General features: G+C 68.5%; 55 protein-coding genes and 1 pseudogene (1 of these 56 running past the window's edge). 22 read left to right on the forward strand and 34 right to left on the reverse strand.

Annotated features, from left to right (window positions below; translation table 11 throughout):
- The 3 genes in view from ACT89H_RS20110 to ACT89H_RS20120 are tightly spaced (at most 20 nt apart) and all read left to right on the forward strand, a layout consistent with a single transcriptional unit that may run on beyond the window.
- On the forward strand, positions 1-450 hold the end of the coding sequence (locus ACT89H_RS20110; protein ID WP_445110159.1) for a pyridoxal phosphate-dependent aminotransferase. 993 nt of this gene lie to the left of the window's left edge; only the last 450 of its 1443 coding nucleotides appear in the window; the start codon falls outside the window, past its left edge; it ends in the stop codon at positions 448-450.
- Positions 447-1430 (forward strand): Rossmann-fold NAD(P)-binding domain-containing protein, encoded by a 984-nt coding sequence (locus ACT89H_RS20115; protein WP_445110160.1) that lies wholly within the window; start codon positions 447-449, stop codon positions 1428-1430. Before ACT89H_RS20110 ends, ACT89H_RS20115 begins: the two co-directional genes overlap by 4 nt.
- Positions 1431-1450: 20 nt before the next feature.
- Complete coding sequence (locus tag ACT89H_RS20120; RefSeq protein WP_445110161.1) at positions 1451-2218, forward strand: SDR family NAD(P)-dependent oxidoreductase; 768 nt, start codon at positions 1451-1453, stop codon at positions 2216-2218.
- A gap of 722 nt (positions 2219-2940) precedes the next feature.
- On the opposite strand, the gene ACT89H_RS20125 is transcribed toward ACT89H_RS20120, so the two are convergent.
- Entirely contained in the window at positions 2941-3957 is a 1017-nt protein-coding gene (locus tag ACT89H_RS20125; RefSeq protein WP_445110162.1) for a stage II sporulation protein M, read from the reverse strand.
- Positions 3958-4000: 43 nt separating this feature from the next.
- Here ACT89H_RS20125 and ACT89H_RS20130 point away from each other — a divergent pair, with 43 nt between their 5' ends.
- Positions 4001-4801, forward strand: coding sequence for an RDD family protein (locus tag ACT89H_RS20130; protein ID WP_445110163.1), 801 nt, complete (start codon positions 4001-4003; stop codon positions 4799-4801).
- Here the strand turns inward: ACT89H_RS20130 and add are convergent.
- From add to ACT89H_RS20160, 6 genes are all read right to left on the reverse strand, one after another.
- Entirely contained in the window at positions 4780-5799 is a 1020-nt protein-coding gene (gene add / locus ACT89H_RS20135) for an adenosine deaminase (protein ID WP_445110164.1), read from the reverse strand. The genes ACT89H_RS20130 and add overlap by 22 nt on opposite strands.
- Positions 5800-5882: 83 nt before the next feature.
- A complete protein-coding gene (locus tag ACT89H_RS20140; RefSeq protein WP_445110165.1) occupies positions 5883-7169 on the reverse strand; it encodes a DUF58 domain-containing protein in 1287 nt (428 codons plus the stop codon).
- A 3-nt stretch (positions 7170-7172) separates the two neighbouring features.
- Entirely contained in the window at positions 7173-8150 is a 978-nt protein-coding gene (locus ACT89H_RS20145) for an AAA family ATPase (protein ID WP_445110166.1), read from the reverse strand.
- 67 nt (positions 8151-8217) lie between these two features.
- Positions 8218-9303, reverse strand: coding sequence for a DUF4129 domain-containing protein (locus ACT89H_RS20150; RefSeq protein WP_445110167.1), 1086 nt, complete (start codon positions 9301-9303; stop codon positions 8218-8220).
- Positions 9300-10097 carry a hypothetical protein gene (locus tag ACT89H_RS20155; RefSeq protein WP_445110168.1) on the reverse strand — a complete coding sequence of 266 codons (798 nt, stop codon included), beginning with the start codon at positions 10095-10097 and terminating at the stop codon, positions 9300-9302. The genes ACT89H_RS20150 and ACT89H_RS20155 overlap by 4 nt, the downstream gene beginning before the upstream one ends.
- A 299-nt stretch (positions 10098-10396) precedes the next feature.
- Positions 10397-12070, reverse strand: a complete 1674-nt coding sequence (locus tag ACT89H_RS20160) for a DUF4407 domain-containing protein (protein ID WP_445110169.1) — start codon at positions 12068-12070, stop codon at positions 10397-10399.
- Between the two features lie 183 nt (positions 12071-12253).
- Between ACT89H_RS20160 and ACT89H_RS20165 the strand changes: the two genes are divergently transcribed.
- The 5 genes from ACT89H_RS20165 to ACT89H_RS20185 all read left to right on the forward strand — a co-directional run bounded on the left by ACT89H_RS20165 (position 12254) and on the right by ACT89H_RS20185 (position 20774).
- Positions 12254-12457, forward strand: a complete 204-nt coding sequence (locus tag ACT89H_RS20165; protein ID WP_445110170.1) for a hypothetical protein — start codon at positions 12254-12256, stop codon at positions 12455-12457.
- Positions 12454-12624 (forward strand): chorismate mutase family protein, encoded by a 171-nt coding sequence (locus ACT89H_RS20170; RefSeq protein ID WP_445110171.1) that lies wholly within the window; start codon positions 12454-12456, stop codon positions 12622-12624. The genes ACT89H_RS20165 and ACT89H_RS20170 overlap by 4 nt, the downstream gene beginning before the upstream one ends.
- Before the next feature lie 734 nt (positions 12625-13358).
- Positions 13359-18011 carry a glutamate synthase large subunit gene (gene gltB, locus ACT89H_RS20175; protein ID WP_445110172.1) on the forward strand — a complete coding sequence of 1551 codons (4653 nt, stop codon included), beginning with the start codon at positions 13359-13361 and terminating at the stop codon, positions 18009-18011.
- Between the two features lie 53 nt (positions 18012-18064).
- On the forward strand, positions 18065-19534 hold the full coding sequence (locus ACT89H_RS20180) for a glutamate synthase subunit beta (RefSeq protein WP_445110173.1): 1470 nt from the start codon (positions 18065-18067) through the stop codon (positions 19532-19534).
- 340 nt (positions 19535-19874) lie between these two features.
- Positions 19875-20774 carry a cutinase family protein gene (locus ACT89H_RS20185; protein WP_445110375.1) on the forward strand — a complete coding sequence of 300 codons (900 nt, stop codon included), beginning with the start codon at positions 19875-19877 and terminating at the stop codon, positions 20772-20774.
- A gap of 70 nt (positions 20775-20844) precedes the next feature.
- Here ACT89H_RS20185 and ACT89H_RS20190 read toward each other — a convergent pair whose 3' ends face one another.
- On the reverse strand, positions 20845-21135 hold the full coding sequence (locus ACT89H_RS20190) for a hypothetical protein (RefSeq protein WP_445110174.1): 291 nt from the start codon (positions 21133-21135) through the stop codon (positions 20845-20847).
- Between the two features lie 113 nt (positions 21136-21248).
- Positions 21249-21863: a histidine phosphatase family protein gene (locus ACT89H_RS20195; protein ID WP_445110175.1), complete on the reverse strand. Its 615-nt coding sequence runs from the start codon at positions 21861-21863 to the stop codon at positions 21249-21251.
- A gap of 88 nt (positions 21864-21951) precedes the next feature.
- Here ACT89H_RS20195 and ACT89H_RS20200 point away from each other — a divergent pair, with 88 nt between their 5' ends.
- Entirely contained in the window at positions 21952-22530 is a 579-nt protein-coding gene (locus ACT89H_RS20200; RefSeq protein WP_445110176.1) for a Uma2 family endonuclease, read from the forward strand.
- Between the two features lie 97 nt (positions 22531-22627).
- Here the strand turns inward: ACT89H_RS20200 and ACT89H_RS20205 are convergent, their stop codons facing one another.
- Positions 22628-22840: a hypothetical protein gene (locus tag ACT89H_RS20205; protein ID WP_445110177.1), complete on the reverse strand. Its 213-nt coding sequence runs from the start codon at positions 22838-22840 to the stop codon at positions 22628-22630.
- A 99-nt stretch (positions 22841-22939) separates the two neighbouring features.
- Positions 22940-26263, reverse strand: a complete 3324-nt coding sequence (gene lysX / locus ACT89H_RS20210; protein ID WP_445110178.1) for a bifunctional lysylphosphatidylglycerol synthetase/lysine--tRNA ligase LysX — start codon at positions 26261-26263, stop codon at positions 22940-22942.
- 302 nt (positions 26264-26565) lie between these two features.
- Between lysX and ACT89H_RS20215 the strand changes: the two genes are divergently transcribed.
- Positions 26566-26784 (forward strand): RNA-binding S4 domain-containing protein, encoded by a 219-nt coding sequence (locus tag ACT89H_RS20215; RefSeq protein ID WP_445110179.1) that lies wholly within the window; start codon positions 26566-26568, stop codon positions 26782-26784.
- 27 nt (positions 26785-26811) lie between these two features.
- Here ACT89H_RS20215 and rraA read toward each other — a convergent pair whose 3' ends face one another.
- From rraA to ACT89H_RS20255, 8 genes are all read right to left on the reverse strand, one after another.
- Entirely contained in the window at positions 26812-27300 is a 489-nt protein-coding gene (rraA, locus tag ACT89H_RS20220) for a ribonuclease E activity regulator RraA (RefSeq protein WP_445110180.1), read from the reverse strand.
- Positions 27301-27519: 219 nt separating this feature from the next.
- The gene (locus tag ACT89H_RS20225; protein ID WP_445110181.1) at positions 27520-27885 is read right to left on the reverse strand and encodes a DUF5313 family protein; all 366 of its coding nucleotides are present in this window, start codon (positions 27883-27885) and stop codon (positions 27520-27522) included.
- Positions 27886-27936: 51 nt separating this feature from the next.
- Positions 27937-28311: a DUF5313 family protein gene (locus ACT89H_RS20230; RefSeq protein ID WP_445110182.1), complete on the reverse strand. Its 375-nt coding sequence runs from the start codon at positions 28309-28311 to the stop codon at positions 27937-27939.
- A 78-nt stretch (positions 28312-28389) separates the two neighbouring features.
- Positions 28390-29352 (reverse strand): CopD family protein, encoded by a 963-nt coding sequence (locus ACT89H_RS20235; RefSeq protein ID WP_445110183.1) that lies wholly within the window; start codon positions 29350-29352, stop codon positions 28390-28392.
- Positions 29349-29888 carry a copper resistance CopC family protein gene (locus ACT89H_RS20240; protein WP_445110184.1) on the reverse strand — a complete coding sequence of 180 codons (540 nt, stop codon included), beginning with the start codon at positions 29886-29888 and terminating at the stop codon, positions 29349-29351. The genes ACT89H_RS20235 and ACT89H_RS20240 overlap by 4 nt, the downstream gene beginning before the upstream one ends.
- Positions 29885-30541, reverse strand: coding sequence for a YcnI family protein (locus tag ACT89H_RS20245; protein WP_445110185.1), 657 nt, complete (start codon positions 30539-30541; stop codon positions 29885-29887). Before ACT89H_RS20245 ends, ACT89H_RS20240 begins: the two co-directional genes overlap by 4 nt.
- A 41-nt stretch (positions 30542-30582) precedes the next feature.
- Positions 30583-31119 carry a hypothetical protein gene (locus ACT89H_RS20250; protein ID WP_445110186.1) on the reverse strand — a complete coding sequence of 179 codons (537 nt, stop codon included), beginning with the start codon at positions 31117-31119 and terminating at the stop codon, positions 30583-30585.
- A gap of 14 nt (positions 31120-31133) precedes the next feature.
- A complete protein-coding gene (locus ACT89H_RS20255; protein WP_445110187.1) occupies positions 31134-31778 on the reverse strand; it encodes a DUF6474 family protein in 645 nt (214 codons plus the stop codon).
- A gap of 458 nt (positions 31779-32236) precedes the next feature.
- Here ACT89H_RS20255 and ACT89H_RS20260 point away from each other — a divergent pair, with 458 nt between their 5' ends.
- The 3 genes from ACT89H_RS20260 to ACT89H_RS20270 all read left to right on the forward strand — a co-directional run bounded on the left by ACT89H_RS20260 (position 32237) and on the right by ACT89H_RS20270 (position 36823).
- Entirely contained in the window at positions 32237-33844 is a 1608-nt protein-coding gene (locus ACT89H_RS20260; RefSeq protein ID WP_445110376.1) for a TM0106 family RecB-like putative nuclease, read from the forward strand.
- 26 nt (positions 33845-33870) lie between these two features.
- Positions 33871-35829 carry a molecular chaperone HtpG gene (gene htpG, locus ACT89H_RS20265; RefSeq protein WP_445110188.1) on the forward strand — a complete coding sequence of 653 codons (1959 nt, stop codon included), beginning with the start codon at positions 33871-33873 and terminating at the stop codon, positions 35827-35829.
- A 175-nt stretch (positions 35830-36004) separates the two neighbouring features.
- Positions 36005-36823, forward strand: a complete 819-nt coding sequence (locus tag ACT89H_RS20270) for a class I SAM-dependent methyltransferase (protein WP_445110189.1) — start codon at positions 36005-36007, stop codon at positions 36821-36823.
- A 58-nt stretch (positions 36824-36881) separates the two neighbouring features.
- Here ACT89H_RS20270 and ACT89H_RS20275 read toward each other — a convergent pair whose 3' ends face one another.
- The 4 genes from ACT89H_RS20275 to ACT89H_RS20290 form a co-directional block, all read right to left on the reverse strand.
- The gene (locus ACT89H_RS20275) at positions 36882-37649 is read right to left on the reverse strand and encodes an SDR family NAD(P)-dependent oxidoreductase (protein WP_445110190.1); all 768 of its coding nucleotides are present in this window, start codon (positions 37647-37649) and stop codon (positions 36882-36884) included.
- Positions 37650-37834: 185 nt separating this feature from the next.
- Positions 37835-38611, reverse strand: coding sequence for a TMEM165/GDT1 family protein (locus ACT89H_RS20280; protein ID WP_445110191.1), 777 nt, complete (start codon positions 38609-38611; stop codon positions 37835-37837).
- A 292-nt stretch (positions 38612-38903) separates the two neighbouring features.
- On the reverse strand, positions 38904-39431 hold the full coding sequence (locus ACT89H_RS20285) for a peptidase (protein WP_445110192.1): 528 nt from the start codon (positions 39429-39431) through the stop codon (positions 38904-38906).
- Between the two features lie 308 nt (positions 39432-39739).
- Positions 39740-40363, reverse strand: coding sequence for a superoxide dismutase (locus tag ACT89H_RS20290; protein ID WP_039794275.1), 624 nt, complete (start codon positions 40361-40363; stop codon positions 39740-39742).
- A gap of 190 nt (positions 40364-40553) precedes the next feature.
- On the opposite strand from ACT89H_RS20290, the pseudogene ACT89H_RS20295 reads away from it, so the two are divergent.
- Positions 40554-41106, forward strand: a pseudogene (locus ACT89H_RS20295) (peptide-methionine (S)-S-oxide reductase).
- A 30-nt stretch (positions 41107-41136) separates the two neighbouring features.
- Here ACT89H_RS20295 and ACT89H_RS20300 read toward each other — a convergent pair.
- A complete protein-coding gene (locus ACT89H_RS20300; RefSeq protein ID WP_445110193.1) occupies positions 41137-41748 on the reverse strand; it encodes a hypothetical protein in 612 nt (203 codons plus the stop codon).
- 543 nt (positions 41749-42291) lie between these two features.
- Between ACT89H_RS20300 and ACT89H_RS20305 the strand changes: the two genes are divergently transcribed.
- The 4 genes from ACT89H_RS20305 to ACT89H_RS20320 all read left to right on the forward strand — a co-directional run bounded on the left by ACT89H_RS20305 (position 42292) and on the right by ACT89H_RS20320 (position 45775).
- On the forward strand, positions 42292-42663 hold the full coding sequence (locus ACT89H_RS20305; RefSeq protein ID WP_445110194.1) for a rhodanese-like domain-containing protein: 372 nt from the start codon (positions 42292-42294) through the stop codon (positions 42661-42663).
- Between the two features lie 22 nt (positions 42664-42685).
- Entirely contained in the window at positions 42686-43717 is a 1032-nt protein-coding gene (locus ACT89H_RS20310) for a DUF4328 domain-containing protein (RefSeq protein WP_445110195.1), read from the forward strand.
- Entirely contained in the window at positions 43714-44481 is a 768-nt protein-coding gene (locus tag ACT89H_RS20315) for a glycerophosphodiester phosphodiesterase (RefSeq protein ID WP_445110196.1), read from the forward strand. Before ACT89H_RS20310 ends, ACT89H_RS20315 begins: the two co-directional genes overlap by 4 nt.
- Before the next feature lie 373 nt (positions 44482-44854).
- Positions 44855-45775 carry a DUF5926 family protein gene (locus ACT89H_RS20320; RefSeq protein ID WP_445110197.1) on the forward strand — a complete coding sequence of 307 codons (921 nt, stop codon included), beginning with the start codon at positions 44855-44857 and terminating at the stop codon, positions 45773-45775.
- Positions 45776-46004: 229 nt separating this feature from the next.
- On the opposite strand, the gene ACT89H_RS20325 is transcribed toward ACT89H_RS20320, so the two are convergent.
- The 5 genes from ACT89H_RS20325 to ACT89H_RS20345 all read right to left on the reverse strand — a co-directional run bounded on the left by ACT89H_RS20325 (position 46005) and on the right by ACT89H_RS20345 (position 50480).
- Positions 46005-46553, reverse strand: a complete 549-nt coding sequence (locus ACT89H_RS20325) for a ferritin (protein ID WP_445110198.1) — start codon at positions 46551-46553, stop codon at positions 46005-46007.
- A 71-nt stretch (positions 46554-46624) separates the two neighbouring features.
- Positions 46625-47167 carry a ferritin gene (locus ACT89H_RS20330; RefSeq protein WP_445110199.1) on the reverse strand — a complete coding sequence of 181 codons (543 nt, stop codon included), beginning with the start codon at positions 47165-47167 and terminating at the stop codon, positions 46625-46627.
- Between the two features lie 10 nt (positions 47168-47177).
- The gene (locus ACT89H_RS20335) at positions 47178-48410 is read right to left on the reverse strand and encodes an LCP family protein (protein WP_445110377.1); all 1233 of its coding nucleotides are present in this window, start codon (positions 48408-48410) and stop codon (positions 47178-47180) included.
- Positions 48411-48673: 263 nt separating this feature from the next.
- The gene (locus tag ACT89H_RS20340; protein WP_445110200.1) at positions 48674-49468 is read right to left on the reverse strand and encodes a CPBP family intramembrane glutamic endopeptidase; all 795 of its coding nucleotides are present in this window, start codon (positions 49466-49468) and stop codon (positions 48674-48676) included.
- A gap of 244 nt (positions 49469-49712) precedes the next feature.
- The gene (locus ACT89H_RS20345) at positions 49713-50480 is read right to left on the reverse strand and encodes a DUF2470 domain-containing protein (protein ID WP_445110201.1); all 768 of its coding nucleotides are present in this window, start codon (positions 50478-50480) and stop codon (positions 49713-49715) included.
- Between the two features lie 165 nt (positions 50481-50645).
- On the opposite strand from ACT89H_RS20345, the gene ACT89H_RS20350 reads away from it, so the two are divergent.
- From ACT89H_RS20350 to ACT89H_RS20360, 3 genes are all read left to right on the forward strand, one after another.
- Positions 50646-51029, forward strand: a complete 384-nt coding sequence (locus ACT89H_RS20350) for a hypothetical protein (RefSeq protein WP_445110202.1) — start codon at positions 50646-50648, stop codon at positions 51027-51029.
- 95 nt (positions 51030-51124) lie between these two features.
- The gene (pheA, locus tag ACT89H_RS20355) at positions 51125-52039 is read left to right on the forward strand and encodes a prephenate dehydratase (RefSeq protein ID WP_445110203.1); all 915 of its coding nucleotides are present in this window, start codon (positions 51125-51127) and stop codon (positions 52037-52039) included.
- Entirely contained in the window at positions 52036-52704 is a 669-nt protein-coding gene (locus tag ACT89H_RS20360; RefSeq protein ID WP_445110204.1) for a histidine phosphatase family protein, read from the forward strand. The genes pheA and ACT89H_RS20360 overlap by 4 nt, the downstream gene beginning before the upstream one ends.
- A gap of 19 nt (positions 52705-52723) precedes the next feature.
- On the opposite strand, the gene ACT89H_RS20365 is transcribed toward ACT89H_RS20360, so the two are convergent.
- The 5 genes from ACT89H_RS20365 to ACT89H_RS20385 form a co-directional block, all read right to left on the reverse strand.
- Complete coding sequence (locus ACT89H_RS20365) at positions 52724-53551, reverse strand: ESX secretion-associated protein EspG (protein WP_445110205.1); 828 nt, start codon at positions 53549-53551, stop codon at positions 52724-52726.
- The gene (locus ACT89H_RS20370; protein WP_445110206.1) at positions 53548-54720 is read right to left on the reverse strand and encodes a PPE domain-containing protein; all 1173 of its coding nucleotides are present in this window, start codon (positions 54718-54720) and stop codon (positions 53548-53550) included. The genes ACT89H_RS20365 and ACT89H_RS20370 overlap by 4 nt, the downstream gene beginning before the upstream one ends.
- A 49-nt stretch (positions 54721-54769) precedes the next feature.
- Positions 54770-55081, reverse strand: a complete 312-nt coding sequence (locus tag ACT89H_RS20375) for a PE domain-containing protein (RefSeq protein WP_445110207.1) — start codon at positions 55079-55081, stop codon at positions 54770-54772.
- 164 nt (positions 55082-55245) lie between these two features.
- Positions 55246-55596 carry a metallopeptidase family protein gene (locus ACT89H_RS20380; RefSeq protein WP_445110208.1) on the reverse strand — a complete coding sequence of 117 codons (351 nt, stop codon included), beginning with the start codon at positions 55594-55596 and terminating at the stop codon, positions 55246-55248.
- Between the two features lie 10 nt (positions 55597-55606).
- The gene (locus tag ACT89H_RS20385; protein WP_445110209.1) at positions 55607-56746 is read right to left on the reverse strand and encodes a septum formation family protein; all 1140 of its coding nucleotides are present in this window, start codon (positions 56744-56746) and stop codon (positions 55607-55609) included.
- Positions 56747-56763: the final 17 nt, after the last annotated feature.

Genomic DNA, 56763 nt, shown 5'->3' on the forward strand with positions numbered 1-56763 from the left:
GACTATTTCGACCGCAATCACGCGCTGATGCGGGCGCAGATCGATCGGGCCTGCGGCCACATCGCCGCGATCAACACCCGGTTGGGAACCGACGTGCTGCGACCGTTGGGCAACCCGGAAGGCATGTTCGTCTCGGTGGTGTTCGATCGCGCGCTTCTCGACAAGGCGGGGGTGCACACGAGTGCCCAGGTAGAGGACATGTTGCTCGCCGTGGCCGGGGTCGACAGCGTCGCGCTGGACCGGACCGGCTCGCTGCGTCCCGGCGTCCGGTTGAACGTCCTCGCTCCACGCAAAGCGCCGCGGCACGAGTCGCCCGCTTTGATCGAGGAACTGTTCGACCGGGTGGAGCAATTGATCCGCGATATCGTCGGCGGTCTCACCTATCGCGACGCGCTCGCCGATCGCGGCCTGACCGCGCTGGTGGCGGAACCAAGGGCCGCCGCACGATGATCGTCGGAGTGCTGCGCGAGACCGCGCCGCGGGAGACTCGTGTCGCGCTCACCCCGCCCGGCGTGCGCACGCTGTCTGCGGCGGGACTGCGTGTGCTCGTGCAGGAAGGCGCGGGGCGCGGTGCGGGTTTCACCGACGGGGACTACCGCGCGTCCGGTGCGGTCGTCGTCGCGGATCGCGCGACGGTGTTCGAGCGCGCGGGCATCGTGGCCTGGGTGAAACCGCCCGCGTTCGAACTGGATTCGATGCCGCTGCGCGCGGGGACGACGCTGCTCGGCTTCCAGGATCCGCACCACCGTGGCGACGAGATCGACCGGTTGCGCCGCCGCGGTATCGAATCGGTGGCGTTCGATGCGGTGCCGCGCGACCACACGACCACCGAGTTCGACGCGCTGTCCACCATGAGCCGGATCGCGGGCGCGGTGGGTTACGCCGAAGGCAGGCGACTGCTCGCTCCCGCGCGGCTCACCCGCCCGGTCCGCGCGCTCGTACTGGGGTGCGGTGCCGCCGGGCTCGCCGCCATCGCGGCCGCTCGCACGTTCGGCGACGAGCGGCCGACGGCGGTCGGCAATCGCCTCGCACAGCGGGCCGCCGCGGTCGAGGCGGGCGCGGGACATTTCGTGCCGAACCCGGACGACAACGCAGCGCTGCTGGACACGCTCGCCGCCATGCCGCCCGACCTGGTCGTCTGCACGGCCGTGCACCGTGGATCCCCGGCGCCTCGCCTGCTGGGGCAGGCGGCGCTCGACCTGCTCGGTGCGGGGACGGTGATCGTCGACCTGGTGGCCAAGGCGGGCGGCAATTGCGTCGCGACCGTGCCCGATCAGACGATCACCCTGCCCAACGGCGTCGTCGTCACGCATCGCTCCAACTACCCGGCGGAGCGTCCGGCCTCGGCCAGCCATGCGTACGGCGCGGCGACGGCGGCCATGGTGCTGCGAATAGCCGGGAGGCCACGGAAGTCCCTTGACGCTCGATGAGAACGTGTTCTAATTTTTGCATGCGCAGATTTGACGGCCGCCGCGTGGTGGTGACGGGAGCGGGATCCGGCATCGGTCAGGGCATCGGCCTTCGGCTGCTGGACGAAGGGGCGCAGCTGGTCGCCGCCGACATCGACGCGGCGGGACTGGCGGCCACCGCGGAAAAGGCGGGCGACGGCGCGCAGCGACTGCGGACGGTGGAGGTCGACACCGCGGATCCGGATTCGGTGCGCACCGCGACTACAGCGGCGCTGGAGTTCCTCGGCGGATTGGACGTGCTGGTCAACGCGGCGGGCATCCTGCGGCCCGCGCGCACGCATGAGATGCCGATCGACGTGTGGGAGCAAGTGATCCGGGTGAATCTCACCGGCACCTTCCTGATGACCCGGGCGGCGCTGCCCGCATTGCTGGACACCGGACGCGGCGTGGTGGTCAACATCTCCTCCACCGCTGCCTTCAGCGCGGCGCCCTACCTCGCCTCCTACGCGGCGTCCAAGGGCGGCGTGAACGCCTTTACTCACGCCATCGCCCTGGAATACGCCAAGCAGGGCTTGCGCGCGGTGAACGTTGTTCCGGCCGGCATCACCAGCGGCATCACCACCAAGTCGATCCTGGAGCAGCCCGAGGGTTTCGATCCGCAGCTGTTCTCCCGCATGACCGGATGGCTCAACGGTGGCGCGCTCGGCTCGCCGGAGGACATCGCCGGGGTGGTCGCCATGGTCGCTTCTGACGACGGGCGGTACATGACCGGCACCGAGATCAGGGTCGATGGCGGCGCGCTGATGTAGTCGGCGGCCACCTCCTTCAAGTGTGACGTGGATCTCTTCAAGTCGGGTGTAGTGGTGGCGATTTCGCGCGGTTCGACGCTTGGTAACGCCAGGTGAGGCGAAGATCACATGCCTCGTTATGGTTGCGGTTCAGGTGCTGACTCGAGCGCGCGAGACAGGTGAACAGCTCCCTTTTCACTCGCTGGTTAATGCGGAGCCCGTCGGGGAACTGCCCGGTCTTCCCGGCGCGCCGCTATGTCTCCAGTAGGTTTATTACTAGGTAAACAAACCTGTGGTCTTTTTCTTCTGAACTGTGATCGGCAACTGGCCGCCCGTGCAAATGAACGTGCAGGTGGGAAGGGGTGCCGGCAACCATGGCGGGGTCTATTGAAACGCTTGGCTAACGCCTGGTCGAGTTCGGATTACATTGCCGGAAAGCATTCCCCGCGACTATTCCGATGGTGTCTCCGAGGCACTGCCCGGTCGCCCGAAACCGCGGTCGCGCGGGACGCGTCCAGTTAGCTGATACCGGGCGAAACGATGCTGCCGCAAGGGTTTGCTGGGCTGCTGCTTTATACGCTTGACCTCGGCGCGGAGGGTTGCGTAGGGATAACGGTTGTGTAGAGTTGACGGTAACGCTGGCCGCAGCTAGAGCAGCGACTCGCTGCGGCCAGCGGAACTCAAACGGGGGCTTCCGAACAGATCTGGCGCCGCTTAGCTGCCGATTCCCCGGTCCACTTCGCTCAGTGTGTGCTGAATGTTGGCTGCGTCACAGTGGTCGGCTGACTGCTCGATGCCTCGGCCGCCGGATTCGCCTGCTGCGTGACCGCCCGGCGCCCCACTCCGAACACGTACACCAGGAACAACGCCTCGGCGACGAACCCGATCCCGATGCGAATCGGCGCGGGCAGTGGGCTCGGCGTCACAAATCCTTCGATGGAGCCACACACCAACAACACCCCGACCAGGCCGAGCGCGACAGTCGCGGTCGCCCGCCCCTGCCTGGCCACCGCGTCCGCCCGGCTGAGCCGCCCCGGATCGATCAGCGTCCAACCGAGTTTCAGCCCGACGCCGCCCGCGACGAACACCGCGGTCAGCTCCAGGGTGCCGTGCGGAAGGATGAAGCCGAAGAACGAATCCAGCCGCCCCGCGTCGGCCATCAGCCCCGCGCTGACGCCCAGATTGAGCGCGTTCATGAACAGCAGGTAGACCGCGGGCAGGATCAGCACGCCGGTGAACAAGGCGATCGCCGTCACCCACGCGTTGTTGGTCCACACCTGCGCGGCGAAGGCCCCCTGCGGATGCTCCGAGTAGTACGTCTCGAACGCACCGCCCGGTGCGGTGAGACTTTTTGTCTCCTCGGGGATTCCGAGCACTTCGCGGGCGGAATCGAATTGGTCGACCCAGACCGCCAAGCCGGCCGATACCAACAGGAACACGACGGCCACGCCGGCCCACCACGGCCACGCCCGGTAGAGCGCCGCCGGGAAGCGGTGTGTGAAGAATCGTGCGATCTCCTGCCAGGTGTCGGCTCGCGTCCCGAGTACCCGGCCGCGCGCACGTGCCAGCAGTGCGCTCAACCCGGCGATCAGCTCCGGATCGGGGCTGTGCGACTGCAATCGCGCCAGCTGCTGGGAGGTGCGGCGGTAGAGCATCACGAGTTCGTCCGCCTCCGCGCCGGTCAGCTTGCTCCGCCTGGACAAATAGTCGAGCCGGTCCCACGCCCTGCGATGCGCCAGGCTGTATGCGTCCACGTCCATTCGGTTGCCTCCCACTCCCACCGGTCGCAAGAATGCTATCGACATGGCTGAGTTCACCACCGGCGAAGCAGTTGCCCTGGAGCTGCCGATCGCCCGCATCCCCACCAGGGCCACCGCGTTCCTGATCGACGTGCTGGCCCAGTGCACGCTCGGGTTCGTGCTGTTGTTCGTGATCGCGACGCTGCTACTGCCCGCGGGCGTCGACTCGGCCTGGCTGGACGTGGTCATGCTGGTGACCATCGTGACCGTGCTGGTGGGGTACCCGGTGGCCTGCGAGACCACTTGGCGGGGGCGGACACTGGGCAAGCTGATGCTCGGGCTGCGGGTGGTGCGCGAGGACGGCGGGCCGATCGACTTCCGGCACGCGCTCACTCGCGGCCTGGCGGGCGCGATCGTCGATTTCTGGATGCTCGGCGGATTCGGCGTCATCGCGGTGCTCACCTCGATGTGCTCGCCGCATGCGCGGCGGATCGGCGACGTGCTGGCCGGCACCGTGGTGGTGCACGCGCAACGCCCGCTGCCGCCGCCCGCGCTCGCGGTCGCACCGCCGTGGCTGACCGGCTGGAGCGCGCAGCTCGATCTGTCCGGGCTACCGGAAGATCTCGCGCTGGCGGTGCGGCAGTACCTGACGCGCGTGCGCTCCCTGACGCCCGCGGCGCAACACCAGTTGGGCGCGGCGCTCGTGGCCGAGGTGTGCGGCCGGCTGCGCGTCGCGCCACCGGCCGGTTGCCCGCCGGTGCAGGTTCTCGGCGCGGTCATCGCCGAACGCCAGCGTCGGGTGCTGCCGCAGCCGCTGTACCCGGTGTTCGGGCCGCGCCCCGGTCAGCCGTTCGCCGCGACGTAGTCGTCGATCTCGCGCAGATAGGCGTCCTGCCGGGCGGGCGTGATCCAGGCGGCGCGGAACGAGTTCCTGGCCAACTCGACCAGGTGATCGGGCCCGAGACCGCCCTGCTCGGCGAGCGCGAGATAGTTGTCGGCCACGTACGCGCCGAAGTACGAGGGGTCGTCGCTGTTGACCGTCACCGTCAGCCCGCGGCGCAGCAGACCGACGATCTCGTCGGCCTTCATCTGCGCCGTGACGAAGGAGTTCGACACCGGGCAGCAGGTGAGCGCGATCCCCTTGGATCCGGCCAATTCGATCAGACGGTCGTCCGCCACGATATTGGTGCCGTGGTCGAGGCGGTCGACGGCGATGTCCTCCAGCGCCTGGCGGATGTGCTCGATCGAATCCGGCTGGTCGACGTCGCAGTGCATCGTCAGCAGGAACCCTTCCGCGCGGGCGCGTTCGAAGACGGCGGCGAACTTGCTCGGCGGATTGCCCCGCTCGTCGGAATCCAGCCCGACCCCCACGATCCAGCTCCGGTACGGCAGTGCTTCCAGCAGCGTCGCCATGGCGTACTCCGCGGAATGGTCGCGCAGGAAGCACAGGATCAGTTCGGCCGATATCCCCAGCTCCCGCCGCGCCCGTGCGATCGCCGATCGGTATCCGCTGATCACCGTGGGGAACGGGACTCCCCGTCCCGTGTGCGCCTGCGGATCGAAGAACAGCTCGGTATGGCGCACGCCTTGGCTGTGCGCTCGGCGCAGATAGTCGAAGGCGAGGTCGTGGAAGTCTTCGGCGCGCTGCAGCACGCGCAGCGCCGCGTAGTAGACCTGGAGGAACGAGGTCAGATCGTGGAATCGGTAGGTCTGCTCGACTTCCGCCACGCTCTGCTCCGGCAGCTCGATGCCGTTGCGCCGGGCGAGGCGGAACTTCAGCTCCGGCTCCAGCGTCCCTTCCAGATGCAGGTGCAGTTCCGCTTTGGGCAACCCGCGGACGAAGGCGGCGAGATCTGAGGCCATGGGGTCATGATCCTCCTCGGCGGGCGCGCGAGGATGCTCTTCGACGAGAGCGCGGCAGCGCGCGCAGGACTCACGCGCGGGACTCAGAGGGCTCCGGATTGCTTCAGTTCCAGGTACTCGTCCGCCAGGGCCTCCGGCAGTCGTTCCGGGGACGCCGCGACGACCGCGATCCCCATGCGACGCAGCGATTCCTGGACCAGCGCGCGTTCGGCCAGCACCGATTCGGCCGCGGCCGCGGCATAGAGGTCGTCGCGCCGGATGGCCGCCGCGGCGACATCGGGGTCGGTCACCGAGACGATGAGTACACGGTGGCGTTGCGCCAGAACCGGCAACACGGGCAACAGGTTCTCCTCCACCGCTGCGCCGTCGAGGCTGGTGAACCAGACGACCAGGCTGCGCCTGCGGGTGCGCTGAATGGCCGCGCGCACCAGTCCGGCGCTGTCGGTGTCGACGAGGGCGGGAACGATTCCGGCCATCGCGTGCATCAACTTCGACTGCAAGCCTTTTCCGGCCACCCCTCGGACCTCGGCGCGCGCTCGGCGGTCATAGGCCAGCAGGTCGACCGAATCGCCCGCGGCGGCGGCCAGACCGCCGAGCAGCAGGGCCGCCTCGATGCTCGCGTCCAGGCGCGTGCCGTCACCGACCCGGCCCGCGCTGACCCGGCCGGTGTCCAGCAGCATCAGCATGTGCCGGTTGCGCTCCGGGCGCCAGGTGCGGACCAGGACATCGGTGGCGCGGGCGGTGGCGCGCCAGTCGATGGCCCGCACGTCGTCCCCGGCGACGTACTCGCGGAACGAGTCGAATTCGGTGCCCTGTCCGCGCAGGTCGGCCAGATTGCGGCCGTCGAGATGCTGCAACCTCTTGACCTTCGAGCGCAGCAGCCGCTCGGCGCGGAACGCGGGCAGCGCCCGCACCCGGGCGGGCACGTCGCGCCTCGTCTGTCTGCCCGCCAATCCGAGCGGGCCGAGCAGCCGCACCGTGACCTGGCCCGCGACCCGATCGCCGCGGTAGGTGGGCGTGAGCGTGGTGCGGATCCGGACCTTGGTACCCGGGGCCAGATCCAGCCCGTGCGCGCGGTTCTCGGCGCGTGCGCTGTCGGGCCAGTCGTCCCACACCGTCCCGCGCAGCCTGCGCGTTCCGGTGTTGACCGCGACGAGTTCGACCTCGACCGAACGCCCGAGCCGCACCGTGGTCAGTGGCGCGCGGGACAGCGCCAAATCGCGCGCCCGCCCCGCCGCGACGAGATCGACGAGCAGCCCGGCGGCCAGGACGCCGGTCACCACGACCACGCCGAGGACCGACGGCACGACCAGGGTGACGAACAGGGCCGCCACGCCTGCCGCGGCGGCCAGCCGACCGGTGACGACCATCGGCTACACCGGAACCGGAACCGACAGCAGCAGCGACGACAGCACGCCCTCGGCGGTCACGCCGTCCAGTTCGGCCTCCGGCCGCAAGTGCAGGCGGTGCCGCAGCACGGCGACGGCGACGGTCTTCACATCGTCCGGTGTGACGAACCCGCGACCATTGAGCCAGGCGAACGCGCGGGCAGCCGCCATCAGGGCGGTCGCGCCACGGGTCGACGCGCCGTGCTGCACGGCGGGCGAGGTGCGGGTGGCCCGGCACACGTCGACGGTGTAGGCGAGCACCTCGGGGCTGATCGTGGTCTGCGCGATCGCGGCGCGGGCGGCGGCGATGTGCGCCGGGCCCGCGACCGGACGCAGTCCCGCGCCGGTGAGGTCGCGTGGATCGAAGCCCGCGGCATGGCGTTGCAGGATGCGGAACTCGTCGTCGCGACCGGGCAGGTGGATGTCCACCTTGAACAGGAACCGGTCCAGCTGCGCCTCCGGCAGCGGATAGGTGCCCTCCTGTTCGATCGGGTTCTGCGTGGCGACGACGACGAACGGATCGGGCAGCGGCCGCGGCTTTCCGTCCACCGAGACCTGCCGCTCCTCCATCGACTCCAGCAGGGCCGACTGGGTCTTGGGCGGCGTGCGGTTGATCTCGTCGGCGAGCAGCAGGTTGGTGAACACCGGACCGTGCCGGAAGGTGAACTCGGCGGAGTGCGGATCGTAGATCTGCGACCCGGTGACGTCGCCGGGCATCAGGTCGGGGGTGAACTGCACCCGCGCGTGCTCCAGGTCCAGCGCCGTGGCCAGCGCCCGCACCAGCAGCGTCTTGGCCACCCCCGGCACGCCTTCGAGCAGTACGTGGCCGCGGCACAGCAGGGCGAGCACCAGGTACATGACCGCGGTGTCGTTGCCGACCACCGCTTTGCCGATCTCGGCGCGCAGGGCGTGGAACGCGGCGCTCGCCTGCTCGGCTGTCGGGGTGGTCTCGGTGCTGGTCATTGCATCTCCTGTGATTCGCGGGCATCCCCGCGGGCCATGAGCCGGGTGAGGATTGAACAGGGACGTCTCATCCGACCTCCGATTCGATCCGGTCGAGCTGAGCGGCGACCACCCGGAGGGTCTCGGGATCGGGCACCGGGCCGAACAGGGCGGCGCCGATCTGGGCGGGGTGGGCGCCGATGCGCGCGGCGATCACGGCGGCGATCCGGTCCGGCGGGGTGTCGGCCGTGATGCCGAGGGGAGTGCGGATGCGGCGTAGGGTGGCTGCCCGCAGCTTCCCGGCGACGTACTCGTGGTCCTTCGAGCGACGGTACAGCGCGGCCTGGCCGGCGAGCAGTTCGTTCGCGGCCACTTCGACGGGGCGGGGCTCACGTACCAGAGCGCCCCGTCTGCGGGCCCGCCACCACACCACCAGCGCGGCCGCGATCAGGAACTGCACGCCGCCGTAGAAGACCGGCGCGGGCAGCCGGTCCCAGATCGGATCGTCGCCCGCCCCGAAGCCGGGACGGTCCGGCGGCGGGAGCTCGGGCAGATCCGGCGGCGGTTGCGGCGGCGGGGCGGTAGGGGCGATCGGCGCACCGCAGGATTGCAGGGTGCCGTAGATCAGCAGCAGCAATGCGGCGGTTGCGGCGAGCGCCGCCCAGAACTTGGGATTACGCAGGAGGTTCGGCAGCGGAGGCAGGGTGCGCTTGGTGCGCGGCGCCTGCTCGACCGCCTCGATTTCCACCGGTTCCGGAGCGGGCGGGGGTGCGGACGCGGAGAATCGGTCGGCGTATTCCAGCCTGCGGTATTCGTCCTCGGTGGCGCGACGCCCGCCGTAGACCACCTCGTCGAAACTCTGCGCCGCGGGCTGGATCTCGGTGGCGACCTCGAGCGGCAGCGCGGTCGTCACATCGTCGGCCGTCTCGCGCGCGGTGCGCGACCGCCGGACCTCCAGTACACCGCGCTGTTCCAGGCCGCGCAGCACGGCGCGGAAACGTTCTCGCAGGGCACGGTCGTAATCCCGCTGCCGCGCGGCCGATTCGGCGGCCGCGCGATGGTCGGCAGCGGCGCCGAGCCGCGGTGTGCCGGGCGCCGAGTCGTTCGTGGCGTGGGGACCTTTGGTCAGTGTGACCTCCGCCGGCCGCGGCCCGGGCGGGAAGGGATCGCTCATCGCGCCTCCCGCCGGGGAATGCGAATGTCCAATCCCTCTCTACGGCAGCGGCGATCGACGTAGCACACCACCCGCGACGAAGCCTCGACCACTTCGCCGAATGCCGTCAGCAGCAGGACCGCCGACGTGGTCAGGACGAGCACCGGCCACCGGTGGGTGCCGGAGAAGTCCGAGACGAACAGCGGAATGGCCAGCAGCGGGACCGCCAGCAGCGTGAACAGGACTCGCTGGACGATCCAGAGCCCGGTGGTCGGCCACTCCGCGCCCTCGGCGAGCAATTTCGCGCGCGCGACGCCGTCGCGGTGCGAAGTGCGTTCGACGAACAGCACCGCAACCGCGACCCAGCGGCGGGCGCGCAGCCGGCCCAGCCAGATCGCCGCTAGCGGCAGCGTCACGATCAGCAGGCCGCCCACCGCGAGCACGCCCACGCCCACCAGGGTGAACAGCAGCTGGAACACCAGCAGCGGGCCGAGCGTCCCACCGAAGCGGCGCAGCGCGGTCCGGCGGTCGATCGGCGCGCCGCCGACAGTCGCGAGGCCCAGGGCCACGGTCGTGCCGCGGAGTACGAACCGCAGCATCCACGCGCAGGCCGCGGTGGACAGGATCGCCGCCCAGGCGGTACCGGAGTCGGAGCCATCGGTGGACTCGGAGACGCTGCCGGTCACCGCGACGACCACGGCTTCGGCGAGTAGCAAGCCCATCGCGCTCAACCCGGCGAGGGCGCGGATGTTCGCCTGGATCAGCGCGAACGGCACATCGAGCAGTTCACGAAAACTCAGCGGTCGGATCGGCACCGTCGTTCCAGGAGACCCCGGTACCGGATCTGTTCCCGCCCCGACGGCGCCGGCCGATTCGGCGGCTGGCAGCACGCGCCGAGTCTAACCGTCAGCGCCGCGGTAGGCGGTCCACCACCTGCCGAGGCCTTCGTCTCGGCATTCATGTCGCGGCCGTCGCCACCACGTCGATCCTGGTGGTCGCCGCGGTGGTGGCGTTCCGGTCGCGCCGTGCGCATGAGGGGTTCGCCCGCGAAGGCGCTGTCCGAGGCGACGGTCGACCACGCCGATAGCTGATGTGGCCGGACTGCCTGCGGCGATCAGCGGCCCGGCGGCAGTTCGCGGCGGCCGGGCCCGGGGAGTGCGGGGCGGTGGTGGCCCGGCAGTTCGTCACGGCGGGCGCCGGTGGGCAGGCCGTAGCCCGCGGCGCCGGTAGGCGGAAGCGAGGAGGTGTGCGGCGCGGAGTAGCCGGCGTCCACGACGGTGGAAGCGATGTGCTGGGCGTGCGCGATCTCCGGCGCCCCGTGTTCCGCCTGGTAGCCCATGGCCTGCGAGGACCGGCCGTCGACGGTCACCTTGCGGGTGCGCCGCAGCGTGAAGGTGATCTCCTCGACCTCCTCGAACGCCTGCCGCGCCGTACGCAACGGATGCGTCGCCGTATCGATCGCGTCGGCGACGAACGACGGAACCAGCGGCCGGATGAAACGCGCCGCGGTGTCGGTGAACGGGACCGTGCCGATCAGCGGCAGCTCGAGACCGCCGCTCGGTGCGGACGCGACGGCGGGCACACGCGGGTGCACACCTGGAGCGGGTAGGTTCGGCGTCGCGTCGTCGGGCATGGCGCTGTCCTTTCGGTCGTCCGCCGCGCCGGCGGGAAGTTCGGCACGTCGCGGCGGCTCGGTGATGCCGATCTCGATGCCGCCGATGGCCGCGATGATGCGAGTGCGCTGGCGCTCCCGGTCGATGGCCGTGTCCGCCTCGACGGCGAGGCGGGCGGCCGTGAGCTGCTGCTCGGCGCGCAGGGTCTCGGCCGCTGCGCGCACCTCGGCCTGCTTGACCGCGATCGCCGCGTCGGCTTCCCGCTCGGCGCGGTCGTGCACAGTGCGCGCCGCGTTGTGCCGGTCGAACGAGGTCTCGCCACGCCACCAGCGCAGCGCCGGCGGCAGCAGGGCGAGCCCGACGAACGTCACGATGGTGAGAACGCGCAGCGGCAGCGCGTCGCGCAGGGTGTAGTCGTTCATCGCCTGCCAGCGCGCGCCGAGCCCGCGGTCGGCGTCGTCAAAGGCGGCGGTCCGCGCGGCCGACAGGGCGTCCTGGTCGGTGTCGATCCGGCGGTCCGCCGCGTCCACCCGGCCCTGCACGGTGGCGAGCCGCTTGCGAGCGTCGTCGAGCATGGCGTCGGCCGTCCGCGCCTCCGGCCCGCGGCCCGGCACGCCGGTGATCCTGGTCTGTGGGCACTCGGCAGTCGGGTTGACTTCGCAGCGCGCGACCACCAGGGCGTGGTCGATATCGTTCTGGGCCGACGCGATCGCCTGTTCGAGTGCGACTCGGTCGGCTTTCGCCCGGTCCAGTTCCGCCTGCGCCGCGACCACCCGCGGCGCTGAATCCAGCGAGCGTTGCGCGTTCTGTTCCAGCACCCGGTCGACGGAGCCGCTGAACAGCACGATCGCGGCCGCTTCCGCCAGCAATCCACCGGCCGCCACCGCGACCGCGATGCGCGCGATCAGCCCCAGCCGATCCGGCCCTCCACTCGGCCGCGCCGTGGCCAGCGCCCGGGCGAGCGCGCCGGTCAGCGCGGCGACGACGATGCCCGAGACCAGCGCGGCCCACCACGGCCACACGGTCGCCGCGGCCAGGGCGGCGACCACACCGGAGATCGTGGCGATCAACCCCACCACAGCGCCGGTGACGGCGTATCCGCCGCGCTCGTGGCGATCGGTGATGGCGCTGGTCCGGCCGCCGCCGAGCCAGGTGAACAAGCCGGTGACGGTCATCGGAATGCACATCCTCTACGTCCCACGCGCTTTCACGGGCGCGACGAAACTGTCACGGATTCGTTGTGACAGCGTGACAGGCCCGCATGGTTCGCAGCGACCGGGACGGCCGGATGTGTCCAGGCTCACAGATCGGTCGGTACAGCGCGGGGCGCGACCAGTCCGTTCGCCTACGCTGACGCATTGATTCGGATCGGGGCGGCGATTGCGGGAGGTCACGACGTGCGCGGAGTCGGGTTGACGCTGCTGGCGGCGGCGCTGCTGATGTGGCCGGTCAGCGCGGGCGCCGCTCCGGCCGACCGATCGCTGGACCGGCTGGTCGCCCTGGTGGTGGAGCGTTTGGACACCGCCGACGCGGTGGCCGCGGCGAAGTCATCGACCGGGTGAACGTCGAGATCCTCGATCAACTCGTCCAGCACCGGTCCGAGCTGACCGCGCCGGACTGCGCGGAACATTTGGCGCGCAGCGTCTTCGGCGTGTTCGTCACCGACGGCGCCGACGCCCTGCACCGGGCGGCGCTGGTGCGGGCCACCGTGTCGCTCTGCCCGGTGTAGGCCGCGCAGGCGCCCGTCATACGACCTCCGGCGGAAAATGTGTCCAACACCACTTTCTGATATTTGCTCGATGTGTGCTGAACTCCACAGTGGGCAAAAGAGTCCGGACGGTCGGATCGTATTCATGGCTTGTTACGCAGCTGTCGGAAATCTCTCAGCCGCTCGAACGCGGAGTTAGCCGCCGACCTTGGTTTGCCGGGCGCCCGATCGGGGAAACCCAGTTCGACGCAGGTGAGGGCGGTTTCCCGGCCTTGTGAGGAAGGCGTCGGGTCGGTGTCGCGCGTGGTTTTCCCAGCTGGCACCGGGTGTCATGGGGATCGATCGCATGGCGCTCGCTGCTTTACACTGGACGACGCGCACACGTGGAGGACCCGATGCAGAAGCCCAGCTAAACCTGGTTATTAGCACAACCTAAGTTGGTTGGGCCCTGGACCTGACTTATCGTTTGCTCTTACGCCGAACACAGAACGTTCGGCTACCTCGCCCGCTCGGGCAGCCCTAGCCAGGTGCTCAGCGTAGCGGGCGAGCACCCGCTCGGAGGTAAGGAACTTGTTAGGGATTCGTTACCGAAGGGCACCCACTACGTCACAGAAGCGGGTGGAAAAACTGCAGACCTGACTGCACGCCGAAGACCATCAGCGCGGCTGGCTTCGGAACGTACGGGCGCAGTCTTGTACGGAGGCGTTCGACGAAGGCCGTTTTCTTCGAAGGCCGACTTTCTTGAAGGCAGAGGCATGACGCAACTTCCTGGCCACCGGTCACCTGGACCCATCGGGCTCTACGACCCGGCGAACGAGCACGACGCCTGCGGCGTCGCGTTCGTCGTCGACATGCACGGCCGCCGCAGCCGCGACATCGTCGACAAGGCTATTACGGCTCTGTTGAACCTGGAGCATCGTGGCGCCGCGGGCGCCGAGCCCAACAGCGGCGACGGTGCGGGCATCCTGATCCAGGTCCCGGACCGCTTCTTCCGCGCCAGCGTGGACTTCGAGTTGCCGCCGGAGGGGTCCTACGCCACCGGTATCGCCTTCTTGCCGCAGGCCCGCCGCGAAGCCGCGCGCGCCGCCTACGGCGTGGAGAAGATCGTCAAGGAAGAGGGCCTCGAGGTCGTCGGCTGGCGGGAGGTGCCGATCGACGAGTCGTCGCTCGGCGCGCTGGCGCGCGACGCCATGCCGAGCTTCCGGCAGATCTTCATCGCATCGCCGAAGAACGCCTCCGATCCGCTGTCGGATATGGATCTGGAGCGTCGCGCCTACGTGGTGCGCAAGCGCGTCGAGCGGGAGCTGGGGTCGGCCGGAGCCGGTGAGGGTGCCGTCGGCCGTGAGTCGGTCTACTTCCCGAGCCTGTCGGGGCAGACCTTCGTCTACAAGGGCATGTTCACCACCCCGCAGTTGCGCGCGTTCTACCTGGATCTGCAGGACTCCCGGGTGGAGAGCGCCCTGGGCATCGTGCACTCCCGGTTCTCCACCAACACCTTCCCGTCCTGGCCGCTGGCGCACCCGTTCCGCCGGGTGGCGCACAACGGTGAGATCAACACCGTCACCGGCAACGAGAACTGGATGCGCGCTCGCGAGGCGCTGCTGCGCAGCGACGTCTTCGGCGTCGACTCGGCGGGCAAGAACCGGCTGGAGAAGATCTTCCCCATCTGTACCCCGGGAGCGAGCGACACCGCCCGGTTCGACGAGGTGCTGGAACTGCTGCACCTCGGCGGCCGCAGCCTCCCCCACGCCGTGCTGATGATGATTCCCGAGGCCTGGGAACGCAACGAGACCATGGACCCCCAGCGGCGGGCCTTCTACGAGTACCACTCGATGCTGATGGAGCCGTGGGACGGCCCCGCGTCGGTGTGCTTCACCGACGGCACCGTCGTCGGCGCCGTGCTCGACCGCAACGGCCTGCGGCCGAGCCGCATCTGGGTGACCGACGACGGCCTGGTCGTGATGGCCTCCGAGGTCGGTGTGCTGGACATCGACCCGTCCAAGGTGGTCAGGAAGGCGCGCCTGCAGCCGGGCCGCATGTTCCTGGTCGACACCGCCGAGGGCCGCATCGTCGGCGACGAAGAGGTCAAGTCTCGACTGGCCGCCGAGCATCCGTACCAGGAGTGGCTGGACGCGGGCGTCGCCCGCCTGGCCGACCTGCCCGACCGCCCGCACGTGCACATGTCGCACGACCGCGTGCTGATCCGTCAGCAGATCTTCGGATACACCACCGAGGAACTCAACCTGCTGATCTCGCCGATGGCCAAGACCGGCGGCGAAGCGCTCGGCTCGATGGGCACCGACACCCCGATCGCGGTGCTCTCGGCCCGCCCGCGCCTGCTGTTCGACTACTTCTCCCAGCTGTTCGCGCAGGTCACCAACCCGCCGCTGGACGCGATCCGGGAAGAGGTGGTCACCAGCCTCAAGCGCAACATCGGCCCGGAGGCCGACCTGCTGCATCCCGGGCCGGAGTCCTGCAACATGATCGCGCTCGAGCAGCCGGTCCTGGACAACGACGAGCTGGCCAAGCTTGTCCACATCAACGACGACGGATCGCACCCCGAGCTGCGCTCGGTGGTAGTGCGCGGCCTGTACCCGGTGAAGAAGGGCGGAAAGGGCCTGCGCAAGGCGCTGGAAGCGATCAACACCCAGGTGTCGGCCGCCATCGACGGCGGCGCGCGGATCATCGTGCTCTCCGACCGCGAGTCCAACGAGAAGCTGGCGCCGATCCCGTCGCTGCTGCTGACCTCGTCGGTGCATCACCACTTGGTGCGCGAGCGCACCCGCACCAAGGTCGGCCTCGTCCTGGAGGCCGGTGACGCCCGCGAGGTGCACCATATGGCCACCCTGGTCGGCTTCGGCGCCGCCGCGATCAACCCCTACATGGCGTTCGAGACCATCGAGGACATGCTCGAGCGCGGCGCGCTGCAGTTGCCGGGCAGCACCGGCGACCTCGCCGCCGATTACCGCAAGGCGGTCGCGAACTACAACAAGGCCGCGGGCAAGGGTGTGCTGAAGGTGATGTCCAAGATGGGCATCTCCACGCTGGCCTCCTACAACGGCGCCCAGCTCTTCCAGGTGATCGGTCTGTCGCAGGACCTGGTGGACGAGTACTTCACCGGTCTGCGGTCGCATCTGGACGGTATCGGCCTGGACGAGATCGCCGAGGACGTCGCGCAGCGGCACCGCATCGCGTTCCTGGAGAACCGCAACGAGCGCGCGCACCGCGAGCTCGAGGTCGGCGGTGAGTACCAGTGGCGGCGCGAGGGCGAATACCACCTGTTCAACCCGGACACGGTGTTCAAGCTGCAGCACGCCACCCGGTCCGGCCAGTACTCGATCTTCAAGGAGTACACCAAGCTGGTCGACGATCAGTCCGAGCGGCTGGCGGCGCTGCGTGGCCTGTTCAAGTTCAAGCAGGACGCGCGCAGCCCGATCTCGATCGACGAGGTCGAGCCGGCGTCGGAGATCGTGAAGCGATTCTCCACCGGCGCGATGAGCTACGGCTCCATCTCGGCCGAGGCGCACGAGACCCTCGCGATCGCGATGAACCGGCTCGGCGGCCGGTCGAACTCCGGTGAGGGCGGCGAGTCGCCCGCGCGCTTCGAGCCGGAGGAGAACGGCGACTGGCGGCGCAGCGCGATCAAGCAGGTGGCCTCCGGCCGCTTCGGCGTAACCGCGCACTACCTGACCAACTGCACCGACATCCAGATCAAGATGGCGCAGGGCGCGAAGCCCGGTGAGGGCGGTCAGCTTCCGGCGCACAAGGTGTACCCGTGGGTCGCCGAGGTACGGCACTCGACGCCGGGCGTCGGCCTGATCTCGCCGCCGCCGCACCACGACATCTACTCGATCGAGGATCTGGCGCAGCTGATCCACGACCTGAAGAACGCGAACCCGCAGGCACGCATCCACGTAAAGCTGGTCGCGGAACCGGGTGTCGGCACCGTCGCTGCGGGCGTCTCCAAGGCGCACGCCGACGTCGTGCTGATCTCGGGCCACGACGGCGGCACCGGCGCCTCGCCGCTGACCTCGCTCAAGCACGCGGGCGGCCCCTGGGAACTCGGCCTGGCCGAGACCCAGCAGACGCTGCTGCTCAACGGGTTGCGCGACCGGATCGTCGTGCAGGTCGACGGCCAGATGAAGACCGGCCGCGACGTCATGATCGCCGCGCTGCTCGGTGCCGAGGAATACGGCTTCGCCACCGCGCCGCTGGTGGTGTCGGGCTGCATCATGATGCGCGTGTGCCATCTGGACACCTGCCCGGTCGGCGTCGCGACGCAGAACCCGGTACTGCGCGAGCGGTTCACCGGCAAGCCGGAATTCGTCGAGAACTTCTTCCTGTTCATCGCCGAGGAGGTCAGGGAGCTGCTGGCGCAGTTGGGCTTCCGCTCGCTGGACGAGGCCATCGGCCGGGTCGATCTGCTCGACACCTCGCGCGCCAAGCAGCATTGGAAGGCCAGCAAGCTGGACCTCTCGCCGATCCTGGACGACGTCGAGACGGCGTTCATGTACCAGGACCGCCGCTGCACCAAGGCGCAGGACCACGGCCTGGACAAGGCGCTGGACCAGCAGCTGATCGTGCAGAGCCGCGACGCGCTGGAGCGAGGTCAGGCGGTGAAGATCGAGACCAAGATCACGAACGTGAACCGCACCGTCGGCACCATGCTCGGCCACGAGGTGACCAAGCTCTACGGCGGCGCGGGCCTGCCCGACGACACCATCGACATCACCTTCACCGGGTCGGCGGGCAACAGCTTCGGCGCCTTCGTGCCCGCGGGCATCACGCTGCGGGTGCACGGTGACGCGAACGACTATGTCGGCAAGGGTCTTTCCGGCGGCCGCCTGGTGGTACGCCCGTCGCTGAACGCGCCCGGCGAGTTCGTCGCCGAGCAGAACATCATCGCGGGCAACGTGATCCTGTTCGGCGCCACCAGCGGTCAGGTGTTCCTCAGCGGTGTGGTCGGCGAGCGGTTCGCCGTGCGCAACTCCGGCGCCACCGCGGTGGTCGAGGGCGTCGGCGACCACGGCTGCGAGTACATGACCGGCGGCCGGGTGGTCATCCTCGGCGAGACCGGACGCAACTTCGGCGCCGGTATGTCCGGCGGCGTGGCGTTCGTCTTCGACCCGGAGGGCACCTTCGCGTCGAAGCTCAACCCCGAGCAGGCCGACGCCGTCGAGCAGCTGGCCGGTGACGACTTCACCTGGCTGCACGACATCATCACCCAGCACCGCGACCAGACCGGTTCCCCGGTGGCCGAGCGGATTCTGAGCGACTGGTCGCAGCAGGTGAACCACTTCGTGAAGCTCATGCCGCGCGAATACAAGAAAGTTTTGCTCGCCATCTCCGAAGCTGAGAAGAGCGGCAAGGATGTGGACGAGGCGATTATGGAGGCCGCTCGTGGCTGAGAGAGTTCTAGAGATGACGTGGACGAGGCGCTGTGACCATTCGGGGGCCGCTCGTGGCTGACCCCCAGGGTTTTCTGAAGCACACCGCACGCGAACTGCCCAAGCGGCGCCCGGTGCCGCTGCGCCTGATGGACTGGAAAGAGGTCTACGAGGAGAACTTCTCCCACCAGACCCTGCAGACCCAGGCCAGCCGGTGCATGGATTGCGGTATCCCGTTCTGCCACAACGGCTGCCCGCTGGGGAACCTGATCCCCGAGTGGAACGACCTGGTCTACAAGGACCGCTGGCGGGAAGGCATCGACCGCCTGCACGCGACCAACAACTTCCCGGAGTTCACCGGGCGGTTGTGCCCGGCGCCGTGTGAGGCGTCCTGCGTGCTGGGCATCAACCAGGACCCGGTCACGATCAAGCAGGTCGAGGTCGAGATCATCGAGAACGCCTTCGACGAGGGCTGGGTGACACCGGTCTACCCGACCCGCCTCACCGGCAAGAAGGTCGCCGTCGTCGGTTCCGGCCCGGCCGGCCTGGCCGCGGCGCAGCAGCTGACCCGCGCCGGGCACACCGTGACCGTGTTCGAGCGGGCCGACCGCATCGGCGGTCTGCTGCGCTACGGCATCCCGGAATTCAAGATGGAGAAGCGCTTCATCGATCGCCGTCTCGCGCAGATGGAGGCCGAGGGCACCATCTTCAAACCCGGGGTGAACGTGGGCGTCGACATCACCGCGGAGCAGTTGCGCGAGCAGTTCGACGCGATCGTGCTGGCCGGTGGCGCCACGCTGGCGCGTGACCTGCCGATCCCGGGCCGCGATCTGGACGGCATCCACCAGGCCATGGAGTTCCTGCCCTGGGCCAACCGCGTGCAGCTGGGCGACGACGTCACCGATGAAGCGGGGCTGCCACCCATCCACGCGAAGGGCAAGAAGGTCGTCATCATCGGCGGCGGCGACACCGGCGCCGACTGCCTGGGCACGTCGCACCGGCAGGGCGCGGCCAGCATCCACCAGTTCGAGATCATGCCGCGTCCGCCGGAGGAGCGGGCCGCGTCCACCCCGTGGCCGACCTACCCGCTGATGTATCGGGTGTCCTCGGCGCACGAGGAGGGCGGCGAGCGGGTGTTCTCGGTGAACACCGAGCGCTTCGTCGGCGCGGACGGCAAGGTCACCGGCCTGGAGGCGCACGAGGTCAAGATGGTCAACGGCCGGTTCGAGAAGGTCGAGGGCACCGATTTCACGCTCGAGGCCGACCTGGTGCTGCTGGCCATGGGCTTCGTCGGTCCCGAGAAGCCTGGTCTGCTCACCGATCTCGGTGTCGGTTACGACCAGCGCGGCAATGTGCAGCGCGACAAGAACTGGGCGACCAACATTCCCGGTGTCTTCGTCGCGGGTGATATGGGTCGCGGCCAGTCGCTGATCGTCTGGGCCATCGCCGAAGGCCGCGCTGCGGCCGCCGGCGTGGACCGGTACCTGGAAGGCGAGACCGCCCTCCCGGCGCCGATCACCCCCACCATGGTGGCTCAGCGCTAGGTCTCCTCTCTTACCGGAGCGGAACGAAGGCGCCTGTGGACAACTCGTCCACAGGCGCCTTTTCGCGTTCGAGGGCGATTCCGTCCCTGGGTTTTCCGGCTTCGAGTCGTCCCAGGCAACGGAAATCCGGGACACACTACGGGGTTCGAATGGCAATGCTGCGGGCGTGGCCTTATTGTGATCTCCGGCGTGCTGCTGATCTTGAGATGTCGTTGTGAGTGCACGTCATCCGATCGGGTGACTTGTGTTCACCCGGCGTGCACTGGAACGACATTCGGCCAGTTCAGCATTGACGCGGCAACTCGGCGGGAAGTTCGACGAGGGCGAGGTTTGGAGCGGTATGCAGTGGAAGAAGGTCGTCGCGGCGGTGGGCGCGTCCGCGACCGTGATGTCCGGGTTGGTTTTCGGTAGCGGATCGGCGAGCGCCGCCCCCGGCTGCCCGAGCCTGTATGTCGTGGCGATCCCGGGTACCTGGGAGACCGGGCACGAAAAGAATCCGCAGCCCGGCATGCTGTCCGGCGTCACCCGTGGCCTACCGTCCTCCGCGCAGGTCGACTACGTGACCTATGCCGCGACCGCCTTCCCTTGGGAGGGTGAGGTTTACGGCAACTCCAAGAAGGAAGCGGTCGACAACGCGCGCGGCCTGATCGCGAACATGGCGCAGCAGTGCGGCGCGACCAAGATCGCGCTGGTCGGCTACAGCCAGGGCGCGGACGCCGCCGGTGATCTCGCCGCCGAGATCGGTACGGGTCTCGGCGTGGTGCCGCCCGACCGCGTCGCCGGTGTCGGCCTGATCTCCGATCCGCGCCGTTCGCCCACCGATATCCAGGTGGGTCCGGCCGCACCGGGTGCGGGCGCCGGTGGCCCCCGCGTCGGTGGCTTCGGGTGGGTCAGCGATCGCACCCGTACCATCTGCGCGCTCGACGACCTCTACTGCGCCACCGCGACCGAGGACTTCGTCACGCGGTTCGCCGGTTTCCTCGCCCAGGCCTCGGACGCGAACCCGGCCAACATCTGGCGCTACCAGATCGAGGCGGGCAACATCCTCGGCGACCTGATGAATTCGGGTGGTGTCCCGGTCCTGCAGGAGCAACTGACCGACTCGGCCAACCAGCAGCGGGTCAAGGACCTGGAGCGTTTCTACAAGTCGCAGGCGCACACCCTGTACGGCAGCTACCCCGTGGGTGGCGGCCAGACGGCCATCTCCTGGATGCACAACTGGATCGCCGGCATGGCCTGAGCAGGCACCGAAACCACAGGGCCCACCTCCGAAGAACTCGGACGTGGGCCCTGTCGATCTGGGCGTGGGACTAGCTCGACCCGGTCGGCGGCAGGAAATGCCGGAAGTGATGCTGCGGCCCGTTGTGCCATGGACCGTCCTGCGGCCCACGGCCCGCGCCGTGGTGATGTTTGAAGTGACGGTGGCCATTGATGTCGGCGCCCTGCTGCGGCGCGTCCACCACCTGCACCACTCCTGGAGCCGCCGGAGTTTCGGCGGACGCGGTAGCCGCGAGAGCTCCCAGTGGGAGGGCGATCAGCGCGGCGGCTACGGTCACGCGGGCCAGACGCCGCAGTGGCGTAGCGGTTGTGGAGAGCGACACGGGAATCCTTTCTTTCGGATCGTGGGCCGCCGATCGGAGCGGCTCACGTGCCCTATTCCAGATTCCGTCACTGGGGCATCGGTGCGATGGGACTGGCAATCGGCTGTGAGTGCTCAGCTCGCGGCGATATTGCGGGGCAACAGGTCCCAGACGTGCCCGTTCTCATTGATGGTGGCGGCGGTGCGGCGCCCCGTGCGGGAGAAGAGAATTCGGGTGATCGAGCAGTAGTCGACGGGGAAGGTCAGCGGCCTTTCCAGCCCGAGGACCTCTTGCAGCAGCACGTTGATCACACCGCCGTGCGCGAAGACGGCGACCGTGTCGGCCGGATCGGTGGCCGCGACGATATCGGTGACCGCGGCGTGCACCCTGGCCTGGAACGCCGCACCGTCCACCTGCACCGGAAGATGCCCGGCCTTGATCCGGTCATAGGCGTCGCGGAATTCGATCTTGGCGTCCTCGATGGGAATGTAGGCGGGCAGATCGCGATCGTATTCGGCGAGGTCGTCGACGACATCCACGCCGAGCCCCAGTTTCGCGGCGGTCGGGGCCGCGGTCTCCCGAGCCCGGCGCTGCGGACTGCTCAGCACCCGGGAGATCCGGTGCTGGCCGAGCGCCGCGGGCACCCGCTCGGCCTGCTCCAGCCCCACCGGGGCCAACTCCGGATCGGCGGGCCCATCCGAACTCAGCATTCGGACCGGCTGGGCGTGGCGAACGAGAATCAGCTGCACCCACCCCACTCTGCCGGATACCTCCGGCACACTCCATCCGGCCCCATCGACCCTGCGTCCGGCCCATCAGGGGTGACATACTCGAACCGTGACCGTCGAGCCGTTTCCGCGGTGGCTGCGCCCGCCGCCGGGCGGGTTCGTCGCCGAGGATCTCGATCGCCTGCCAGACCTTCCCCCGCACACCGAGTTGATCGACGGGAGTCTCGTCTTCGTGAGTCCGCGGGCGAAGTTCCACATATTGCTGATCACGCTGCTCGACTCCGCGCTTCGTCACTTCGCCCCTGCGCACCTGCGGGCGCGGCGGGAAATGACGGTGACGCTCGGGCGGGACCAGCGCCCGGAACCCGACCTGGTCGTGATCCACGCCGACCGTGACGGCGGTCCCGAACTCACCTCGTACCTCGCCGATGACGTCGTCTTGGCAGTCGAGGTGGTGTCGGCGGAATCCCGGACCCGGGATCGGGAGCGTAAGCCGCAACTGTATGCCCGAGCGGGGATCGCGCATTTCTGGCGAGTCGAGAACGTAGACGGCCGCCCGGTCGTCTACGTCTACGAACTGGATCCGGCAACGAAGACATACGCGCTTACCGGAATTCACCATGATCGCCTGAAGCTGACCGTGCCGTTCGATATGGACGTCGATCTCACCGGGATCGATCGGCTTTAGCGACGGTCGGTATCCGAGCGGCTTCAGACCACAGCAACGATGGCCCGCGGCAACGGCCCGGTTCGTAGCGCGCGAGCCGGGCCGTCGAAGTCTGCCGTCAGTTGTTCTTCCTGCGCTTCGTCAACAGGTAGATGCCGCCGATGATCAGGGCGACCACCAGCAGGCAGCAGAGCGCGCCGATGATCAAACCACCGCCCCTGCTGCTTTTCCGCTTCTTGGCGGCCAGCTCCAGCGCGGAATTCCACGTGTCGGGGCCGGCCCACACGGAATGGTCCAGCAGACTCGCGTTCGTCAGCAGGTCAAGATACATATTCGAACCCCTTGGTGTCGCGGCCTCCTCCCGGGGCCGAATCTTCAAGGGTAGCGGCTCGGTTCGTTCGATGAGGTCCTTCTGGGACGGAGGTTCGCCTCAGCGTGGTTTCACCAAGGGGAACGGCAGCGTCTCGCGAATGCTGCGTCCGGTGATCAGCATGACGACCCGGTCCACGCCCATGCCGAGCCCGCCGGTCGGCGGCATGGCGTGCTCGAGCGCCTGCAAGAAGTCCTCGTCGAGTTCCATCGCCTCCGGATCGCCGTTGGCCGCGAGCAGCGACTGCTCGGTAAGCCTGCGGCGCTGCTCCACCGGATCGGTGAGTTCGCTGTAGGCGGTACCGAGTTCGACGCCCCAGGCGACCAGGTCCCAGCGCTCGGTCACGCCGGGGATGCTCCGGTGCTGTCTGGTCAAGGGGGACACCGAAGTAGGGAAGTCGATGTAGAAAGTTGGCTCCTCGGTGTGACATTCGACCAGGTGCTCGTACATTTCCAGCACCACCTGACCTGCGTCCCAGCCGTGCTGATAGGGCACCTCGGCCTTTTCGCACAGCGTGCGCAACTCCTCGACGTCGGTCTCGGGGGTGATCTCCGCGCCGACCGCCTCCGACACCGCGCCATGTACCGTCCGCACCCGCCAGTCGCCGGAGATGTCCACCTCTTCGAAGGTGCCGTCTCCGTTCGGCCGCAGAGCCACCATGGCGCCGTTGGCCGCGAGCGCGGCATTCTGGATCAGCTTTCGGCAGGTGCGCATCATGCGCTCGTAGTCGCTGTGCGCCTCGTAGGCCTCGAGAATCGTGAACTCGGGATTGTGGCTGAAATCGACGCCCTCGTTGCGGAAGGTGCGCCCGATCTCGAACACCTTCTCCATTCCGCCGACGCACAGTCGCTTCAGATACAGCTCGGGGGCGATCCGCAGGTACAGATCGAGGTCGTAGGCGTTGATGTGGGTGAGGAACGGCGTGGCGTTGGCGCCGCCGTGCACCTGTTGCAGGATCGGCGTCTCCACTTCCAGATAACCCAGGGAGTTCAGCGAGTCCCGCAGCGAGCGCACCACCGCGCTACGCTTCGCCAGCACCTCGCGGATCTCGGTGTTGATCGCCATGTCGACGTAGCGGTGCCGCACCTTGGCCTCGGGGTCGGCCAGGCCCTTCCACTTGTCCGGCAACGGGTGCAGGCACTTGCCCAGCATCCGCCAGTCCGCCGCGAGCAGCGAGAGCTCACCGCGCCTGCTGGCGCCGATCTGACCGCTCACCTCGATCAGGTCGCCGAGGTCGAAGAACTCGCCGAACTCGGCGCTGCGTTCCGCCCCGACCCGGTCGCGATCGATCACCAGCTGGATGTCGTCGGTCCAGTCGCGGACCACGGCGAAGATCACGCCGCCGTAGTCGCGGATGCGCAGCAGCCTGCCGCAGATCCGGACCGTGGTGCCACGTGGGGAACGCCGCGCGTCGGCCACGGTATGCGTCGGCGGGTAGGCGACCGGGTAGGGATCGATGCCGGCATCGGCCAGGCGCATCAGCTTGTCCATGCGTACGCGGACCTGTTCGGGCCTGCGCGGCAACTGTTCGGCAGCCTCGAGCTGGGGGATCTCGGGCGGTCTGCCGTCGGCGTGCAGACCCGTCACGATGGCGGGCACCGCGACATGCTCGCCGGTGTGGATCGCGGTGTCCGGCTCCTTACCGAACCGGGGCAGGAAGCCCTCCGCCAGCGCGCTGGCCACCGCCACCCGCAGCAGCTGCCTGCGCTCTTCGAACAGGAAGAACCGGGGCACCCAGTACGGCTGGTACTTCACATTCGAGCGATACAGCGCCTCCAGCTGCCACCAGCGGGAGAAGAACAGCAGCACGCCGCGCCACAAGCGCAGCACGGGCCCGGCCCCGATCCGGCCGCCCTCCGCGAACACCGACCGGAACACCGCGAAGTTCAGCGACACTTTGGTGATGCCGTACAGCTCGGAGTTCAGTGCGAGCTGCGAGATCATCAGCTCCATCACGCCGTTGGGGCCCGCGGGATCGCGGCGCATCAGCTCCAGCGAGACACCGGTGCGGCCCCACGGCACCAGCGACAGCATGCCGAGCACCCGGTCCTGTGGATTGACGGCCTCGACCAGCAAGCAGTCGCCGTCCAGCGCATCGCCTAGCCGGCCCAGCGCCATGGAGAACCCGCGCTCGGTCTCGGTGTCGCGCCAGGCATCGGCGCGGGCGATGATCCGGGAGAACTCCTCGGCGGGGATATCGCGATGCCTGCGGATGCGGACCACGACACCGTTCTTGCGCAGCCGGTTCGAGGCCTGACGCACCGGCTTCATCTCCGGCCCCGCCAGCGAGAAATTCCTGGTGTCCAGGATCGCCTCGTCGCCGAGGCGCAGCGCGGACAGACCCGCGCGCTGGTAGGCCGTCGCCCCGAGTTCGCTCGCGCCCATCACCGCCGGAGCCCAGCCGAATTGATCGGCTTGACGCAGCCAGGCGTCGATCGCTTGCGGCCACGCCTCCCGGACGCCGATCGGGTCACCGCTGGCCAGGGAGACGCCCAGTTCCACCCGATAGGTCACCGCCGCCTTGCCGCTGGGCGCGAACACCACCCCCTTGTCCCGGCGGGTGGCGAAGTAGCCGAGTGAATCCTCCACGTCCGAGCGCTCCAGCAGTCCCCGGATCGCCGACTCGTCGGTCCCGGTCATCGCGTTCGCCGCGCGCTGCGAGCGCAGCAGGATGACCACCGCGGCCAGCAGCGCGATCGCGCCGAACAGGCCGAGCAGGAAGTTGACGAACGGTCGCGGGTGTCCGTCGAAGTGCTCGTTGTCCGCCAGCACTGCCGCGGTCACGCGGTAGACCGCCCACCCCGGCCGCTGCACACCCGGCGGAAGACTGCCGGGGAACAATTCCACCAGCCCCCAGCCCAGCAGCGCGCCGATCGTCAGTCCACCGATCAGCACGCCGAGCGCCTTCCACCCGGCGCCGCGGCGCACTTTGGTGTAGAACTCCGGCCATGCCGCGATCAGCACGCCGATCACGGCCAAGTGCACCACCATCGCCACGAGGGCGTGAATACTGCCGTGGTCGGCGAAGGTGACGCCGTTGACCACCGTGTAGATCCCGAGATAGCCGATCAGCAACCACCAAGCGATCCGTTTGCGGCTGGAGATCGCACCGGCCGTCAACCCGACCACCAGCGCCCACATGAGGTTCGTGTCCGGCGCGTCGAAGTAATAGGCATCGATATAACGACGCGGCACCTGGGTCAGGAAACGCAGTGCGGGGGAAAGACTCCAGAGGAAGCACGCCACCGCGAATACACCGAGCGTCAGCCCCGCGATATGCGGCACTTCCGAAAGGCGTCCGTGACCCCGGTGCGGAACCGGCGGAGTCGGCTTGTCCGCGGGCGGTCCGATGTCGAGGTGTTGCTGGGCTTGCGTGGAGGTCACGGAACCAGTGTGTACGTGAGTGTGTCGGATTTGCCAAGCCTGCGGCGCGCGTGTTCGTGTGGTCTTTGCGCGGCCAGGGCATTCATCGCGGCGTGGTCGCCACCGGGTAGAGCCGGAAACCAACTTTCTCGATTGTGCGCCGACCGGGACCCGGACACCAGCCGAATCGCGAGAATTCGACGGGTGCGTTCGATACGGCCGGATTTCCGCACGGGCCGCGATCCGGTTGGGGTTGCCCGGAGATCGCCGGGCTCGCGGGGCGGTTTCCGGCGAGTTCGGGTGGGGGAGTATGTATCTAGTTCATGTCGGAACCAGTCGAAGTACCGATCGATGACGACGTTATTCGGCTCGGCCAGTTTCTGAAGCTGGCCAACCTGATCGATTCGGGTTCGGAGGCGAAGACGGTGATCGCCGCCGGATTGGTGCGGGTGAACGACGAGGTGGAACTGCGGCGCGGGCGGCAACTGCACATCGGTGATGTGGTCGCTATCGCCGGTCACAAGGCGATTGTGTCCGCCTGATCCCTGGGGATTCGCCACCGTACCGGATCAGTCCTCGGCGCGTACCACGATGCCGTCGTGATCGCTGTAGAGCATGTCGCCGGGGACGAAGGTGACCCCGCCGAACTCGACCGGAACGTCGCGCTCGCCGCTGCCGGTCTGCGTGCTCTTGCGCGGGTTGGTGCCCAGCGCTTTGATGCCGATGTCCAGGGTGCGCAGGATGGCGGAGTCGCGAACGGCGCCGTTGACGATGACCCCGGCCCAGCCGTTCTCGACACCGCGACCGGCGATGATGTCGCCGACCAGCGCCGTGTGCACGCTCGCGCCGCCGTCGACCACCAGTACCTTACCCTCGCCCGGCTCGCCGAGCGTCTGCTTGACCAGCAGATTGTCCTGGAAGCAGTGGATCGTGGTGATGCGTCCGGAGAATGCGGCCCGCCCGCCGAACTGGATGAACTGCGTGTCGCAGCTGCGGATCTGCGGGCCGATCTCGTCGGCCAGGTCGGCGGTGGCGATTACCCTCTGTGATTCGGTCACGGTGTCTATTTTCCAGCGCCTGCGGTGCTGGATGTTCGCGGCCCCATGGGCCGGCGAATGGCGCATGCTCGGTTTTGTTTTGCTAGAGAGCTTGTTTGTGGGGTTTCTCACCGCATGGGTGGAAATGGCCGGCAGGTGTGCGTCGGCCGGAATCGCTCGGTGGGCGTCGGCCGTCCTCGCGCGTGGCTTCGGGCGCGCGTTACTCCTCGGCGGGCGGCGTTATCTGTGGCCGTAGCGCAGCTCGTACAGGTCGCGGTCGTGTTCGGTGCACTTTCCGTGGTCTACCAGTTCGGCGTCCAGGCCGTGCTGGACCAAGCGGAAGCGGCGCCAGACGTAGCTCAGCGCGACCGTGAAGACGACCAGCGGAACGATCATCATCACGATCAAGCCGATCTTCAGCGGCATCGGCCCGGGGAACAGCAGCACCAGGGCGAAGAACGGGATGATCGGCCCGAGAAAACGGACGAGATAGCGTTCCATGGCCCCGTGTCCCACGAGGTCGTGGACAACCCACTCGTGCAGCTCCTCGGGGAGCTCGCGGCCCAGGTCATAGGCGACCCGCTGCCTGAACGTGGGGGTTTTCATATCTCCAGGCTATGCCTGTGATATAAGCCACCGCCAGATCTCGGATGCGGGTCAACCACGTCCGTGTCTGCGCTCGTAGTCGAGGCGTTCGCGCTCGTCCCGGCGGCGGGCGTCGGCGTCCGCGAGCGCGGGGTCGAGACCGTGCTTGATCAGCAGATGGCGCCGGTAGACGTACAGCAGCGCCACCGTGAAGTAGATCAGCGGGATGTACAGCAGCGCCATCATCGCCAGACCCATCCACAAGGGGCCCGGCAGCAACAGGAACAGCATGAGCACCGGAAGCACGGGCACCAGGAACCGCAGCAGATAACGCCGCGTAGCGCCCGGCCCGACCAGATCCTCCCGGACCCAGTCGGACATAGATTCCGGAAGGGTCCGGCCGAAGACATAACCGATCCGCTGTCCGAACGAGGGTGTAGCGCTCACCCCTACAGCATCCCGACCCCGCCACCACCGGCGCAACTGGTACCGCCGCTGGGAGCGACGGTACCGCGGAGAGGCGGCTCAGGCGGTCACCGCGAGGGTCGCGGCGAGGCCGAAGGCGAGCGCCATCACGGCCACTTCGGCTACCGCGCGGCGCAGCGAATCCTTCGCGTCCATCCGGTGGTCGGCGGCCTTCGGCACCCAACTGCGCCGCCACCACCAACCGAGTGCGAGCAAGCCGAGCAGCACCACGGTCTTGGCAAGCAGAATCCGGCCGTAACCGGTGCTGACGAACGGAGCTACCCCGCCCACCCGGATCAGCCCGTTGAGCAGCCCCGTAACCGCCACGACCGCCACCAAGGGCAGCGCTACCGCCGAATACCTCGGCAGCACGGCCGCCCACTCGCCGCGGGTCCGCACGACCAGCGTCAGCGCGATCAGCACCCCGAACCAGGCGCCCGCCGCCAACGCGTGCACCGCGGCGAGCACCGATCCGAACGCCTGCTGCGACATGTGTCCGGTGATCGGCCGCAACGCCAGCGCGACCGCCGCGAACACCAGCACCAGATCGGCGGAGGCGGACTCGGGCCGCCGGAAGGCCAGCGCCGACCCACCGGCCACCGTCGCGACTCCGACCAGGATCGCGATCCCGACCTGTCCGCCGCTGACATCGACCAGATAGGTGCCGAACTCCCCGGCACCGAGCTCGGTCACCGGAACGCCGACCACCTCGGCCGCCTCGAAGACCAGCACGGCGAACTCGCCGACCGCCCAGATTCCGGCGAGCACCGCGAGCAGCCGCCACGGTACCGGCAAGCGCGGCGCGACTCGGGGCAGCGCGGCCAACCCGAGGACGGTGGCCCCGGCGCCGTCGGCCAGCACCCGAACCACAGCCTCACCGGGTAGCGGGCCCGGCAGGATCAGGATCCAGGCGAGTACGACGCCCAGCAGCCCGGCCGGGAAGGCCAGTAGCACCGCGGGCCAGGATAGGCGGCCGGGGGCGCGCCGAGCGCCGTCCCGGCCGCGAGACTTCGAGTCGCTCACCGCTTCTGGTCGCGGCTCCTGCCGCCGAACAGCGCGAACGCGAGCCCGCCCCCGAACAACACGATCGCGCCCGCGACGAACACCCACAGCGGAATCCCGTCCGAGCCGTCCGCGCTGTTGTTCGCTTTCGCGTTCGGCTTCGGTCCCGGCGTGCCGTTGCCCGGCTTGCTGAGCGTGAAGTGCCGTTTACCGCTGACCGGGTGACCATCGGCCGAGGTCACCCGATAGGCGATGGTGTATTCGCCGACCGGGCCCAACTCGCCCACGGCGACGCTGACCGTCTTGCCCTCGACCACCGGATCACCCTTGGACCACAGATTGCCGTCCGGTCCGACGACGGTGAGCGATGGGAAGCTGGGCTGTAACTCCTCGTTGAACGTGACGCCGGCGCGGTCCGGACCAGCGGCCACGGTCGCGTTGTCCTCCGGGACGCTTCCGATCGCAGCGGAGTGCGCGGCGGCGACTCCCGTCGCGGCGATGCCGAAGCCGAGCAGGAAAAGGCCCGCCACGAAGGTGGCGAGGACGCGGCGGCTCATGCGCGCCGCCCGCGGATCACGTTGCCGATGCCGAGCGCGACACCGAGCAGACCCAGGGCGAGACCGATCCCGCCGAGCCTGCGGGCCGTCTGGTCCTCGTGGTCGGCACCTTCGTGCTCGGCTTCGCTGCTGACTTTGTGCCCGTCCGCGTGGCCTTTCCCGGCGGCCAGGGTGATCGAGGGGGCCGGGTGTTCGGGTTCGTCGCCGTCCTTCTGGACCGGCTGATCCCAGCGGACCACCTTGCCGTCGGAGTAGGTCTGCTGGGCCGGGAAGCTGACCGAATCCGTCGTGGGCAGTGGGCCGACGGACACCGCGAAACGCTGGAACTGACCGGGTGGAATGCCCGGCGCGCCGGGATCGGCGGTCCAGGTGATCGCGGTGATCTCCTTCTTGTCGTTGCGCTCGACCTTGGCCGACCATCCGGGAACCGGTTCGGTGCGAGCCGATTTCAGATCGGGCAGGGTGACGGTGAGCGCGGTGGTGCTCGCGGTGTCCGATTCGGTCGGGACGCGGAAGGTGGCGACGGCGTATCCGCCTTGTGCCGCGCCAGGCGCGTCCACCGTGACGTGTGCGGCGGCGGCGCCGCCGGCGAGCAGAACGAGTGTGGTTGTGGCGACCGTCGTCGTGACGGCGCGCGAAATCGAGCTGGGCATGCTGAGGTCTCCTGTGCGCTGAGGAATGAGGTGTCAGACGATCAGTCCGACACCGGCGGCGCGCGGGGACCGAGCGCGCCCGGCGAAGCACAGCGATAGAGCGGAAGGCCGAGATCAGCCCACCCCGGCGCGCCAGCGATTCGCGCCTGTCGCGGCGGAGCGAGTATCAGGCGCAGTGCACCGGAGGCCGTGGCGTACAGCCGCTCGGCCAGGACGATCAGCACCGCGCAACCGACCGTGGCGACGGTGTGCGCAAGCAGCATCCATCCGGTCGGCACCGGGGAAATTGCTGCGGCGTCGGCGGTCCCGGAATGATCGTGGCCGACCAGCACCGACAGCGCGGCGTGGCTCAGTAGCTGGCCCGCGCCGAGCGGCCCGGCCACGACGGACAGGCGCAAACCCGCCGGCGCGGTGGCCGCGGCCGAGCCGACTCCGGCGGCGATCAGCAACAGCAACGTCAGTTCGGTGGAGCCCGGCGCGCCTCCACCCGCCGCGCCGTGTGCGGCCACGGCGAGCACACCGACCAGCACGCCGATCAGGCCGCCACGCAGGTGACCGGTGATCGGGTGCGAAGACATCGGGACGACGAAGCTCAGCGCACGCCGAGCCGGGCCAGGATGTCCGACTCGATCCCGGACAGCTCGTGGGAGATCGACGCGTGCACGGAACGGCGGCGATTGGCGGGCATCTGGTCGGAGGTGTGTACGGCGGCCGTCAGGCTGCCGAGGCGATCCTTGGTGGCGGCGACGAACTTCTGCGCCTCGCCCTTGTCCTTGCCGTCCTGCGCGCTGATCCTCTCCAGTGCCGCTTCGGCATTCGTGATCCGCGCTTGCAGTTTGGCGCCGTGCCCGGTGAAGTCGCCGAGCTGGTCGATGCCGACGCCGAGCTGCTGAGCGCGGCGGGTGTCGAGCTGTCCGCGCAGGAAGGTCGCGCCCCGGTAGGCGAGCGGAGCCAGCACCGGGATGAGCACCCGCGCCACGCCGAGGTATTTGCGCACCTGACCGGCACTGAACGGATCGCGTTCGGCCTTGGCCGCCACCTTCAGCGCGGCCTTCTCCTCCGCCTGGAACGCCGCGATCTGCGCCTTGGCGACCTTGCGCTGGGTACGAGCTTCGGCGCGGCGCGCCTTGCGGTCGTTCCGCGCGACGAGCTTGGCCTCCATCGCGGCCTTGTGCTTGAGGGCTTTCGCCTCGGCCCTGCGGCTCGGCCGCCGCTTGCGCTTCGTGAACAACCCCATCGAAGGCCCTCCGTCATGCTGGTTCGCCATGGCAGTACGACGCCGGGGAAGCCCGTCCGCCCATGTCACACGCTTTGCCGCCACCCTATCGGGTCCCTACCGTCAGCGGCGAGGGTAGTGCGGCCCGTACGCTTCGCACCTGGCAATTCGCCATCCGCCCAGCACGGGCGGCGAGCTCCGTAATGCGAAGTGAAGTGGTTCTCGGCGGTGGTGTCGATGTAATCGGCGGTGCGCGTGGAGCCACAGAGGGCCGCGAACACGCCGCGAGGCAGTCGCGGCAAATCGAACACTGCGATTCAACCCTGTCAGGGTGAGGGACCATACTGCATAGCGTGGATTCGGACATCGGTGACCGGGATGGTCGCAAGCGCAACGGAACGGCCCCGGATCGGGCCACCGACGTGCCGACCGCCTTCATCGACGCCAGGGCGCTGATCGGCTGCCGCCATCGCCTCCGGATGGACGCCGCGCACCCGCAGGCACTGGCGGGACTCCTCGAGGACGCGGGCGTGCGCCAGCGCCGGGACGCCGCCGTCGCGCACCGCGCCCGGGTGCGCGACGCACTGGTCGGCGCCGACCCCGATGCCTGGGTGGTGATCGATGCCGGACTGCGCGCCGCCGAGCGCGCCGAAGCGACGATGCGCGCGTGCGAAACCGGTGCCCGGCGTATCTGGGGCGGGCTGCTACCGCAGGAGCCGGACACGGGCAGGCGTGGAGGTTCGGAGATCCTGCTGCACGATGCCGACCGTGGCGGCTACATCCCGATCATCGTGGTGAACCACAAGGTGACCGACCCGCGGCAACCCGATCCCGCCGACTTCCACCCCACCACCTCGGACCCGTATCACTGGCACCCGCAACCGGATCCGCACCGCAAGCTACGCCAGCAGCCCCGCGACCAACAGCGGCTCGCTCATCTGTACCGGATGTTGCAACGGCACGGCCTGGCCAGCCCCGCGCTGGTCGGCGGCGTCATCGGCTTCGATTTCGATCGCGTCCTGGTTCACGACCTGGCGCCGCTGCTGGACGAGTACGACCGCCGCTACGCCGACCGGATCGCGGTGGTGCGCGGCGAACTGCCCACCATCCCCTCGAAGGTGCCCGAGTGCAGGCAGTGCCCGTGGTGGACGCGGGGGATCGAGGGCCCGAGCTGCGAGGGCTGGCTGACCGAGCATCGCGATGTCAGCCTGGTGGCGCCCGGCTCCCGCGCCGAGGTGCTGCGCGGGCACGACGTCGAGACCATCGACGAGCTCGCCGCGTGGGTGGGCGAGGGTCCCGAGGACTGGCAGCACGGCCCGTTCGACGAGGCCGTGGTCACCGCGCGGGCGTGGATCGCGGGCGCGCCGTTGGTGCGGCGGGTCGAGAACGTGCGGGTCCGGCGGGCGGACGTGGAGGTCGACGTCGATCTGGAGAGCTTCCAGGAGTACGGCGCGTACCTGTGGGGGACGCTGCTGGACGGCGTCTATCGGCCGTTCGTGACGTGGGACCCCTTGCCCACCGAGGACGAGGGGCGTTCCTTCGGCGAGTTCTGGACCTGGCTGATGACGGTGCGCGCCGAGGCGGCCGCGGCGGGCAAAACATTTGCCGCGTATTGCTATTCGCGCACCGCGGAAGACAAGTGGCTGTACGAATCGGCGCGCCGGTTCGCGGGCCGTCCCGGCGTGCCGACGGTGGAGCAGGTGCGTGCGTTCGTGGACGGACCGCAATGGGTGGACATGTTCCAGGCCGTCTCCGACCAGTTCATCTGCCCGAACGGCAAGGGGCTGAAGAAGATCGCGCCGGTCGCCGGATTCTCGTGGCGGGATCCCGAGGCGAGCGGCGAGGCGTCGATGAGCTGGTACCGGCTCGCGGTCGGTTACGACGGCGTCACGCCCGACGAGAGCCAGCGCACCCGGTTGCTGGAGTACAACGAGGACGACGTCCGCGCCACTCAGGTGCTGCGCGAGTGGATGACCGACCGCGCCGACGCGGAGGTTGCCGGTCTCGCCGATTTCCGGCAGGTTCCCGACGCGCGGCCGCCCGGGACCGTTCCGGGTTACGCGGCGGTGCCTCCTTCTGCTCCGTAGTCCACGCGCGGCGGTACCATCGCGACGTGACAGAGCACGTCGAACAACTCGAGTTCCAGACAGAGACCCATCAGCTGCTCGAGCTGATGATCCATTCCGTCTACTCCAACAAGGACACCTTCCTGCGGGAGCTGATCTCGAATTCCTCCGACGCGCTGGACAAGCTGCGGCTGGAGTCCTTCCGGGACAAGGATCTGCGCGTCGACACCTCCGACTTGCACATCGAGCTGGAGGTCGACAAGGACAACCGGATCCTGACCGTCCGGGACAACGGCATCGGCATGTCGCGCGCCGAGGTCGTCGATCTGATCGGCACCCTCGCCAAGTCCGGTACCGCCGAACTGCGCAGGAAGCTGAACGAGGCCAAGTCCGAGGCCGCCGCCGAGGAGTTGATCGGCCAGTTCGGTATCGGTTTCTATTCGACCTTCATGGTGGCCGACAAGGTCACCCTGACCACTCGCCGCGCGGGCGAGACCACCGCCACCCGGTGGGAGTCGAGTGCGGGCAGCTCCACCTACACGATCTCCGAACTCGACGAGGCCCCGCAGGGCACGTCGGTCGCACTCCATCTCAAGCCGGTGGACGAGGAGGATCACCTCTTCGACTACACCCAGGAGTGGAAGCTGCGGGAGATCGTCAAGAAGTACTCCGACTTCATCTCCTGGCCGATCCGCATGCAGGTGGAACGGACGGTAACCGAGGGCGAAGGCGAGGACGCCGAGCAGAAGACGATCCTCGAGGAGCAGACGCTCAACTCCCAGAAGGCGCTGTGGACGCGCCCCAAGAGCGAGGTCTCCGATGAGGAGTACAAGGAGTTCTACAAGCACGTCAGCCACGGCTGGGACGATCCGCTGCAGATCATCCCGCTGAAGGCCGAGGGCACCTTCGAATACCAGGCGCTGCTGTTCATCCCTTCGCACGCGCCGTTCGACCTGTTCACCCGTGACCACAAGCGCGGTGTCCAGCTCTACGTCAAGCGGGTGTTCATCATGGACAACTGCGAAGAGCTGATGCCGGAGTACCTGCGCTTCGTCAAGGGCGTGGTGGACGCGCAGGACCTGTCGCTCAACGTCTCGCGGGAGATCCTGCAGCAGGACCGGCAGATCCAGATGATCCGCAAGCGTCTGGTGAAGAAGGTGTTGTCCACGGTCAAGGATCTGCAGGGCGCCGAGGACCAGACCGACTACCAGACGTTCTGGAAGGAGTTCGGCCGCGTCCTGAAGGAGGGCCTGCTCTCGGACTTCGACAACCGCGACACCATCCTCCAGGTTTCCTCGTTCGCCTCGACGCATTCCGAGACCGAGCTGACCACGCTGGCCCAGTACGTGGAGCGGATGCCCGAGGGGCAGGACACCATCTACTACATGACCGGCGAGACCCGTCAGCAGGTGGAGAGCTCCCCGCATCTGGAGGCGTTCAAGGCCAAGGGCCGCGAGGTGCTGATCCTGACCGACCCGGTCGACGAGATGTGGGTCGGCTCCGTACCGGAATTCGACGGCAAGGCGTTCCAGTCCATCGCCAAGGGCGAGGTCGATCTGGAGACCGAGGAGGAGAAGAAGGCCTCCGAGGCGCTGCGCGAGCAGCAGGACAAGGACTTCGCCGATGTCCTGGCGTGGTTGGGCAAGACGCTGGAGCAGAACGTCAAGGAGGTGCGCCTGACCAACCGGCTCACCACCTCGCCGGCTTGCCTGGTCGGTGACGTGTTCGACTTCACGCCGATGCTGGAGCGGATGTATCGCGCCTCGGGTCAGGCGCTGCCGGAGAGCAAACGCATCCTGGAGCTCAACCCGACCCACCCGCTGGTCACCGGCCTGCGCGACGCGTACGCGGCCAAGCGGGAGGAGGCCGACGCGGGTACGGCGACCGAGCTGTCGGAAACCGCCGAGCTGCTGTTCGGCACGGCGGTGCTCGCCGAGGGCGGTGAACTCAAGGATCCGGCACACTTCGCCCACATCCTCACCGATCGGCTCACCCGCACCCTGTGAACCGGCCCGCGACCGGAGGACCACGCCGAGGTCCTCCGGTCGCGGCCGGTGTGGTCGGCGGTGTTTCGGCCATTTCTCGGTTACGGTGACCGGCGGGATGGCATATTCGCAGGACTGGGGAGTTCGCCCCCGGGTGGCGCGGTTAGATGTGGATGCCTGAAAGGATCGTCACAACATGTCCGCAAACCCGCTTGCCGTCGCCGAGCCGTGGGATCTGGTCGCCGACGGGTATGACGAGTTCGCACCCGCGATCATGCAACCGTTCTCGGCGCGGGCGCTCGAGTTCGCCTCGCTCTCGCCGGAATCGCGAATCGTGGACGTCGCGGCGGGGCCGGGCACGCTCAGCCTGCTGGCCGCGGGTCAGGTGGCGCGGGTCGACGCCATTGATTTCGCGGAGTCGATGATCGCGCGCCTGGCGAAGAACGCCGCTGCCGCCGGGCTGACGAATATCCGGGCGCAAGTGGGTGACGGGCAGGACCTGCCGTACGAATCCAACCGGTTCGACGCCGGGTTCTCCATGTTCGGACTGATGTTCTTCCCGGACCGTGCCCGTGGGTTCGCCGAGCTGTTCCGGGTGTTGCGGCCGGGCGGTACGGCGGTGGTGTCGAGTTGGGCGCCGATCGCGGATTCGCCGCTGATGCGGATGATGTTCGGCGCTCTGACCGCGGCCGACCCGGACATCCAGGAGCCGCAACCGAATTTCCTCAGCCTGGAGAACCCGGAGGTCTTCGAATCGGAGATGCGCGGTGCGGGCTTCGAAGCGGTGTCCATCCAGCGGCATTCGATCGCGCTCGACTTCGGCAGCCCCGAAGAGATGTGGGAGACCATGGTGCGCAGCAGCGCCCCATTGGAGCTCATGCGGCACAGCGTGAGCGCGGAGGTCTGGTCCCGGCGCGCCGCCGTCATCAAGGCGTTTCTCGCCGAGAAGTACCGGCCGCACTGCCCGTTGTCCACCACGGCCTACCTCGGCATCGGCCACAAGCCGGGGGAATGAGAACAGCGCGCCACCCTTCGGAGGAAGGGGTGCGCGCTGCCGGGACTGCGGAGCGGAATTACCGCGGCGCCATGCGCAGCGCGCCGTCCATGCGGATGGTCTCGCCGTTCAGGTAGTCGTGCTCGATGATGTACTGCGTCAGCTGCGCGTACTCGTCCGGACGGCCCAGGCGGGACGGGAAGGGCACGCCCGCCTCGAGGCCCTTGCGGTACTCCTCGGTGACGCCGGCCAGCATCGGGGTGTCGATGATCCCGGGGGCGATGGTGTTCACCCGGATGCCGAACTGGGCCAGATCACGCGCGGCCGGAACCGTCATGCCGTGCACACCGCCCTTGGACGCCGAGTAGGCGATCTGACCGACCTGCCCCTCGAACGCGGCGACCGAGGCGGTGTTGATGATGACGCCGCGCTGGCCGTACGCGTCCACGGCGTCGGTCTTGGCGATCGCGTCGGCGGCCAACCGCATCACGTTGAAGGTGCCGAGCAGATTGACCGTGATCACCGTGCGGAACAGCTCCAGGTCGTGCGGGCCGTTCTTGGACAGGATGCGACCCGCCCAGCCGACACCGGCGCAGTTGACCACGATGCGCAGCGGAGCGCCGGACTCGACGGCCTGCGTGACAGCCGCGCTGACCTCGTCGTTGCTGGTGACATCGGCGGGAATAAGGGTGACCCCGGCGGGCACGTTGTCGCCGGCGCGCTCGATCGACTGCGGTACATCGAGCCCGAAGACGGTGGCGCCGAGCTCGGCGAGACGCTTGGCGGTGGCGGCGCCGAGGCCCGATGCGCCTCCGGTGACAATGGCGGCGGAACCCGAAATCTCCACGATGGTCCTCTCGTTTGTGACAGCCAGTTGGCCTTTCGTCAATTGCACCCTAATCGGAATTGATCGGCGTGCCTACGACCGGGCTGGAGGGTTCGGGGTGCGGCTGAACCGGCCATCAGCGCACGCCTGCCTGCCCCGGGATATGCACGGCCTGGCCGCGAGGCAGGCAGGGATCGGTTCGATGGTCACCGCTCGGATCGCGGCCGGGGATTCCGATGGTCTGCCCGCGCTGCGGGAACCACTGCCGGAGCTGTCGCGCCGGGGTGGTGGGCGGTATCGGGCTGCGCCGGACTCGAGCGGCGAGCCATCCGGGTGAGCAGCATCGCCGCACCGGCCAGCGCGGGAACGAGCGCCGCGAGCCCGGCGACGGCGACGCCGCCGAGGGCCGGTGTGGTCGCGCCCAGCAGGGTCGCCGCGCCGAAGTAGAGGAACAGCAGGCCCGAGCCGATTCCGATCGCGTGCTCGGGCAGGTGCCTGCCGACCAGGATGCCCGCCGCGATGGCGAGCGCATCGGCGGCGACCATGCCGATGGTCGAGCCCAGCCAGACGCCGACCCAGTCGTAGTCGGTGGCGAGGGCGGCGGTCGCGAACATGGTGCGATCGCCCAGCTCGGCGAGCAGGAACGCGGACAGCACCACGAAGAACGGCGCACCGCTCGCCTTGGGCGCCTTCGGCTCCGGGTCTTCCTCGCCGGTGCCGAAATGCTCGCGCAGGGTCCACAGGCCGACGGCCAGGAAGGTGATGGCGGCGATCAGCGCGATCGCCGTGGTGGGCAGTGCCGCACCGAGGAAATAGCCGATGCCGACCGAGACCAGGTGCACCGCCGCGGAGGCGGTCGCGATGCCGCCGAGCACCACCCACCAGCGATAGCGCAACGCGAACGTCAGCGCCATCAGCTGGGACTTGTCACCGAGCTCGGCGAGAAAGACGACGCCGATGGTCAGCAATGCGGTGGCGATCATGTGTGGCGGCTCCCGGGTCTCCGGCCTGCCGACCGGAGAAATGGGACGCTCCGGCCGGCAACGAAATGGTTGTCCAGGCCGAAGGTCTCGCCCACCGGCCGGATGCCGGTTCGCACAGCCGGACCCGGCCGAGCGGGCTCGGCGGATCAGTATGTCGACTGTGCGATTGGGGGCTACTCCCCTTCGCTGACTGCGACTCTACCCGCCCCGGCTGCTGCCGCCAATTCGCTGTAATCGAAATCGCAATGCGCACAATAAGTTTGGCGATCCAAGTGCCGATTTTCGGTTACCCTCACGCGGCCAGCAGCATAGCCAGAACCGCAGTGTCGGGGTCGCTGATGGGGTCCAGTCCGACCCTGCTGACCAGCGAGGTCACGGTCCCGTCCGACTCCGCCTCCACCCACGCGGCACGGTGCTCGAGGCCCAGATGGGGCACGCCGGGCAACAAGACGCAGCCGGAGGCCGCACCCGTGCATTCGGGCAGCGTGGGGTGGGTTTCGGACGGTGGATGCAACATCAGCAGGGCCGGTGGCACATGCTCGGCGAAACGGCCGGGTTCCACGGCTTCCTCGCCCAACACGGGGCCTTCCGCCAGCACCAACCCGACCGTGCCGGGGGCCGGATCGTCGGGTAGATCCTCCCGGACTCCGAACACCGTGGAGGTCGTCAGCAGTCCGGGTAGCGTGGCCACGCGCACCGCGAGGACCAGCACCTGGGCCCACTCCTTGGTGGTCTCCGGCCACCGGCCGGAAATAACGAAGCCACGCAGCGATCCGCGCGAATGGAACGGCGTGATGCCGATCGGTTCGTTCGTGCGCATTCCTGCCTCCCGTTGTGGAACCGGGGGCGACCTTGCCCGTCCTGTTTTGTCTGGATTCCCGAATATGACCCAGTAGTCACCTGGCACACAAGTACCAAAGAGTGCTAATCGGACGTTCGGGCGCGGGTCGGCAGGCAATCGTGCTGCGCACGCCGCGGATCGGTGCCCACCTCAACGAGCGCGGACCGGCGACGACCGGGCGTCGTTCTCGGCAACATGCCCGCGAAGCCGGGAAACCGAACGGGCCCGTGAATCCGGCCGCGCGTGGCGGACGGATTCCCGGACCCGGTTCCGTATCCCGATCAGGCTCAGCCGAAGATCAGGCCCTTCGCCTGCGAAGTCGCCTTGGCGAAGCGCTCCTGCACGTCGGCCCAGTTGACGACGTTCCAGAACGCGGTGACGTAGTCCGCCTTGACGTTCTTGTACTGCAGGTAGAAGGCGTGCTCCCACATGTCGACCTGCAGCAGCGGGATGATGCCGAGCGGGACGTTGGCCTGCTGGTCGTAGAGCTGGAAGGTCAGCAGCTTCTGGCCGAGGGTGTCGAAGCCGAGCACCGCCCAGCCGGAGCCCTGCAGGCCGTTGGCCGCGGCGGTGAACTGCGCGCGGAACTTGTCGAACGAACCGAACTGGTCGTCGATGGCCGCGGCCAGCTCGCCGACCGGCTTGTCGCCGCCGTTGGGGGAGAGGTTCTTCCACCAGATGGAGTGGTTGACGTGCCCACCCAGGTGGAACGCGAGGTTCTTCTCGTGCAGGAAGATGGCGCTGTGATCGCCCGACTCGCGAGCGGCCTCCAGCTTCTCCAATGCGGTGTTCGCACCGGCGACGTAGGCGGCGTGGTGCTTGGAATGATGAAGCTCGTTGATCTGCCCGGAGATGTGGGGCTCCAGGGCGCTGTAGTCGTAATCCAGATCTGGCAGCGTGTACTCAGCCACGATGTCCCTTCCTATGTCGGGCTGGTTGTGCCCGTTGTCCGGACACAGCCAACCATCATTCGTACACCCGGTCGATTCCAACTCGGGCCCACGTCCGCGCATTCCGGTGACGCCGCTCACAGCCGGCGGGTCGTGCACCGTCACATCACGCACATCGGCCCCACTGGAAACGCACGCGTAGCATCGAACCATGTCGTGGTACGACGCACTAGTGGGGCGTCCGAGCCTTCCCGAACCCGTCGTCGTCGTTCCCGAGCATGCCCTGTCCGGCCGAGCGGAACCGTTCGACGTGCTGGATACCCACTACGTCAACGGTCATCCGATCCACCCGCCGTTTCCCGGTGGGCTCCAGCTCGCGGTCGTCGCGATGGGCTGATTCTGGGGCGCGGAGAAGGGCTTCTGGGTGAACCACGATCCCACCCAAGGCATGCGGCAGGGCAACAACCGCGGTACCCGATACCGCTCGGCTCTGTTCACCTTCGGGGCGGAGCGGGCCGATCTCGTCCGCTCGACGGCCGGTGCTACGGCAAGCGGCTCGGCGCGGCTGGATCCGGGCCGATCGCCACGCAGGTCGCGCCGCTGCCCGGACTGGCGGCCTTCTACTCCGCCGAGGGCTGTCACCAGCAGTAGCCTGCCAAGACCCCAGGGGATACTGCCCCGTGCACGCCACCGGAGTGAGCTGCCCGGTGGATACGCGCGCCGGAGCGCCGGGGTCCGACCGAACCGCATATCCGGGCACATGACTGTGCGGTTCGGCCGGACGCGTTCCGCGGTCAGAGCGGCGGAGCGATACCGGGATGACTGGCGCGCGGGTCGCCCGCGTCGTGCGCCTGCCACCACCGCGCGCCGCCGGCGACGAAATCCGCCAGCGGGATCTGCTTGCCCCCCGCGTCGTGCACGGTGATGCCGTCGAACCACACCCGGACGTCCAGTTCCCGCGGGTCGATGCCCTCCTCCTGGGAGAACTCCAGAACGTGCGCGGATTCCCGATCGCCGATGCGGGTGTCGAAACTGAGCAACTCGCTCCACAGCGCCCAGCTGCTGTCGTCGAGATCGATGAACTCCCACCCGTGCAGCCGCCCGCCGCCGAAACTCCGGATCGCCTCGTCCAGGCCGTCCAGTCGCAGGGGCAGCACTCGGGGTTCCAGGTCGTCCCAGTGTTGCGTGCGCAGTGACGCGGCGACCCGGCTCACGCCGGTGAACGTCACCTGCACCCGGTAGTCGTCGGCCGCCGTCCCGTTCTCCGGGAGGGTCAGCACCTCGAGGTGGAGTCGCAGTTCCTCGGCAGCCTCGTCGACCGCGAGGCCGAGGCACGTGGCCTCGGACAGCGCGACGTTGAGCCCTGCGGTGTCCATTCCGTGGCGTAGCCCCCTGCTCACGTTCATGGGGCTCAGGCTACCGATCGTTTCCGCCGGTTCGTGGGATTTCGGCGGCGTTCTGGATTCGATGGAACCGAATGCGGCTCGGCCCCGTCCAAGTAGATATCGGAACCTTTCGGACGAAGGTTCCGATGTCGGCGACGAATGGCCGCTCCGGGATTGGTTTGGAGGGGAGTCCCGGATCGGCCATTCGCATCGCTCGACCCGCATCGCTCGACCGAGGGGGTCGCGTTAGGGGTTGAATCCGTACGTCCATCCGGTTCGGCGGTCCGCGTGCGGACTCGGAGTCCGAAACAGCGCCAATTTGATAGCTGATAAGTTGCCAGAAGGCTGGGTCAATCCGGCGAAACGCCTTCGACAGCTGGGTCTTGTGGATCGAGCTGTGGATTATGTGGATAACTTCGCCCGAGTTATGCACAACCAGCATCGGGCGGGTGCGCGGTCGAGTTCCGGAGAGGAGAACGTACCCGAAGTCGTGGCTCGCTGTCGAGGTCGCTCCCCGGGCATGGAACTGCACGGCGGTCCGCCACGCATGGCAGGATCGGATCTGTGACGAGCCCCCACGTTCCGTCGGTCACGGTGGAGGGCGTGCCCGCCGAATTCGACGGCAGCACGCCCGCGTCGGCCGACACGCCGCGATCGATCCTGCTCGACGTCCGCGAGGCCGACGAGTGGCGGCTCGGACACGCCCCGGGCGCTGTGCACATCCCGATGGTCGACGTTCCGGCCCGGATCGACGAATTGGACTACGACGCGGATCTCTACGTCATCTGCAGGCAGGGCGGCCGGTCCCTGCAGGTGGTCGAATATCTCACGCACATCGGTTACGAGGCCATCCAGGTCCGCGGGGGCATGGTGGCATGGCAGCAGGCCGGCCGCCCGCTGGTCGCGGAGAGCGACCAGCGGGCGAAGATCTACTGACGAAAGAACGAGAGGTGCGCGGGTGAGTACTGTGGTGCAACCTTGTGCGCGCTGCGGTGCGCGCTGGGCCGTGCACGGGGCGCCGATGCACTGGTGCCCGCGCTGCCGCGGCGTACTCCTCTCGCCGGGGCCGATCGACGCCCCCGCCGACCGGCGCAACTACCGCTGGGTGGCGCGCAAGCCGGACCATCGCAGGCGAGCGCAGTCACCCGTCCGTCCTGCCCCGCCGAGCCGCACGCCTCGGTACACCCAGATCCCACGCTGGGGTCTGATCGACCCGCCGCCGCAGACGGGCGGGGCGGTGCGCCATCCGTTCGGCAAGCTGACCGACTCGGTGATCAGGCTGCTCGTCGCGACCGCGGTCGTTTTCGGACTCGCGGCCGTCGCGGAACTGGCGCGCTACGCGGTGCTGCTGCGCAACCGGACGCGTCTGATCCACCCCGCCGTGCTCTACGCGTCCGACGCGTTCGTGATCGGCACCGCGGTGCTCGCGATCGGCCTCGCGCTACTGGCCGCCGCGGCCGCGGTGGGCAGGCTGATCGAGATCAGGCGCTCGGCCTACGCCGCCGCGGGTAGGCGCGACCCGCGCTCGCCGCGAGCGCTCGCGTTCGGTTGCCTGGTTCCGGTGGTCAACCTGCTGTGGCCGGGAGTCTTCCTGAGCGAAGTGGCCGCCGTGCAGGGCGATCCCCGCACCGGGCGGGCGGTCCGGATCTGGTGGGCCGCGTGGGTCTTCGGCGGACTCGTCGCGGTGGCCGCGCTACTGTGGCGGGCCGCGGATTCGTTGCAGGCCGAGGCGGACGGGGTGCTGTTCACCGCGTTCACCGACGCGGTCGCCGCCGTCGTCGCCGTGCTGACCCTCTGGGTGCTGCGCACGATCGCGGGGCACGACCTGCTCGGTCGCGGCCGGACCGCGCGCCGCTGGCTGATCGCGGTCGACCCCGCCGTGCCGGTGATCGAACCGGTGCATCCCAGCGGGCGAGGACCGGCCTGCGTCGACGCGCACGACAACAACGGTGCTCAGGACCGTGAGCAGGAGGAGGTTATGGCCAAGTGAGCCAGGGCAGTCGCGCGCCGTTCGTCGTCGCGCATCGAGGCGCATCGGCGGCACGCCCCGAGCACACGCTCGCCGCCTACGAACTGGCGCTCCAAGAGGGTGCCGACGGCGTCGAGTGCGATGTCCGGCTGACCAGGGACGGGCATCTGGTGTGCGTGCACGACCGCACCGTCGACCGGACCTCCTCGGGCAGCGGTCTGGTCAGTGAGATGACATTGGAGGAGCTGCGGGCGCTGGATTTCGGCGCCGACGGGGCTCCGGCCTCGGTGCTGACCCTCAGCGAGCTGATCAGTCTGGTGCTGGACTGGCGCAGCAGACCGACCAAGCTGTTCATCGAGACCAAACACCCGGTCCGCTACGGCGCGCTGGTGGAGAACAAGCTGCTCGCCGAGCTCCAGCGCTTCGGCATCGCCACCCCCGCCTCGGCGGATCATTCCCGCGCGGTCGTGATGTCGTTCGCGGCCACCGCCGTGTGGCGCATCCGCCGCGCCGCCCCGCTGCTGCCCACCGTCCTGCTCGGCGAATCATCGCGTTACCTGGGCGGATCAGCGGCCACGACCGTCGGCGCCACAGCTGTCGGCCCCTCGGTGAAAACCCTGCGCGAACACCCCGACCTGGTCGACAAGGCCGCCGCCGCGGGCCGCGCCACCTACTGCTGGACCGTCGACGACCCCGACGACGTCCAACTGTGCGCCGACCTCGGCGTCAGCTGGATCGCCACCAACCATCCTGGCCGCACCAAGTCGCTGCTCCCCGCCGCCTGAACCGGCCACATTCGGGTATTCGTCGCAGGTCAGGGCGCTGGCGAGCGCCACGGGAGAACACCCTTGTCCGAAGCAAGCCGCGAGACGAAGTTCAGTGCCTTCGCCACGCGTCCGTCTACGGGCTATCTGGACCGTGTTTCGAGCGCTCTCCGGATCAGCGTCCGTGCCGCTTCGCCGGTCACTGATTGACCGGCGAGCGTATCGAACGCTCGTAGGTGCAGCGAAAGCTCGCGTGGTTGGGTCTGGCCGTATCGGGACAGCTGAACGCTCCGAGCGCCATGACAGCGGGAATCGCTTTCGACGCCTCGACGTTCAGAGCGAACTTGCAGGTCAAAACCGGGAAACTGGCCGTTGCCTGCTACGCTCCCGCACCGTGGGTAAGAGCAAGCGCAACAGTCCAAAGCCCGGCGGGAACCGGGCACAGCGCCTCGCCGAGCGGCGGGCGGCGCAGCAGCAGGCGGCACAGGTCGCCACGCGTCCGTTCGAGGGCCTGGCCGCGGAGTGTGATCTGGTCGCGCTGCGCGAATTCGTTCCGTCGGCCACTGCCCGGTTGACGCTGACGGCCGAGGTCGCGGCGGAGCGGCCGGTCGTACTCGGCACGGTGCTGCCCGGCGCAGTGGCCGCGCTGGTGCGCGCCGGTGACGAACCCAGCGGGTATGTCGGCGCACAGGTGCAATTCCGGGGCACCGATCCGGCCGCCGATCTGGCCGCGGCGATCCTGTGGACCCAGTCCGCCGAGCCCGGTGATTCGCTGACCTCCGTGGAAAGCGTGGCGGGCGGCCCGCGGCTCGCCGATGTCATCGATCCCGGCGCGAGCCTGGACTTGACCGTGCACCAGGACTTCGATTGGTGGGTGCCCGAGGGGGTCGAGCCCGATCCGCAGGTCGCCGCCACCATCGAGCAGGCCAAGCAGGCGATCATGCCCTCGGCGCGGCTCGAGCTGGGCGCCGACGCGATCGGCGCCGCCTGGTGGGTGGACGCGGGTGAGAAGGCGCACATCCGCTGGGTGCGGCCGGAGGATGAGGACGCGCTCATGCCGGCGCTGGCCCGGGTGCACGCCTCCGGCGGTCTGCACCTCGGCGAAGGCTCCCGATTCGCGGGGTCGTTCCGCACGCATGGTGTGCTGGTCCCGGTCTTCGACCTGGATCGCGAGCGGCACCCTGACGAGTGGGTGAAGCCCGCAGCGGAATTCGGCGCTCGCCTGTCCGAGGCGCTGGCCGTCGACGCGCCGTTGACCTCGGACGAGCGGCGCTCCCGTGACGGTCTGCGTTCGCGTCAGGTCACTTTGCGCTGAGCAGGCGGATATCGCGAGGTTTCGAGAGAAATTTTTCGTCGGCATCTTTCCGATTGCCAAGGCACCGCTCGAACGAAGGGGACACTCCCCGTACCGCTGCGAAATGTGGTGAAACCGTCGTTTACGCCGACATTCGGTCTCGCCGATCAATAGAACGCCGAACAGTGACAGGCCCGGTCCCTCGAACGGAACCGGGCCTGTTCGCCTATTCGGCGAACTCACCGTCAGATCAGACGGAGCCGCCCGCCACTGGAGGGGCGCCGGAGGCGTCGCTCGGGCCGCTCATTTCCCGGGCGACGAATTCCTCCAGGTCGAAGAGGTTCGATCCGGCGCGATCGGCGATAGTGAGCAAGGTCGTCATATTCGCGACTTCCTCGACCTGTTCCTTCAGGAACCACTGCATGAACTGTTCGCCGAGGTAGTCGCCCTCTTCCCGAGCGGTGCTCGCCAGCTGCACGATCTGCTCGGTGACCGTCTTCTCCTGGGCCAGCGCGAGCGCGATCGGCTCCCTGGCATTCTCGAACCGCGATTTCGCGGCGTCGATGCCGGAAATCTCGACGCTGATATCCCGGTCCAGGAAGTACTTCACGATCATCAGCGCGTGATTGCGCTCTTCGACGGACTGCTTGTAGAACCGCTTGGCCAGCTGCGGAAGATCGGCGTTGTCGAACCACACCGCAATCGCGATGTACTGATGCTCGGCATTGAATTCGTGCCGAATCTGATCGTGCAACAGGCTGTGAAATTTGCTGCGAGGTGATTCCGGATGGCTTGACATGGCATCGACATTAGCGCTGGTCAAGTTCTGTGTCACCCAAGTACAGCCTTATTGAGGCTAGTGTTGCCTAATTAATTCTTCGCCGCGCCGGCTATTTTCGGCGCCGGGATATCGGTGCGCGGTCGCGGCCGTATCTCCCGTGCGACGAACTCCTCGACATCGAACAACTGACCATCGGCACGGTCCACCACGGCCAGCAACGTGCTCATCCCGGCGACGTTGTGCACTTGTTCGGCGAGGAACCACTGGATGAAACGTTCGCCGAGATAGTCGCCGGAGGTGCGGGCCGCTCGTGCCAGAGCACTGATCCGGGTGCTGCCGACCTGTTCGATCTCCAGCAGCAAAGCTATTGCACCGCGCGGGCTTTCGAACGCGGAGTCGATCTCGCCCAAGCCACCGATCTGCACCGGGAGATCCCGGTCCAGCAGATACTGCACCATGCGCAGCGCATTGCCGTAGTGCTCGCGTGATCGGGCGTAGGCGTGGCCGGCCAACTGCGGCAGTCGCTGTGCGTCGAAGTACACGGCGGCCGCGAGATACTGCTGGGCAGTGGTGAATCCGTGACGGATCTGCGTGCGCAGCAAGTCGGGGAACGACTCGTCGATGTCCGGCATGGCCACGACGCTACCGCGTCAGCAGATCCTCCGGGATCGGACGGTCGTTGGCCAGCGCGTCGAAGAACCGGCTCGCTTTGTTCTTGTCCCACAGCAATACGTTGCCGCTATCGGTGTCTTCGAATCCGCCGACCGGTACCGCCGTGGCGACGGTGTCGCCGCGCAGCGCCCAGGCCAGCCCGCCGAGGTTCCAGATGTGATCGCCGTTGTCGACCTTCAGTGACTCGGCGGTGTCGGTGGCCAGCGGCCACAGCTTGAACGGGTTGGCCAGCGTGGCGCCGCTGGTCGCCTTCTTCAGCAGTGCGGCCATGAAGATCCGCTGGTTGTTCATCCGGTCCAGGTCGGCGAGCGCGGTCGCGCGGCTGCGGACGAAACCCAACGCCTGCGGTCCGTTCAGTCGCTGGCACCCCGCGGGCAGATTGATGCCGGCCAGCGGGTCATCGATCGGCTTGGGCACGCACACATCGATGCCGCCGAGCGTATCGACCACGCTGGCGAAGCCACCGAAACCGATCTGCGCGTAGTGGTCGATGCGCAGGCCGGTGGCGATCTCCACGGTCTGGACCAGCAATGCCGGGCCACCGATGGCGAACGCGGCGTTCAGTTTGTCCTTGCCCTGGCCCGGGATGCTGACGTACGAGTCGCGCGGCAGGCTGACCAGCGTGGTTCTGCCCGATTCCGGCACGTGCACCAGCATGATCGTGTCGGTGCGCTCGGGGCCTACCTCACCGCCGGTGGCGAGCTCATTTTCCTGCTCGGGAGTCAGCCCGCCGCGGCCGTCGGACCCCACCAGCAGCCAGTTCGTACCGGGTGTGTCGCCGACGCGCTTGGCGTAGTTCGCCAGCGCGGCTATGCGGTTGAGCGAATTGTCCAACTTGATGACGGCGCCGACGGCCGCGACCACTAGGACCAGCAGAATCACCAGGAACCAGCGGAACGGGTGACGTTTGCGGCGCGGTCGCGGAGCGCGCGGCGGACGCTCTGCGCGGGGCGGGACCGGCGGAGGGCCCTCGCGCGACGGCCGTGGTTTCCGGGGCGGCGCCGGGGGCGGACCCTCGTGATAGGGGACCGGCCGCTGTGTGGGCGCGTGCGATGGAACTTCATGATGCGGCACCGGGCGCTGTGTGGGCGCGTGCCCGCGGGGCGGGGGAGGCGGCCGCATTCGCCGCGCCTGCTCGGGCGGGACCTGCGAATACGCCAGCGGGTTCGCGTGTGGGTCGGCGGTTCCGTCGCGGCGCATCACCTGGGTGGGCTCGATCGGCGGCGGACCACCGGGCCCCGGGGGCGGCATGCGCCGGCGCATGGGAGGTTCACCGGGTCTGCCGGGCGGCGGCATCCGGCGCGTATGCGCGTTGCGCTGGGGGTCGTCGCCGTTCATCACCGAAACTCTACTTATCGCGCGGTTGTGACGTGCCGCATGTGGATACCGAGCGCTCGCGGAAGCGGCGCTGCTTCGTAATTCGCGGCCGGCGCCGGGTTGTTAGCGTTCCCGAGGGCACGGTTGCGTCACGGGAGCCACGAAACCTGGCCGCGCAGAATGGTATAGCCGATGTAGGCGACCGCATCGATGGTCGCATGGGCGAGGATCAGCGGCCACAGTCGATTAGTCCGCTGCCAATAGCGGCCGAATATGATGCCCATCACAAAGTTTCCCAGCCCACCGCCGAGTCCCTGGTACAAGTGGTAGCTGCCACGCAGCACCGCCGAGGTCAGCAGCGCCGAGTTCGCCGACCATCCGAGCCTGCGCAGCCGGGTGAGCAGGAACGCGACCACGATGACCTCTTCGGCCAAGGCGTTCGCGCAGGCCGAGAGGACCAGCGCGGGCAGCCGCCACCAATAGTCACCGAGCGAGGCGGGGACGATCGTCACACTGAGGCCCAGTGCGTGTGCCCCGAGATAGAGTCCGAGCCCCGGCAGTCCGATGATCGCGGCCAGCGTCAAGCCGGGTAGCACGTCGGTGCGCCAGCGGAGCCGGTTGGCCAGCCCGATCAGCCGCGGGCCGATGCCGCCGCGCCACAGCAGATACAGCCCCAGCGCCGCCCATCCGAGCAGCCGCAGCACGCTGATCAGCTGGAACAGCAGATCTATGGTGGACTGCGTCGATCGCGACGGGTTCAGCGCGACGGTCCGCCCGCCGATCCCGCCCGGGCCGAGCGCACTGTCGACCAGCGACAGCGCGGCGCTGAGCCCGCTGAGCCCGAACGTGACCAGCAGCACCACGGCGATCTCGAGTTTGATCGCCAGCCGCTCCCGAGCGGTCGGCTCGGTCTCGTCCGACTGGGCACTCGACTCCGCACGCATGGATCGAATCTATGCGCTCGTCCGGCGCGGTACACGACGCGTCGGCGAGTGAAGTGCCTGGTGCGCCGTCCGCGGCTCCGGTGCGGCGCGTCCTTCGCGCCTCGAACGCCGCCATCAGTCGGTGGTGCACCGGTCCGAGTGGTTCTGCCGGACGGTCTCGGGATGACGCACTGCTCCGGGCGCCGAAACCGGCGCTGCGGCCGCATGGCCATTTCCCGATGGTCGCGTCCTCGAATTCGGCGGGTCAGATCCGGCGCAGACCATTGCGAAACGGGCAGCCCGCCAGCGTGCGTACCGCCCGGCTGAGCCCCTCGATGTCGTCGGCCGGTGCGCTGAACGGCAAGCGGAAGTCGTGGTCGCCGTCGTGTCCTTCCACCCGCAAGGTGAGCCCGTACCGGTCGATGGCCAGCGGGTGCACGACGCCGCGCCGCAGGTGTGGCGGCAGATGCCTGGCCAGCTGGGCGACGACGTCGGCGTGATCGGCGCGCAGGTGCCGCAGCCACGCGGATTCCATGGCGCAGAACGGATCGGGCTGAGCCCTGCGCAGTTGGTCGCTGTCCACCGATTCCGCGCCGGCCGAGTCGGCTACCACCGCGGAGTTGATCATCAGCCGCAGCAGGGTAGCGCCGAAGCCGATATCGAGCAGCCCCGGATGCGGATGCTCCGTGGCCACCTCGGCGGCCAGCGCGCGCTGCGCCTGTGCGGGCACCGAGCGCACCCACCCGCGCAGCCAGACCAACGCACGCACCGGCTCGCGCAGCGGCAGCGGGGCATGGTCGGTCAGCTCCAGCACCGCGGGTGCGCCGTGCTCTCCGGAGTCGCCGGCCAGGATCGCGGCGACCGAGGCCGTCGGCACCGCGATCACGGCGTCGCCGCACTGCCGTACATGGTGCACCGACGCAGGCGTCGGATCGATGCCCGGCATGGCCAGCACCGCTTGCTCCGCGTGAGCGCACGCGCTGCGTACTCGCTCGGCGGTGGACGGTGCGACGGTCGAGGACGGACGCGGCATACAAACCTCCGTGGAGCTGATTATTAGGTTACCCTAAGCTAAGTGACCTGGGTGGTGTTCCGCAAGCCTCCCGATCCCGGCTGATCGCAGCGAACTGGGTCGATCCCGGTCGCACGGGGTTGTTACGGTAAGGGCGTGTCGGAAGGGACGGAATCCGGAGAACCGGTGCTGGTGACGTTGTCGACGCCGCCACGGCGCAGTCTGGTCGACGGGCTGGTCAGCAACATCGGCGCAAGCCCTGCCGCGCCGACGCTGGAGCTGGACGCCCCCGATACCGAGATCGCCGACTTCCTGTCGCAGGTGGCCCACTCCGATACCGGCTTCGTCGCGCGCACCTCCTCCGGGGAACGCGCGGTGGCCATCGTCGCCGCGACGGCCGCGGCCCTGTGCGGCGAGGACATCGGCACGGCGCTGCGCGAGCCCGACCTCGCCTTTCTGACCTCCTTGAAACCCCAGGCCGTCGAGGCGGTCAGATCGGTCTTGCTCGCGATCGAGACCGAGGCTGTTGACCGGGTGAACGCCGCGTTGCGCGTGCTCAACAGAGGTTGAACGCCGCTCGGGCTGCCGGTGGAACAGATGCTCCTGGCCGACGGGCTCCTCGCAATTGGGAGGAGCCGAGCGAGCGCGCAAGTAATCTCGTAACCGTGCCGCGAATCGCGTACTTCGGGCCGTCCGGAACGTTCACCGAGATGGCCCTCGCTCAACTGGAATCCTCGGGAACCTTCGGCGGGCCCGTCGAGCGGATTGCCGCGCCCAGCCAAGGGGCCGCGCTCGACCTGATCCGCTCCGGTGACGTGGATGGCGCGGTGGTGCCGATCGAGAGCTCCGTCGAGGGGTCGATCTCGGCGACGCTCGACTCGCTGGCAATCGGTCCGCGCCTGCAGATCGTCGCCGAGACCGAGCTCGAGGTCAGTTTCACGGTCCTCGGGAAACCGGGCACCGCGCTACCGGACGTGCGCACCCTCGCCGCATACCCCGTCGCTGTAGCGCAGGTGCGGTTGTGGGTCGCGCGGCATCTACCACAGGCGCAGCTCTACACCTCGGCCTCCAACGCCGCGGCCGCCGAGGATGTGGTGGCCGGCCACGCGGATGCCGCCGTGTCGACCGCCCTGGCGGGAGAGCGGCTCGGACTGATCGCACTGGCCTCCGGGGTCGCCGATCACGAACAGGCGATCACGCGGTTCGTGCTGTGCACCCGGCCCACGGCGGCACCGCCCGCCACCGGAACCGATCGCACCTCCATCGTGCTCGAGCTGCCGAACGTACCGGGCTCGCTGATGCGCGCCTTCGCCGAATTCGCCACGCGCGGTATCGACCTGACCAGAATCGAGTCCCGACCCACCCGAACCGGTATGGGCACCTACCGTTTCTATCTGGACTGCGTCGGGCACATCGACGACGTCGCGGTGGCCGAGGCGCTCAAGGCGCTGCACCGCACCGCCCGAATCCGCTTTCTCGGATCTTGGCCGGCGACTTCCGAGACCGGCACGCCACCACCGCCGGACGAAGCTGATGCGGAGTGGTTGATCCAGTTGAGAGAGGGGAAGGCGGACCTATGACCGGGAGGTTGATTCTGGTCCGGCACGGGGAGACCGAGGGCAACGTCGCCAAGCTGCTGGACACCCGCATTCCGGGCTTACCGCTGACCGAACGCGGTGCGGCACAAGCGAAGACGTTCGGTGAGGGCCTGCTCCGACCGCCGAAGGTGCTGTTCTCCTCGGCCGCGCTGCGCGCGCGCCAGACCGCGAGCTACATCGAGGCGGCGACCGGTGTCGCCGCCATGGTGCTCGACGGACTGCACGAGGTTCAGGCCGGGCATCTGGAAGGAGAACACAGCGAGGAGGCGCACCAGACGTTCCAGCGGATCTACCGTGCCTGGCACGAGGGCGATCTCGCGCTGCGAGTGCCCGGTGGCGAGTCCGCTCAGGATGTGCTGGATCGGTTCCTGCCCGCGATCGAGGAGTTGCGGAACACCTATCTGACCTCGGATGACGACGCGCACGGCGATGTGATGGTGGTCAGTCACGGTGCTGCCATGCGGCTCGTCGGCCGCACGCTCGCGGATGTGCGGCCACCGTTCACCACGAACAACCACTTGGACAACACCGAGACCATCGAGTTGGTTCCGATGCCGGACGGCGGGTGGGAGTGCATACGGTGGGGACGGTTCACGCCGCCGTTCGGCTACGAGATCGCGCCGACCTCGGACGACCCCATGGGTTAGCGACGCCTGTTCGGTGCGCTCAGGACAACTGTGGAGTCCCGGGGAATTCTTCACGCTCCGGTAGGAAATTGATCAGATCCTGCACCGCCGTACGCAGTCGCGCGGGAGTCCCGCTGCTGAGCGACGTCCACTTCACGCCGTCGTCGGATCTGCTCGCGGTCGCGATGAATCGGCCCGCGCGCGTGTTGAATACGGCGATGTGGTTGTCGGTCATGTCTCTGGTCCCGTCGCCGTAGATCACACCGACGATCTCGGCACACGAGTGGATCTCGACCAGAGCCGCCGCCAAGGTCTTCGCGTCCTGGGCCGGATGGCCCACCTGCGCCAGCCGTTCCGCGGTGGCCGCGGCGTCACCGGTGTCGCCGAAGATCGTGGCCAGCTCTTCGGTCGGGGCGTTCATGCCGTACAGCTCGAGCGGCTCGGCGTACCCGAGTGCGGCGAGAACCGTGCCGGGCAGGTCGGTTCCCGCTTCGTCGATGACGTAGGAGTCCTGCCCCCGAAGGGCGACGACCGGGAGGTCGACGCCCTTCGCGAGACAGAAGCGGCTCACCCAACCATCGACGACCAACCGCAGCGCGATGATCCAGTGGGGGCGGTTCAGCGCGCGCAGTCGATTTTCCAAATCACGATGCAGCACATCGTCGATCAGGAGGTCCCGCTGAGCGAGGGACTCCGCGGCCGCGGCCATCGCCGCTTTGTGGTCGGTCAGATTGTCGTACCGTGCCCGCGCGTTCAGAACGACAGGGACCTCGATCTGCAGTTTCTCCACGAGAAACTGCATCTCATCGAGCGACAGGACGACCGCATCGAGCGTCGACGGGCTGCGGCCCGCACCGAGTACGGTCACCTAACCGTCTCACTGAGGTCACTGCCGATGACCCCATCGGCGGTGAAACGGCCGTCGCGGAAGTGTTCGGACGACCGCAAGTAGTCCCGGCCGTCGTGTTCGGACTCGTCGTCCTCGTCGCTGCGCGCCTGGTTACCGAGCAACGGGTTGCCGCTGCCGGGGTTCGCAGGCCGGACCGGCGCCGCCTCGTCATTCTTGACCGCGACGGTCTCCTGCGCCGCAGCGGTGCCGCCACCGATCGTGCCGCTGGAACCCCAGCCTTCGGGAAGCTTGAGCGATCCGCTGCTGATGCCCGCCACCGATCCGAGGCCGGAGAACGACACGGCACGCGTCGCAGCACCGGTGGCGGTGGCCGCCGCGCCGACGCCCATGGCCATGGGGGCCATGCCGGAGAACGTGGGCGCGGAGCTGGTGGTCGCCGCCGTGATCGCGCTGCCGGCGACATTTCCGACAGTGGAGACGCCGGTGGTGGCGATCGAGCCGACGGCCTGAGCGGCCTGAGTGGCAGCGCTGGCCACGCCGGGGTTGCTCAGGAATGCCTGAGTAGCGGCCACGGCAGCCTGGATCGGATCGGCGGGGACCTCGGTGGCCTGGTCCGCCGTCTGCTCGGGGTTGGCCGTCCCCGCGCCCTTGGCGATCGCCGGAGGCTGGAGGAACTCGGCGGGCGTGGCGACCATGGCGCTGGTCGCGGCCTCGTAGGTCTCCATGACCAGCGCGGCACGGATGTCCATCGCGTTCCTGGCGACTTCGGCGGCCTCGAACGCGCCGCTCAACATGCCCGGTGGGTTCGCGGACGCCATCAGGGCGGCGTTGACGGCCGCGATTTCGGGCGGGCTCGGCATCGCCAGCGCGGCGACGGTGTAGGCGGTGGCGTTCGCCGCGGCCTTGGCACCCATCGCGGCCGCCTGCACGCCCTGCTGCTCGGACCAGCCGAGGAAGCCGGTGAGCTTGCCCAGCGCGGCGATACCGTTGACGCCCTGCATTCCGACGCCGAGCTCGGCCATCACCCTGGCGACGGTCGTCGTCGCGTCGACCCAGGCGGCGGTGAGCCCGCCCCAAGCGGTGGCGGCGGCCGAGATCGGAATCGCGTGCGCGCCGGCGTGAAGGGTGGCCGAATTGACCTCCGACGGACGGGCCGCCCAGATCACCCCGGTGACTCCTGCAACCATGTTTGATTCTCCCCTGCTAAAGCGTTGCTGATGGATCTCGCGGGCGGAACTACACCTGGATGGCGCTGATGCCCGCGGCGCGGACCACGTCACCGGCGACGTGCTGGGCCAGCTGCATGCGCAGCGTCGCCGCGGCGTGGTGGCATTCCAGAATCGCCTGCGCGATCGCGCGATCGTGCGACATCGCACCCTGATTGAAGTGGCTCGCGCTGAGGAAGGAGACTTCCTCCGCCCCGGAGGGCAGCACGTGCGTCGCGGGCGCGGTGATCGCCGCGGCGGCGGCCAGACGCTCGGCGACGAGGTCGAGTTCGGCCGCGGCGGCGAGAATGGTTTCAGGTGCGATCAGTACATGTCCAACCATGACTCGACTCCTTCTAGTGGCTGTGGGGCGGAACCACGAGAATTCCCCCTTCGAGTGATAGGACGCGACAGCAACGCGATCGGTTCCATCGAATCCCCAACTTTTCGATCTCCGTGCCGATTACACACCCACCGCTGAGGGTGCGCAACACAGCACGGTTCAGACTATCCCCATCCCAGCTGATGCAGGCGGTCTTCGTCAATGCCGAAATAGTGTGCGATCTCATGGATCACGGTGATCGCCACCTCCTCCACCACCTCCGCCTCGGCCGCGCAGTGTTCGAGAATCGCCTCGCGGTAGATGGTCACGGTATCGGGAAGTGCTCCGCCGTAATGACTGTCGCGCTCGGTGAGGGCGATGCCGTGATACAGGCCGAGCAGATGTGGATCCTCCGGATTGCGCGGCTCGATCAGCACGACCACATTGTCGATCGCGCGGGTCAGCTCGGGCGGGATGAGATCGAGTGCGTCGCCGACCAATTCCTCGAACCGGTCGTCGGACATCGTCACGGGCATCGGTACGCGGCTACCTCGGCTGGGGTTGCGGCGGCAGCGGCGCCGCGCCGGGCAGTGGTGCGGGCGTGGAACGTCCGTTGTTCGGCGGCGGCACCGGGGCCTGGCCGTTGATCAGGATATCGCCCTTGGCCGAACCGGTGATGGGCGCGAACCCCTCCCGGTCGGCCCCCTTGCCGATCATGCAGTCCAGCTTGCGGCTGCCCGCCATCCAACTGCGGGCATCGATGTAGTCGAAGAACAGCGTGAGCGTCTTGTTCCGGATGACGTCCGGACCGCCCAGGTAGTCGGTCGAGGTGCGCGTGCACTCCGCCTCGACGTACTTGTCCTGATCGTCCTTCGCGGGCGGGCCTCCGGTGAAGTGGGCGGCCAGGTCGACGGTGGAGACGATCTCCACGGCGTGCGGCTGGGCGCAGTCCACCGGATCGGTGGGCAGGTTCTGGTTGATGCCGAGACACACGCCCGGCTCGTACACCTTGGACTGGTCGTGCTCGGTGGCGCTGCCGACCGACGGCGGGGTGCCGGCGCCGGCCGCGATCTGCAGGCCGCAGCGCAGGGTGCGGTCACCGTGCTGCCAGCCGTCCGGACTCGGGTACATCAGCCCGACGATGTACTTGCCGCGTGGATCGAACCGGCCCGACATGTACTTCTGCACCGCGGGCACGCAGTGCTCTTCCTTCAGCTCGGTGAGGCGCAGCGAGTCCGGGAACCGGGAGCCGGGACCGAACTCCTTTCCCGGATACCTGCTCATGTCGATATCGGCCGCGACCTCGAACATGTGCTTGCTCGAGCAGTTCACCTTGACCAGGTCCGAGCGGTCGGGCTTGTTCCAGCTCAGGCAGTCGCCCTTGGCGGCGGTGCCGAACTCCTTGTCCAGCACCGGCTGCGCCGGGGCGCCGGGAGGGTGCGCCTCCAAGCCCTTCTTGTTGTCGAAGCCGGTCATCGACAGCGTCACCAGGGCCGCGACCACGGCGCCCGCAGCCACCGCGAGCAGGCCCCAGCGCAAAGTGGGCGCCGACAGGTGCAGGTCGCGCAACTCGCTGTCGGCGAGCGCCGTCTTGGCCGACTCGAACGACCGGCGCATCGCGTCGGCGCGCGACGACGCGCCGCGGTTGCGCGACTTCGGGGACCTGGGCACGTGTTCGGAGGACATCGCGGTCCATCATGGCA

It is taken from the genome of Nocardia aegles, from assembly GCF_052545135.1.

What these genes read in the sequence shown, in the direction of transcription:
- ACT89H_RS20115 (WP_445110160.1), top strand. Translation starts at nt 447, where the DNA reads ATGATCGTCGGAGTGCTGCGCGAGACCGCGCCGCGGGAGACTCGTGTC.
- ACT89H_RS20120 (WP_445110161.1), top strand. Translation starts at nt 1,451, where the DNA reads ATGCGCAGATTTGACGGCCGCCGCGTGGTGGTGACGGGAGCGGGATCC.
- ACT89H_RS20125 (WP_445110162.1), bottom strand. Translation starts at nt 3,957, where the DNA reads ATGGACGTGGACGCATACAGCCTGGCGCATCGCAGGGCGTGGGACCGG.
- ACT89H_RS20130 (WP_445110163.1), top strand. Translation starts at nt 4,001, where the DNA reads ATGGCTGAGTTCACCACCGGCGAAGCAGTTGCCCTGGAGCTGCCGATC.
- add (WP_445110164.1), bottom strand. Translation starts at nt 5,799, where the DNA reads ATGGCCTCAGATCTCGCCGCCTTCGTCCGCGGGTTGCCCAAAGCGGAA.
- ACT89H_RS20140 (WP_445110165.1), bottom strand. Translation starts at nt 7,169, where the DNA reads ATGGTCGTCACCGGTCGGCTGGCCGCCGCGGCAGGCGTGGCGGCCCTG.
- ACT89H_RS20145 (WP_445110166.1), bottom strand. Translation starts at nt 8,150, where the DNA reads ATGACCAGCACCGAGACCACCCCGACAGCCGAGCAGGCGAGCGCCGCG.
- ACT89H_RS20150 (WP_445110167.1), bottom strand. Translation starts at nt 9,303, where the DNA reads ATGAGCGATCCCTTCCCGCCCGGGCCGCGGCCGGCGGAGGTCACACTG.
- ACT89H_RS20160 (WP_445110169.1), bottom strand. Translation starts at nt 12,070, where the DNA reads ATGACCGTCACCGGCTTGTTCACCTGGCTCGGCGGCGGCCGGACCAGC.
- gltB (WP_445110172.1), top strand. Translation starts at nt 13,359, where the DNA reads ATGACGCAACTTCCTGGCCACCGGTCACCTGGACCCATCGGGCTCTAC.
- ACT89H_RS20185 (WP_445110375.1), top strand. Translation starts at nt 19,875, where the DNA reads ATGCAGTGGAAGAAGGTCGTCGCGGCGGTGGGCGCGTCCGCGACCGTG.
- ACT89H_RS20205 (WP_445110177.1), bottom strand. Translation starts at nt 22,840, where the DNA reads ATGTATCTTGACCTGCTGACGAACGCGAGTCTGCTGGACCATTCCGTG.
- ACT89H_RS20215 (WP_445110179.1), top strand. Translation starts at nt 26,566, where the DNA reads ATGTCGGAACCAGTCGAAGTACCGATCGATGACGACGTTATTCGGCTC.
- ACT89H_RS20225 (WP_445110181.1), bottom strand. Translation starts at nt 27,885, where the DNA reads ATGAAAACCCCCACGTTCAGGCAGCGGGTCGCCTATGACCTGGGCCGC.
- ACT89H_RS20240 (WP_445110184.1), bottom strand. Translation starts at nt 29,888, where the DNA reads ATGAGCCGCCGCGTCCTCGCCACCTTCGTGGCGGGCCTTTTCCTGCTC.
- ACT89H_RS20245 (WP_445110185.1), bottom strand. Translation starts at nt 30,541, where the DNA reads ATGCCCAGCTCGATTTCGCGCGCCGTCACGACGACGGTCGCCACAACC.
- ACT89H_RS20250 (WP_445110186.1), bottom strand. Translation starts at nt 31,119, where the DNA reads ATGTCTTCGCACCCGATCACCGGTCACCTGCGTGGCGGCCTGATCGGC.
- ACT89H_RS20255 (WP_445110187.1), bottom strand. Translation starts at nt 31,778, where the DNA reads ATGGGGTTGTTCACGAAGCGCAAGCGGCGGCCGAGCCGCAGGGCCGAG.
- ACT89H_RS20260 (WP_445110376.1), top strand. Translation starts at nt 32,237, where the DNA reads ATGGACGCCGCGCACCCGCAGGCACTGGCGGGACTCCTCGAGGACGCG.
- ACT89H_RS20270 (WP_445110189.1), top strand. Translation starts at nt 36,005, where the DNA reads ATGTCCGCAAACCCGCTTGCCGTCGCCGAGCCGTGGGATCTGGTCGCC.
- ACT89H_RS20280 (WP_445110191.1), bottom strand. Translation starts at nt 38,611, where the DNA reads ATGATCGCCACCGCATTGCTGACCATCGGCGTCGTCTTTCTCGCCGAG.
- ACT89H_RS20285 (WP_445110192.1), bottom strand. Translation starts at nt 39,431, where the DNA reads ATGCGCACGAACGAACCGATCGGCATCACGCCGTTCCATTCGCGCGGA.
- ACT89H_RS20300 (WP_445110193.1), bottom strand. Translation starts at nt 41,748, where the DNA reads ATGAACGTGAGCAGGGGGCTACGCCACGGAATGGACACCGCAGGGCTC.
- ACT89H_RS20325 (WP_445110198.1), bottom strand. Translation starts at nt 46,553, where the DNA reads ATGTCAAGCCATCCGGAATCACCTCGCAGCAAATTTCACAGCCTGTTG.
- ACT89H_RS20330 (WP_445110199.1), bottom strand. Translation starts at nt 47,167, where the DNA reads ATGCCGGACATCGACGAGTCGTTCCCCGACTTGCTGCGCACGCAGATC.
- ACT89H_RS20340 (WP_445110200.1), bottom strand. Translation starts at nt 49,468, where the DNA reads ATGCGTGCGGAGTCGAGTGCCCAGTCGGACGAGACCGAGCCGACCGCT.
- ACT89H_RS20345 (WP_445110201.1), bottom strand. Translation starts at nt 50,480, where the DNA reads ATGCCGCGTCCGTCCTCGACCGTCGCACCGTCCACCGCCGAGCGAGTA.
- ACT89H_RS20360 (WP_445110204.1), top strand. Translation starts at nt 52,036, where the DNA reads ATGACCGGGAGGTTGATTCTGGTCCGGCACGGGGAGACCGAGGGCAAC.
- ACT89H_RS20370 (WP_445110206.1), bottom strand. Translation starts at nt 54,720, where the DNA reads ATGGTTGCAGGAGTCACCGGGGTGATCTGGGCGGCCCGTCCGTCGGAG.
- ACT89H_RS20375 (WP_445110207.1), bottom strand. Translation starts at nt 55,081, where the DNA reads ATGGTTGGACATGTACTGATCGCACCTGAAACCATTCTCGCCGCCGCG.
- ACT89H_RS20380 (WP_445110208.1), bottom strand. Translation starts at nt 55,596, where the DNA reads ATGCCCGTGACGATGTCCGACGACCGGTTCGAGGAATTGGTCGGCGAC.
- ACT89H_RS20385 (WP_445110209.1), bottom strand. Translation starts at nt 56,746, where the DNA reads ATGTCCTCCGAACACGTGCCCAGGTCCCCGAAGTCGCGCAACCGCGGC.